Raw genomic sequence first — 45,013 nt, 5'->3', positions numbered from 1 at the left:
AGAAAAACCATAAAGTAGAAAAACCATAAAGTAGAAAAACCATAAAGTAGAAAAACCATAAAGTAGAAAAACCATAAAGTAGAAAAGCTGTAGAGAAGTAGAGAAGTAGAGAAGGAAATTCATAGTGAAGTGGAGAAGAAAATATGTACACAATTATTCTGTAGAAGCGTTCCTCAGCTTTAATCTAATCTTTTTAACTGCTGATTTGTAGCAGGCTTTGAATATATTTACAAAATTTGATTAAGTTAGTAAGATTATAATTAATTAAGCACCTTACTATTGTAGAAGCTTCTTCTCAAGCTTCATCAAGTCATTTCATGAACTATAAAGGTTTGGATTTAGATTAAGTAGATAGATATAGGAAAGAGATAATTAGGAGTAAGGATAATATACAGGAAAGTATTTTAATGATATGGGTGATAGAATGAAAGATTTTAAAGCATTGATGAATACAAGTGAATATGATTTTTTGAGAGATAATGAAAGGCTTGGTAAAAGAATTATTCTTCTTGGATTAGGTGGAAGTTATGCTTATGGAACAAATAATGAGGGTAGTGATATTGATTTTAGAGGGATTACGTTGAATATGCCATCTGATCTTATAGGATTAACATCATTTGAACAGTATGAAGATGCTAAAACAGACACAGTAATTTATTCATTTAATAAGATAGTGAAGTTATTGCTTGAGTGTAATCCTAATACTTGTGAAATACTTGGACTAGATGAGGATCAGTATTTAATAAAGACTAAATTAGGACAAGAACTTCTTGATAATAGAAATATATTTCTTTCAAAAAGAGCAGTAAAATCCTTTGGTGGATATGCTGGTGCTCAACTTAGACGTCTTCAAAATGCTATAGCTAGAGATTCTATGCCACAAACTGAAAAGGAGAAACATATTCTTAACTCAGTTAAAAATGCATTAGAAGACTTTCAAAGGAGATATACAAGTTTTGATAGAGGTAGCATACGTCTTTATATAGATAAGGCTGAAAATTCTGAGTTTGATACAGAGATTTTTGTAGATGCAGATTACAGGCATTTACCACTACGTGATTATGAAAATATGTGGTCAATCATGCATAATGTTGTGAGAGATTATGACAAAATAGGTAAACGCAATGCTAAAAAGGACGATAATCATTTGAATAAGCATGCTATGCATCTAATTCGTTTGTTTATGATGGCTTTTGATATATTAGAAAAAGGTGAGATTAATACAAATAGAAGAAATGATTTAGAATTACTTATGAAGATAAGAAATGGAGGATTTCAAAAAGAGGATAAAACTTTTGATGGAGAATTCTATGATATACTTGCAGATTATGAGGCAAGGCTTAAGAAATCAGCTAAAGAGAGTATTCTACCTGACAATCCTGATATGAAAAAGGTTGAAGAATTTGTTGAGTGTATTAATAGAAAAGTAGTTGAGGAGAATTTTTGATGAGAGATATTAAAAAAGAAATAGAACAAAAGTTATTAGAAATTGAAAAGAAAGAGAATGTGAAAATCCTACATGCAGTAGAATCAGGAAGTCGTGCATGGGGATTCGCTTCGCCAGATAGCGATTATGATGTTCGATTTATCTATGTAAGAAGGAAAGAGGATTATCTAAGGCTTAATGAATCAAAAGATGTTATAGAATGGCAGCTAGATGAAGTTTTGGATATTAACGGATGGGATTTAAAAAAAGCTTTGATACAGTTTCGTAAAGGAAATGCTACATTATTTGAATGGAGCAACTCACCTATTGTATACAAAACAACAGAACAATGGAAGAAAATATACGAGGAAGTAAGAGAGTACTTTTCTGTTAAAGCAGCTGCATATCATTATTATGGTACAGCTAATAATACTTATAAGAAGTATTTACAAGAAGAGCTTATAAAATATAAAAAATATTTCTATGCATTAAGACCAGTTCTTGCGGGAAAGTATATACAGGAATTTAAAGATCCACCGCCAGTATTATTTGATGATCTTATGAAATTGGATATGCCAATAGAACTTCGTAATGGAATTATAGAGTTACTTGAAATTAAAAAGAATAGCGATGAAAAGGCAAAAGGCACTCAAATTCCAGTTATCCAGGAGTTTATTGAGACTGAAATAGTTAATCAAAAAGCTTATGTAGATAGCATAACAGATGACAGAAATGCTGAATGGCAAAAGCTAAATGATATTTTTATGAAGACTTTATGGTAGATTAATTTACTAAACAAATAAAATAGAGAAAATTGACATCGCTGATTAGGTTTTTATAATAGGTAAATTGCATAGTAAGGAAATAACTTAGAACTGCTAGTACCCTAAAAGGATAATAGTAGTTCTTTTTACTGTTCAGTTTATGGGCAGTTACAAGAGAACTTTGAGTAAATTAACTATTTATGATAATATTAGTAAAGACGTAATTTTAAAGTAAATGGGGGAAATCATGAAAAAATTTGTATTAGTTTTATTTTTTTTATTATTTAGCGTGGCAAGTCCTGTTTTTGCCTATGAACATGTAGAGAATAATGTGGATTTACTCTCTAACGAAACAATAGTAGAAATAGAAAATCAAAGTAAATTAACTGAACTTAATACCTCAGTTAAAGTTAAGTATGTGCTATCAGAAAATTTAAGTGAAAAAGCTTATGAGAAAGCACTTAAAGATCAAATTAAAAATATGGACACAGATAAATATATTATTGTTAATTTAGTTAAAAATTCCAGTACACTAGACTTTTATATTGAGTATAGTGATTTAGTTAAGAAAAAAACAGATGAGTTTGATATGGGATTTGTTATAGATGATGCTAGAGAAGATATTTTAAACCTTGGATTAAATATAGGTATTTTAAATACAGCAAAATCTATAGATAGAAAATTAAACCTTTATTCTGAAGAGTTAATGTCAGCTAAAGATATATCACAATCACCACTAAAATTACTACCGAAAATGATAAAGGCTTTTGGAGTTATTATATTTATAATAGGCTATATATTTAGGAAAGCTAGTAAGATTAAAAAAGCTAAATTTAAAATTAGTTTTAAAAGCAAAAAGGGTAATGAAAATAATACCTATGAAAGATATATAAATGAAACGTCGGCAGAAGACTATATAAACAAGTCTTAAAAGTAGAAAACAATTAATAGAAACTGGAGGAGCATTAAATTGAATCAAATTAGAGTATGTGAAGCATGTAGATCGAAAATTCCAATGGAAGCAAAAATATGCCCTAATTGTGGACATAAAAAAAATTCTATTTCACCTTTAAGAACTTGGGGTACTATATTCATAATGGTAATGTTAGTAGCACTGGGTTTATATAAAGTCCAAAATAAAAGTCAGGAATATAGAGATTTTAGTTTACCAATAGAAGCAGTTTCCTTTAGCGAAAGCCAAACAATCCAAAAAGCAGAAGGGGTAAATCCCATAAAAGGTGGCACCTATGAAATAGGAAAAGGAGTTCAAGCTGGAGAATATATAATTATAAATAGTGACAATAGTTATCCAGGATTCTTTGAACTTAAAAAAACTAATTCAGATAAATTTGAAGATATAATAGGGAATGGATCAGTATATAATTATTCAATGATAACCGTTAGTGAGGGACAAGTTTTAGAACTGAACAATGTAGACATGTATCCTTTTAATAGTGTAGCTTTCTCAGAACCTACTGATGGTATTTATAAACCAGGAATGTATAAGGTAGGGGCTAACATTAAAGCAGGAAGCTATAAAATAATTCCATCTGATATTAACAGTAACTATAAAATAGTAAAAGACAGTACTTATAGCCGAGACAACATCTTAGAAACTGACTATATTGATAAAGCTACTTATATAAACTTAAAAGACAATCAGTATATAATCATTGAAGATGCGGTTATAAGTAGTAAATTATAAACCACTATTCGGTAGACGCGATTCTCAGCGTCAGTCTAATCCTTTTAAGCGCTATTCGGTAGACACGCACAACTGATCTGTAGAAGTTCGAAGAACTTCATCAAATCATTTGTTGAATAAAAGGAATGAAAAGAAGCCTCTACAGTACATAAGTGCAACTTCATGAAAGCATCTTAGCTGTATAAAGAGGCAAGAGTGATTTAAAATAGATAAGATAAAACTATTTTAAAATTAAACTGCATATAGATATATAGATAACTATATATAGTGTTTATGCAGGTTAGAGGGAATTAGTAGAGTATTTAGATTTATTTTTGAGAGGAAATTATGGGGAAGTTTAAGGAGAGATATATAGAAAAAAGAAATCAAGAATTTAATGAAAACAAAATAGATTTTGATGTAAAGAAGGTTCTGTATCAAATACTTGAGAGCAAGAATGAAATAACATATAAAGAGTTGGAAGAGTTTGGATTATATATTTCAGCTTTTTAAAGGACTTACTATTAAAAGTAAGTCCTTGATGCGTCTGCGTATCTTGTTATGAATTACATGTTATTCAAAAAATAAATAAGAGTAAAATTTCGCCCGCTTTACTATATAATTTTCATAAGTTTTAAAAATAAATATCAGAAAATTCAACATTGGTAATCTCTACAAGACGGTTATCAAGCAGTTCTACCATAGGTTTGTCGGAAACCTTTTCTACTAATTTATCGGAAGGAAGAAGGATGGTGAAGGTACTGCCTTTTCCTAATTTACTTTTAAGCGATATACTTCCTCCTAAAGCTTCTACAAACCTTTTTACAAGGGATAAACCGATTCCTGCACCCTCTGCATATCTTGATATAGAACTATCAACTTGTCCAAATTTTTCGAAAATTAAATCTATCTTTTCCTCAGGAATTCCAATTCCTCTATCCCTAACTTCAATGCATATACTACCTCTTAAAGAACGCATCTTCACAGTAATTATTTTTTCTTTTGCTGAAAACTTAATAGCATTAGAGATAAGATTTAATAGTATTCTCTCATATTTCTCATCATCAATCCCAACTATTTTTTTAACAATTGAAGATATAAATGTTACAGAAACACCTTTTTCTAAAGCATAGGTATTAACAGATTCAGTAATGGATTTAGTAAGGTGTACGATGTCTATATTTTTCTTGTTTATTTTAATATTACCAGAATTGGCACGAGTAATATCAAGAAGGTTATTAACAAGCCTCATTTGTCTTAAGACATTTTGTTTTATCATTTTTACATAGTTTTTGGCTCTATCTGATAATTCATCTTTACAGATAGAGTTTATAGCCTGAATAGCCGAGTTAATAACGTTCAAAGGAGTCCTAAACTCATGGGATATGATTGATAAGAACTCATCTTTCATTTCTAATGATACTTTGAGTGCTTCTAATTTCTCCCTCTCTTTTTTTAAAAGTAATTCTTGTTGTTCTTTAATAATACATTCCTTCCTAATGTCTTCTGTGATATCACGACTACGCACAATACTTAAACGAACATTCTGGTCTAAACTGTAAACAGGCCTACCTGAAATATTTATGTATCTAATAGTATCTCCTTGTACCATTTTTGCCTTGTAGTCATTTATGATATGCCCTTTTTTTATCAACGCAAAAGGCCTTTCTTCTGGTGGGATTTCCGTATCATCAAAGTAGAAAAACCTTGTGTATGAATATCCATCTCCATATTTTTTCAAGGTTTCACGAGGAAAGTAATCTCTTGCAGATTTATTAAGTGTATAAAGTTTTCCTTCAGTATCATAAATGAAAATTGCATCATTAATATTTTCAATTACTGCTTCAAGCTCGTCCTTTTGTTTTTGAATCTCTTTTCTATGAATAACTCTTTCAGTTACCTCACAAACATTACAAACAATGTATTTTACTCTTCCGTCTTCAAATAATGGAGTTATGGTGGAGTCCCAATATGTTACACCTCTTTTATATTTATCATACATAAATTCTTTTAAGATTTTAGCTTTTCCATTTGCAATTATATCTTGCCATAAATTCTCAGCAGAGCTGCCTTTAAATCCTATAACAATATCATATATTAACCTACCAAACGCATTTTCTTGCCTATCATATGGAGCCTCACGAAAATCAAGATATGTTTGATTAGCTTTTAGCAGAGTAAGGTCTGGCACACTATAAACAGCCATTCCGTTTAAATTATCTGAGAGCATTTGGGAAAGATAGCTAGATTCATCTTTAAATATTGACTTTATCTTTTCTTTAAAAATGTATATTTTTTTATCTATTTCTTTTATTACTTCAATATAAATAAATTTAACTTCAAGACTTCTTGTAAATAAAAAATAATCTGCAGTTCCATCGATATTTTCAATTTCAACATTAGGACCAATTCTTAAAAATTTAAATACATCTGTAATATTTTTATTTAATAATTCATTTGTTGAGTATTCAGTTAAACTAACAAAAAGTTGGCTGGTTTTAATAACAGTATCGTCACTAACAATCAAGAAAGATTGTTCATTCAGGTTATATAAGTAATCTTCATTATGCATAAGTACCCCCAAGTGCTAACTTCTTATGATTATTGCTAAAGTTGTACATAAGTTATATTTTAGCATATGGTTCCATAATTTTCTACTAAATAGACTATTTAGGGGATGTTTTAATGTGTTGTACTTGAAAATTCTAACATATAAAACAATTCTAATAGATATATATAAGCAATCAAAAATTTAATGAAGATAAAAATAAAATAGATTTTGATGTAAAGAAGATAGATCATTGCTTTAAAAATGCCTTTAAATAATTACAAAGAAATGGAACACTGATACAAAATGTTCTATAATTGTTTTAAAGGAGAGTTTTATATGTTATTAATAAATAGGATGGAAAATGCAAGTCTAACAAGGATTGAAAAAGATATTGCTCAATATATTATTGATCATAAAGAAGAGATAGAAAAATTATCAACACGTGCTATTGCAAAAGGGACATATACATCGTCGTCTGCTGTTATTAGACTAGCACATAAACTAGGTTTTGAGGGATATAATGATTTAAAAAACCGATATCTTGAGGAACAAGCTTATTTAAATTCTAATTTTCAAAATATAGATGCCAATATTCCATTTAGCCAAGATAATAATATAATGAGTGTTGCAGGTTCAATTAAAGAAGTTATGATTGAATCTGCAAATGACACATTATCACTTATTAAGCGTGATTCATTACAACAATGTATAGAAATATTACATAATTCAAAACATATTTATGTTTTTGGCTTTGGTGCATATGTACCTATTGCTACAGCATTTCAAATGAAAATGTCACGTATTAAAAAACATGTTATTGTTCAAAGTTTTGTAGGGGAAGAGCAATACCAAGCTGATATGTTAGATCAAGATGATTGTGCGATTATTATTTCTTATTCAGGAGAAAATTCCAATTTAATTAATGTTGCTTCTCTACTTAAAGAAATGAATATCCCTATCATTGTTATAACAAGCATAGGAGAAAATACTTTAAGTTTATATGCAGGATGTTTACTCTATATGTCAACTCGTGAAAAGCTTTTTTCAAAAATTGCGAATTATACGGCAGAATATTCAGTTAGCTTAATACTAGATATTCTCTATTCGTGCTATTTTAGATTAAATTATCAAAAGAATTTAGATTATAAAATTAAACATTCTAAAAAAGTAGAAAGTACACATTTTTCGTCCAATGAAATTATTAAGGAGTAAAGGAGAACTACAATGATATACAGTGAAGTATTAGAAAAAGCGAGAACATGTATAGGAGATTATTGTAAAGCTTGTTATGAATGTAACGGAAGAGTTTGTAAAAACCAAATGCCAGGACCTGGCGCTAAAGGAATTGGGGACGTTGCAATAAGAAACTATGATAAATGGAAAGGAATAAGGATTAATATGGATACCTTAGTAGAAAATAAAGCAGTTGATACTAGTGTTCAATTATTTAATCAAAAATTTAAATTTCCATTTTTTGCTGGACCAGTAGGAGCGGTAAACCTTCATTACGGTGATAAATATAATGATATGTCATATAATAATATTCTTGTTTCTTCTTGTGCAAAACATGGTATATTAGCATTTACTGGTGATGGTATAAATCCAGAAGTTATAAAAGCTGCAACTGAAGCAATTAAGAAAGAAAATGGTCTAGGTATCCCAACTATTAAACCTTGGAACTATGAAACTATTTTAGAAAAACTTAAATATGCCAAAGAATCAAATGCTATAGCTGTAGCTATGGATATTGATGCAGCAGGGTTACCTTTTTTGAAAAACATGACACCTCCTGCAGGAAGTAAATCTGTAGAGGAATTAAAACAAATAATTGAAGCCTGTGATAAACCATTTATTGTTAAAGGAATCATGACTGCTCAAGGAGCATTAAAAGCTAAACAAACTGGTGCAAGCGCCATTGTTGTATCTAATCATGGGGGAAGAGTTTTAGATCAATGTTTATCAACAGCTGAAGTGTTAAAAGATATTGTTGATACCGTAGGTCATGATATAAAAATATTAGTTGATGGTGGTATTCGTAGTGGGGGAGATGTCTTTAAGGCACTTGCTATGGGTGCAGATGGTGTTATAATAGCTAGGCCATTTGTAACAGCTCTATATGGTGGAGAAGAAGAAGGTATTCAAACATATATTAATAAAATTGGACAAGAACTAGAGGAAACAATGGCAATGTGCGGTGCGTATAGTCTAGATGAAATTACTAGTGAGATGATTTCAATTCCTTGGTAAAAGAAGAACATTAAGTTCTTCTTTTTTGGTGTGCGCCAGGAATGAGCGTAATCTAATGGGTGAAAGTTGAGAGTGCTAAGCACATAGCCAAGAGCAAGGGACTCCTCGGCCACGAGGAATTTGAAAGAAGTTGGATTAGAATTAATATTTACTCAAATTATGAAATAATCTGCTATCAACTAAACGAATTGATAGCAGATTATTTGTTTCTACTAAGCTCCCAAAATTATTTACTTAATTTTGTATCTAACAAATTCGACTATTATACCTTCTACTTTTAGTTATTAGCAGGAAAATCAGTAGAAAAGGCAAGTTCTTTTTGTTCTTCAAGTTCTTTAAGACGATTTGAAAGTGATTGATGTATCGTATTATAAGCTCCACTACCAAGAGCAATTCTTATTGGTGCTGGCTTTTGGTCGGCACTGTCAATCATGATTTTGACCATTCTAGCAGGATAACCAATAGGAACTATCGATGTATCTTCAAAACCACGTCTTGCATTATGTGCTTGAGAAATCGAGTAGGCCTCTAACCTTTCACCCAATACTATACTATGATGTGTAAAATTCGTACGTGCTCCGCTTGGCTCCACTATTGTAAGACTGATGTTAAAAGGAGCGATTTCCTGTCGTACCGCTTCGCAGAATCCTTCAATTCCCCATTTGGATGCGTGGTAGAGTGATCCTCCGGAGAATGCAGTTTGGCCAGCTGATGATGAGAGCTGAATGATATGCCCTCCTCCTTGAGCACGTAAATGTGGCAAGGAAGCTCTAATCAAATGGATAGATCCAAGAAGATTGGTGTTAATCTGATGGGTAATTTGGTCAATAGTTAATTCTTCCGCTGCACCAATAAGGCCATAACCAGCGTTGCTTACAATAACATCAATTTTTCCAAGTTCCTTGAAAGCTTGGTTGACAACCTCATAAATTGCTTTGGTGTCTGTAACGTCAAGATGGGCTACTTGAAGAAGAGCACCGTATTTTTCTTTGAGATCATCTACCGAATTTATATCGCGCACAGTACCTACAACTTTATCGCCCCTCTCAAGAAGTTGTTCAGCCATATGTCGTCCAAATCCACTGTTAATGCCAGTTATAAACCAAGTTCTTTGTTCCATTTCTCTATACCTCTTTCTTATTAAAATTTAGTAGTTTAGACATCAAGTTCGACTAACCATATTATCACATGAAAAATAAAAACATAATATAACGATAATGCTTAAAACTTGCCTAATTCTGCAAAGTATTAATTCAATGAATTAATGAAAAAATAAATTGATTTTTGATATAATATTTACTATAGTTTTAAGAGCTATTATCATTGAGTAAGAGAAATGAAACAATATGTTGAAATTATTAACAAATGGTTTAAGAATAGAGGCTGGGTGAGAAATAAATGCTAGAACAAGAAGAAAAATTAAATAATGAAGTATTATTTGAGGAAAGCAACTTTACTAAGCAGAAGGCATTGCATACTATGATTGAAATGACAGATAGGATAACTCAAGCTGATGGAAATACCCAAACAATAATACCATTTTTTTCGGTTACCAGACACAGCCATGAAATTCCTATAACTCCTGGAGTTATGAATCCTGCATTTAGTATTATTCTTCAAGGAAGAAAGGAGTTTCATTTCGGAGATGAGACTATACATTTTAATACAGGTGATTTCGCAGCGTCTATTATTGAGATGCCTGTATCCGTACAAGTGATAGGAGCATCAAAAGAGTTGCCCTGTATTAGTCTACGTATTGATTTTACTACAAGTGAAATTGCTTCTGTAATGCTAGATGCTCAAATTGAATTTAGCATAAAAAATAAGAATCTTTATTTAGGCGCATTTGTAGGGAAATCAGATGAGGAACTTTTAGATTTATTTATTAGACTTTTGAAGCTAATAGATAGGCCTAAAGATATTTATTTTCTATCGGAGCTTATTAAGCGAGAAATGATTTATCATCTGTTGACTGGAGAGCATGGGTACTTGTTTTTTCAACAGGTTCTAACTGAACAGCAGGCAGATGGAATAGGGAAAGTGATAGAATGGATCAAGCAAAATTATAAAAGTTCTTTTACGGTGGAAGAGCTAGCAAAATCAAATAATATGAGTGTATCAGGGCTACACCATAAGTTCAAAGCTGTAACTGCCATTGGTCCATTACAATATCAGAAAGAGCTGCGACTTCATGAAGCAAGACGACTTATGCTTAGTGATTCTATGGATGTTACTACTGCAGCCATGGAAGTTGGTTATGAAAGCTCATCTCAATTTACTAGGGAATATAAGAGGTTATTCGGACAGCCGCCACTCAAAGATATAAGAGCTTTGAGAAAAAGTTTTGAAAATGGTGAATTTCAAAGTGGTATATAATGGATTTAGTGTATCGAAATAGATTGTAGGGAGGGAGATTAAGATTTTAAAGTTTGAAAATGGAAACATGTCAGAGGTATTTTATGACGGAAATAATATTTATAGAAATTTAAAGCCCTATAGTAAAACCATTCATAAATTATTAAGACATTTAGAAAATAAGAAGATTAACTTTGTACCACGCTTTTTAGGAATAGACTATGAAAAAAATCAAGAGATTTTAACATTTATGGAAGGTAATATTGTTGAGAATTATCCAGATATAGATGCTCTTGAATACAAGATGAAAAACATTAAATTAATAGCAAATATGCTCAAGGAATACCATGATGCAACAGTAGACTTTCATTATGGTGAAGAAGATGAATGGTTTTTAGAGTACAAAGGAGGTTTAGATAAAGAAGTAATCTGCCATAATGATATCGCATCATATAATATTACATTTTCAAATAATGCTCCAGTAGGAATTATAGATTTTGATACAGCGTGTCCTGCTCCAAGAATATGGGATATAGCCTACGCTGTTTATAGATTCGTACCATTAAGTAAAAAAGTATATGTTCCTTATAAAAATGACTATAGAGATTATAAGAGAGCATGTGATAGTGAGGAACGAAAAGTTTTAATTAAAAAGTTTGCAGATTCATATGGAGATTATGAAGTTAAAGATATTTTAGAAAATGTGATTTTAAGATTAGAATCATTAGTAGAATTATTTAATAGCGAATGCCAAAAAGGAAATATGGAGTTCATTAAAATGAAAAATGAAGGTCATCAAGAGTTTTATATTGAAGAAATTAAGTTTATAAAACAAAATATGAATGATTGGATAGAATAATTCTATTAAAAACATATCTACTTTAGGTAGAGATAGATAGAAAGTGTGATTAAAAGTTAAACTTTTAGTTGCACTTTTTTCTTTTTTTAAATCATCAACTCAAAGTATAATCTATCTATAGCCAAATAAATGGCGTGTATGCTATGTTGTACTCATGGTTGATACATTAATTCCATTTTTAGTGGAAGTTATTTGTAATTTTACAAAGGGAGGTGGCGTGTTATCGTATACACATAGGGAACAAGCAGAAGACAAAATGAAAGGAGGACAATATGAATAATCTAAATACAAGGCAGATTGAGTTTATTAATTTATTACTTAATGAAAAAGATTATAGAACAATTAAGTGGTATTCAGAGATGTTATCTGTTTCTGATAAGACATTAAAAAAAGACCTAATGGTAATAGAAGATTACCTAAATAAATTCAATATAAGGCTAAATAGAAAGCATAGTTTAGGTGTGATGATAGAAGATGTTTGGAATGCTAAGTTAATTATTCAAAATAATCTCCACATTCAAGAAGATAAGGATCCTAAAATATCAGTTAATGATAGAAGAATAGATATCATTAAGACTATGCTTATGGATTCTCATAATAAAACTTCGATTCAAAAACTTTCAGATAAGTATTATGTAAGTAAAACCAGTATAATAAATGATTTGAAATATATAGAAGAGTGGTTATTTTCATTTGATTTAGCTCTTGAAAAAACTGTTGAGGGTACCCAAGTTATTGGTGATGAGATGAATATACGTAGGGCTATAGCATCTTTTTTGTTCGAATATTCTAAGGCTGGAAGAAATGATAGAACTATTGAGGAGTTAGTTACTCGCCTAGATGGGGTTACATTAAATGGGCTTTCAGAGTTATTTGAGAATGAAAAAATAATATATGTTAATAGACTGCTACTGGATTTGGAGAAAAAGTATAGTTGTATAATTGATGATCCTTATTATATCAACTTACTTACTCATATGTTGATTTCTATGGAAAGAGGAGCGAAGGGTAAGTCTAAATTCTCAAAGGATAAGGTTCAAAATCTTAAGTATAAAAAAGAATATGAAGAGGCTACTTTATGTATAAGCAAAATAAATAAGGATTTTAATATGAATCTTGATGAAGCTGAGGTTTATTACCTATATAAGTATTTTGTCTCCTTTGGATTAATAAAGGAGGAAATAAGTGAGGATTATAAGGATTTAGACAAGTTTAGCTCTATTACTATAAGTTTTAGAGATATGGTTACAGAAAGTTTAGAGAAAATACTTAATGTAAATATAAGACAAGACACAAAAATAATGGAGAAGCTTCTGCTTCATATAAGGGCAATGTTAAATAGAATCGAATATGACATCCAAATTTCTAATCCCCTTATTAAAGATATTAAGACGCAGTATCCTCTACTTTTAAATGTATGCAAGGCTTCTTCTATGATGGCTTCCTTTAAATTAAAGCAGAAGGAAATTCCTATAGATGAGATTGGTTATTTAGCTTTGTATTATCAGCTGGGGCTTGAGAATCATCATATAAAGAAAAAAGTGTTGATTGTTTGCCATAGTGGATATGGTACATCAAAGCTATTAAGTACAAAACTTAAAAGGTATTTCCCAGACTTTGAGATTGTTGAGAGTATATCTTCTGAGAGGATTAAGAGTCAAAATATCCAAAACATAGACCTTATTATAACCACAGTACCTCTAGATTTAAAAGATAAACCTTGTTTACTTGTATCAGCATTCTTAAGTGAAAAAGATATAAAAAATATATCTGATTTCCTTAGTAATATTAAAGAAGTTAAGGGAGAGATATCTACAAAAACTCCTTATATAGGCAGCTATCTGTGTGAGGATTTTATATATTTTAATAAGTCAGAGAAGGAGGTTACAAGTAGTATCAAAAGAAGTTTAAAGAGAGCTGTTAAATTTAATGAGATAGATATAAGTGATAATCTAAAAATTTATATAAGTTTTTGTGAAAAGGAAGATAAATTAGCTCTTTGTATAAATGATATTGATAAAGATAAAAAACAGTTAGCTTTTTATATACTTATGGACAGTGTAAAGGTTATGACTGAAATAATAAAAGAAGCCGTTAATTTCAATATTAATGATGATTATGGGAGTTATTTAAGAAAGTGCATAAAGAAAAAAGATGCAGTCAAGTTTTTCAAATTAAATGGTAAAGGTGAGATGAAAATGGAAGTAGATTTATCTAAAGTAATACGTAAAGAAACAATAAAACTAGATATGAAAGCAGCTACTAAGGATGAGGCATTAAAAGAATTAACTGATCTATTATATGAAACAGATGTAATTTCTGATAAAAAAGCTTTCTTGGATGATGTATATTACAGAGAAACTTTAGGGTCAACAGGTATAGGGAATGGTATTGCGATACCTCATGGAAAATCCCAGTTTGTAAGTAGGACTTCAATAGCTTTTGGGAAAACAAAAAACGACTTAGTTTGGGAGACTTTAGATGATAAGCCTGTTAATTTTGTTATTCTTTTTGCTGTAACGGAAGAAGATAAGACAAGCACTCATGTAAGGCTTCTCTCAAAGGTTGCTACAAAACTCGGTGATGATGAAGCTTGTGAAGCACTACTTAAGGCTAATACTCCAGAAGAGGTATATGAAATATTCACAAAGCAAGAGGAAGTAATTTAAAGTTTAAATATAAGAAAGGGGAAATGTATATGAAAATAGTTGGAATTGCAGCTTGTACATCAGGAATAGCTCACACTTATATAGCAAAAGAAAAACTCATACGTGCTGCTAAGGCTTTAGGTCATGAAGTTCATATTGAAACTCAAGGAACAATTGGAACAGAGGATGAACTTACACCTAAAGACATAAGAGAGGCAGATATAGTAATAATTGCAGCAGATATTAAAGTAGGAGGGAGGGAAAGGTTTAAGGGCAAAAAAGTTATTGATGTTTCAACAGAAATCGTAATTAAATCTCCAAAAGCGCTTCTTAATAAAATTGAAAAAGATTTAGGTCTCTAATTAATAATTTTAAAAAGGGGAGAACAATTTATGTTAAAGAAATTACAATTGAAAAAACATGCTATGACAGGTATATCATACATGCTACCACTAGTTGTTGCATCTGGTTTATTAATAGCTATTGGAAACTTGGCTGGAGGAAATCCTTCATTAATTACTGATTATAAGAGTTCTTATAATGTATGGCAGGCAGCGGTATCTTTAGGTGTTTTTGGTATGGGTTTGTTGCCAGCAGTAATGGGTGCAGCTATTGCATATTCTATAGCAGATAGACCAGGTATTGCTCCAGGACTTTTAATGGGTATGATAGCAAATGCAATGGGAGCTGGTTTCCTTGGAGGTATGCTTGGAGGATATCTTGCTGGTTATTTTGTAAACTTTTTAAAGGAAAAGTTAATTGTTCCTAGATGGGCTCAAGGTTTATTACCTATGATGATCATTCCGCTATTATCTTCTATTGTTATAGGATTAATTATGTTTTTTGTCATAGGAAGACCAATAGCTGCAGCATCAGCTTCATTAACAAACATGCTTAATAATATGCAGGGAGGATCAAAAGCTGTGTTTGGCGCAATTATGGGAGCTATGGCGGCCTTTGATTTTGGAGGACCTGTTAATAAAGTGGCATCACTTTTTGCAGATGGGCTTTTACTTCAAGGGGTTTATGGTCCAGAAGCTATTAAAATATGTGCATCCATGATTCCACCTTTTGGAGTTACCTTATCTTGGCTTATAAGAAGATCAAGATACACTAAAGGGGAATCAGATAATATAAAAATAGCCTTTCCAATGGGTATATGTATGATTACAGAAGGTGTTATACCAATAGCAGCTGTTGATCCACTTAGAGTAATATTCTCTTGTTCTTTTGGGGCAGCTATTGGTGGAATGCTAATAATGCTTTTAAATGTAGGTTCACCAGTGCCTTCAGGTGGAATGTTTATTGTGCCAGCTATGCAAAATCCTTTAGGCTTTTTAATTGCATTAACAGTAGGATCTGTAGTAACTGCATTATTACTTGTTGTTCTTAAAAAGGATGCAAAGGAAGATTTGATTCTAGATGAAGAGGAAGAAGAGGTAGATTTATCTGGAATAGAGATAAAATAATTAAATCAAAAGGAGAAAGCTTATGTATGTTTCGATGAAAGAGATGCTAGATAAAGCAAATAAAGAAAATTACGCAGTTATGGCTATCAATTGTTTTAATCTAGAAACTGCAAGGGCTGTAATAAAAGCAGCAGAACTTGAAAATGCACCAATAATAATAAATGTTGTTCAGGAACATCTTCTAGATCACTGTAATAGTGAGCTTATAACACCTATTGTAAAAACTCTAGCAGCAAGGACAAATATTAAGGTTGCCTTAAATTTTGACCATGGACAAGAAGTCTTATTTCTAAAAAAGGCAATAGATGATGGATTTTCTTCAGTAATGGTAGATGCTTCACGTTTTAATCTTCAAGGTAATATAGAAATGACAAGGGAAGTTGTAAATTATGCTCACCCAAAAGGTGTAAGTGTTGAAGGGGAAATTGGATGTTTAGGTGGAACCGAAGGGGAAGCTTATACAAGTGAGCAAATGTATACTGACCCAGAGGAGGCATTAAAATTTGCAAAAGAAACTGGTATAGATGCTCTAGCAATATCAATTGGCACATCCCATGGAAATTATCCAGATGGAATGGTACCAGAGTTTGATTTTAACAGACTAAGGACCATAAAGGAGCTAACAAAAATGCCTTTAGTTCTTCATGGAGGATCTGGTTCTGGGAAAAGCAATATCTTAAAATCAGTTGAAAATGGAATAAATAAAATTAATGTTGGTTGTGATTTCATGAACTATAATGTTAGTGCTATTAAATCAATATTAGAAAATGAGCCAGATATAAATTATTATGTGATGATGCATAGGGTAGAGAATGAGAGCATTCAAATTGTAAGAGATTATATTAGATTATCAGGATCAAATAATAAAAATTAAAAGAAAAGGAAGTATGGATTATGTTAATGAATATGAAAGAACTATTAAAGGTAGCACAAAAAGAAGGATTTGCAGTACCAGCTTTTAATACAAGCAGCAATATGATATTAAAGGGAGTTATGGAGGCATGCAGTGAAAAGAAGGCACCAGTAATTATTGCTATCCATCCTGACGAATTATCTTTTATTGAAGATAGTTTTATAGAGGCAGTTAAAGAAGAAGCTTATAAGTCAGAAGTACCAGTGGTTATACACTTAGATCATGGCGGAAGTTTTGAACAGATTTTAAGAGCTATAAGATGTGGTTTTACATCAGTTATGATTGATGCATCACATCTATCTTTTGAAGAAAATATTGCACTTACTAAAAAAGTAGTAGAAGTAGCTCATCCACTTAATGTTTCTGTAGAAGCAGAACTTGGAACTATAGGAACAACAGGCAATGGTGGAGAGTATGGAACAGAAAAAATAATCTATACAGATCCAGATAAAGCTAAAGAATTTGTTGAAAGAACAGAAGTAGATACTTTAGCTGTGGCAATTGGGACATGTCATGGAATATATCCTAAGGATATGAAACCTGAACTTAAGCTAGATTTGTTAAAGGTAATAAGAGATGTTGTAGATATACCTTTAGTATTACATGGAGGGTCAGCTAATCCAGACGAGGAGATAGTAGAATCAGTAAAACTTGGAGTATGTAAAATAAATATTTCAAGTGATATTAAGGATGCTTTCTACAGAAAATGTCGTGAAATATTAACTGAGGACTTAGGGGCTCGTGAACCTAATGCAATTTATCCACCTTGTATAGATGCTATGAAGCAGGTTATATATAACAAGATAGAGTTATTTAATGATGGAGATAAAGTAAAGTTTTATAAATAGAATATAAGTTTAAAGAAGAAGTGCTCTTTTAGGAAGTTATGGGACTTGGAATAAAGTTTCTACCGAATAAAAGAGCACTTTTTTGTTAACTTTAGGTTGCCTAAATACATTAAGTTTTGTAGAGAATATAATTGACATTGATATAGGTAAATGTTAACATCTGAACATAAAAAAACATCAGTATGAGAGTTGAAAATTTATATATAGGAGTGGAGTAAGATGGATAAGGAAGAATGTGATTTAGTTCATGCTAATGGCGTTAAAGAAAAGAAGATGGAAGTTATAGATGGATACACAATAAAATACCACGCTAATGGAAAAACTCCTTGGTCAAAAGGTAAGATGGTAAATGATCAGCCAGAGGGTTATTGGGAGTGGTATAGGCCGGATGGTACAATTAAACGCTCAGGGTATTTCGAAAATGGAGAACCTATTGGTGAGTGGATTACCTATGATAATAAAGGGGAAAAGTACAAAACTACTAATCGCAAGAAAAAGAATGACATATAATTTCTAGAGTGAATAATATAAGCATTTAAGCAAAGTTATGCTGATAAAAATGTACATATATACATCTTAAAAGAATATTCTAGTAATAGATAATTAGAAAAGGTGATATATATGTACTTATCTATACCAGAGGTATTCTATTGTCAAGTTAGATATGTAAATTTAGATATAAATTATTCTTTTTTCGTAAGAGAAAATGAATACAAAAAAATAAAAATAGGGGCAGTTTTGCCTTCGAGTGAAGTAAAGAGATGGAATATAGCTAAAGCTTCTATGGAGAAAGAGGCTAATGTCAAAGGTATTAAAATAAGAGTTGAATTTAGCAACTGGGATATAAATAAAGAAATAGAGAATATAAGAGGATTTATATTAGAGAATATAGATATTTTAATATTAACCTCTGTAAAGCTTAAAGGCGATAATGAAATATTAAATGAGGTGTATAAAGCTGGAATAAAAATAATTGCTATGGATGCACTTATATATGATTCATATGTGGATTTATTTGTAGGGTTTAATATGCTTAAGGCAGGGCAACTTCAAGGAAGTTTCCTTACTAAAAAGGTTTCAGAGGGAAGGTATATTATACTTCATGGTTCACCAAATGGCGAAGTATTTAAAATAGGTGCTATGGAATACATTAGGCCACTAGTTTATACAGGTAAAATTCAAGTTGTAGCAGATGAAGAAGTTCAGAACTGGTTACCGGAGAATGGGTACAATATAATAAAAAAAATTATAGCTAAAGATAAAAATATTGACGCGATTTTAGCTCCAGTGGATAAAATTGCAGGAGGAGCTATTAAAGCTTTAACAGAAGAAAACATGCAAGGAAAAGTTATTGTAACAGGACAAGATGCAGAACCAGAGGCAATAAAAAGGATTATGGAGGGAACACAGGCTATGACATTATTAAATGACTCCGTAAAGCTTGGGAAGATAACTATAGATTTAGCGATAAATTTAATTGAGGGAAAAAGTATAAATTATGATTATATAATAAATAACGGGAAAGTTGATGTAATATCTGTACTAATTGATCCAATACTTATAGATGAAGAGAATGTCTTTAGCAAAATTAACGAACTAATTGATACAACACTTATAGATAAAGAGAATGTTCTTAGTAAAACCAATGAACTAAAAGAGTAATGATTTGTTATCATAATAAAAAATGTACTTATATATAGGCAAAAAGAATATCCTAATAATAGATAACTAAAAAAAAGGGGATATTTATGTACTTGTCGATACCAGAAGTTTTTTATTGCTCAGTTAAATATGTAAATAAGATTATTTTAGAGATTAATTCCCCTCTTTGTGTAAGTGAAAGACATGATAAAAGTATAAAAATTGGTGCGATTTTACCTTCTGGAGAAAAGTTTAGATGGAGTAAGATAAGATATGCCATGGAGCATGAAGCTAAACTTAAAGGGGTAGAACTAAGTATTGAGTATAGCGATTTTGATATAAATAAAGAGAGAGCAATAATTAAACGAATGATTTTAGAGAAGATAGATGTTTTAGTGTTAGGGTCTGTAAATCACAAGGGGGAAAAAGAAATACTTGATGAAGTGAATAAAGCTGGGATTAAAATAATAGCGCAGGATGCTCTCATTAACAATTGTCATGTAGATTTATATTTGGGTTTTAATATATTACGGGCAGGACAACTTCAAGGTGGATTTTTAATTAGTAAAGTTCCAGAAGGAAAATACATTATTTTGTATGGATGTCCAAATGGTGAATTATTAAAAAAAGGTGCAATGGAGTATATCACTCCTCTTATTGATACTAGAAAAGTTAAGGTTGTTGCTGATGAAGCAGTTAAAGGATGGATGTCTGATCGGGCATATGATGTAGTAAAAAAAATAATAGTTGAAGACAAAAATATAGTTGCGGTTTTAGCTCCAACAGACAATATAGCTGAAGCTGTAATTAAAGCTTTATCTGAAGAAAATTTACAAGGAAAAGTTATTGTAACAGGGCAAGATGCAGATCCAGAAGCTATAAAAAGAATTCTAGAAGGAACCCAAGCTATGACATTGCTTAATGATTCAATAACATTGGGACGGATAACCATAGAATCTGCAATAAATTTAATAGAAGGACAAAGTATTAACTATGATTACATAGTTAATAATGAAATGGTAGACGTGCAAACAATACTTATAGATCCTATACTTATAGACAAATCTAATGTTTATAGCAAACTTAAGGAAACGGGTTATGCTAAAGAATATCTTATGTAAAATTTAAGGGAGGCTATGGTCTTCCTTAAAATCATTTTGTTGCTTATCATCTAAAACTTTGATAAAATATTATCAAAGTCTAAAAAAGAAAGGAAGCTAAGAAATGAATAAAGTTATAAAAAATGATTTAGTAGTTGCTGAAATTAAAACATTAGGAGCTGAGGTAGTAAGTTTTAAGAGACTTGAAAACGGTTGTGAATACATGTGGAGTGGAGACGAGAAGCTTTGGAATGGTAAGGCTCCTGTATTATTTCCAAATGTATGCGCAGTGAATAATGGAGAAATAAAAGTTGATGGAGAAATATACAAACTAGGAAATCATGGTTTTGCTAGAAAAAGTGAATTTGAATTAGTTGAAGAAACTGATACAAAAGCTGTTTACAAGCTTTCCTATAATGAAGATACTTTAAAAATGTATCCTTTTAAATTTAATTTATTTATTACATATACTGTTGATGGAAACAAACTTAATATAGAGTATAAGGTAGAAAATGTAGATGATAAGGACATGTATTTCCAAATAGGAACACATCCAGGATTTAATTGTCCATTAGATAAAGAAAGTAAATTTGAGGATTATTATCTTGAATTTGAATGTAATGAAACTCTTGAAAGATTATTTATGAATGATGCTAATGTATTAATAAATAATAAATCAGAAGTTATATTAGAAAATAATAATATATTACCAATAACACGTGAGTTATTTAAAGATGGTGCGCTTGTATTTAAGAATATGAATTCAAAACAAGTTGCTTTAAAAAGCAAAACTTCAGATAAAACTGTAACTTTATCTTATAATGATCTTACTTATATGGGGTTATGGCAAGCAAAAACTGCTGACTTTGTATGTATTGAACCTTGGCATGGTATAGCAGATACAGATGGATATACTGGTGAGTTTAAGGATAAAGAGATGATAATCACATTAGAAAAAGGGTCAAGCTATAAGTGTGATTATACTATAGAAATAAAATAATTACTTGCAATGAATAGAGCTGTTGCACTAAATAATAGTGTACAGCTTTTTTCTTTGAATATTAAAAAAGTATAGTTATTTCTATATTATAATGTATATATTTATAAAATATAGCAGGTATAAAACATTGTCTCTACATGTCGAAGTATGCTATAATCATCTATATTATCCACATAATATAATACATAATAAATTTTGGCAAAATTAAAAAGTTTACGAGGTCAAAAAGTGCAATATATAAAAAGTAAAAATACTAATAATAATATTCTTATATTAGCAGTTTTAAAATACACTATTTTAATTGCTATTATATTATTAAATAGTAACAAACGTTATATAGAAAAAAATTTAGTTGATATAAATGTTATGGAGTATCTACCTTTCTTTAAGGTGGCTATTATTCCTATTTCAATTGGAATAGGATTTTTTTTGAGATTTTTATTTTCTTATATTGGAGTAAAGAGAAAAAGTTATCATAATCAGATTATTGAAGATAGTATTTTTATTATATTAACTTCTGCTTTAATGATATTGAATAAAAATAATAGCAGTGGTGAGTATAAGGTTATGTTTATGGTTATTATTATTTCATCAACCATTTCTTTTGGGAAAAAGTATGGTTTGAAAATAGCTGGAATTTCATCATTTATAGTTTTGGGATTAAGTTTAATTTATAATATTACCGATATAACTAAAAGCTACAGATTTGAAAATGATTTGTTTATGTGCGTTATATTTGGAGTAATAGCTTGGATATTAGGTAATTATGTGATATCTGAGCAAAAGCAGATACAAGCATTAGAGGATGAATTAGAGATACAACTAAAGCAGCATAATTATATAGAGGATATGATGATACAAAATGAAGCCTGTTATGATTTGTTAATTAAAAGTTCTTCAGAGGTTATCATTATTCATAATGAAAAAGGTGTACTATTTCTAAATGAAAAAGCATTAAATCTGTTTGGGGTTAATCAAGGGGATGATAGTGCTCATAAGTATGAGTATGTAATTGATTCAGGATATAAAAAAGAAGATAAGGTTTCAAATAGTTATTATAAAGAAATCTTATTAAATAAGTATACGAATATTTCCTTTGAAGAAGTTATAAAAAATAGTGAAGGAGAAGAGTATATTCTCCACAATATATCTACCTATTGTATATATGATAAGCAGGCAGCTATATTAACTACAATGAGGGATATTACTCCAATAAAGCAGGTTCAGGAGTTAAAAGAAGATGTAAAAAGAAATGTTGCTTTATTAAATGAAACAATAGAATACAATAGATACATAACTGACTTTTTTTCAAATATATCACATGAGTTTAAAACCCCTTTAAATATAATATTTTCATCGGTTCAATTGCTTAATATATATATTGAAAATGATGAACCAATGGGAATTTCAAAAAAGAAAGCATATCTTAAGAGCATGAAGCAAAATTGCTATAGGCTTACAAGACTTATAAATAACATATTAGATGTAACTAAGTTAGATTCAGGTTTTATAACTCTTCAACTACAAAATATTGATATTATAAGCTATGTTGAAAATATTACGATGTCTGTAATACCTTATGCAGAAAATAAGGGGATAGAGCTTATATTTGATACCTATGTGGAAGAAAAGATAGTGGCAGTTGATCCTAACAAAATAGAAAGAATAATGTTAAACCTCCTTTCAAATGCATTAAAATTCACAGATACTGGTGGGAGGATATACGTATCTATATCCAATACAGAGGATTTTATTATAATATCTGTAAAGGATAATGGAATTGGAATACCAGAAGATAAATTAGAGTTGATTTTTGAAAGATTTATGCAAGTGGACAAGACTTTAAGAAGAAATCATGAGGGAACAGGGATTGGTTTATCCCTTGTAAAATCTTTTGTAGAACTCCATGAAGGAGATATACGAATAGTCAGTAAAATAAATGAGGGAAGCGAGTTTTTAGTAAATTTACCTATAAGATTAGTGGATAATCAGGAATGTATTATGGAAAAAGAAATAGAGGGAGACTTTATTGAAAAGGTAAATTTAGAGCTTGCAGACGTATATGGGGAAGTAATGAAAGAAACAAGTGTGGAATGAGAAGTGTCTCAACAAGTCATATCAGATATTTTTACTTTGCTTCTAAAACTAAAAAATAATAAGGAGTATATTAGATTAAATAATAAATCTAATATACTCCTTTCTTTTATTTTAAGGAAAGCTTTTTACTAATCTTCATCTAGTATATCTTCAATATATTCAACAATATCACTAATACTTTTAAGTTTATGAACATCCTCATCATAAATAGTTATTTTAAATTTTTTCTCACACTCAATAACTATTTTTGCAATACTGATTGGTTCAATTCCTGGATAAGCTATTAATTGAGTATCAGCTGTGATGGCTTCATAGTCAACATTAATAACTTCACCAATGATTTTAGCTATTTTTTCAAAAATCATAGTATTCCTCCTTTCATTTTTAGCGTAATTAAAGTAATGGACTTATTTCTCCAGTATAGAATAAGCTAAGTCTATGAAGGGCTCTAGTACATGCAATATAGAGGAGATTTTTATCATCTTTAGAGTAATAGGTGTTTTGGTCAGTATTTAATATTAATACAGAATCAAATTCTAAACCTTTAGAAAGATATATTGGAATTATAAAGGTTCCATCCAAAGTAGCCATGCTGTCACTTTTAATAAGTTTTATTTGGATTTCATCTTTTAAGACTTCATATAATGAAGAGGCCTCTTTTTCAGTTTTACATATTAGGCCTATAGATTTATAGTTATTTTCTCTGGAGGTTTTAATTTCATTTATGATATTATTTTTAAGTTCAGCTAAAGTAGAAGAGGAGTGAACTATAGGAGGGTTACCCTTTCTACTAAAACTATTGATTTTAAAGTCATCATTAAGAAATTTCTTGCTAAATTCAAGTATTTCACTAGTAGATCGGAAACTTTTATCCATTGTAATTAAGCTGGATTTTTTCTTACATAATATTTTATTTACTCTTTCATATAGGGATAAATTTTCTTGTTTTCCAATGGTTTGATTTATATCTCCTAAAATTGTGTATCTTGATTTTGGGAATAGTAAGTTTAATATTTCAAAATGAATAGGATAATAATCCTGAGCTTCATCAATTACTATCTGTCTTATCTCACTGTACCCATTGTTTGTATTTAGTTTTAAACTTAAGAAGGAAAGTGCTACTGCATCCCCATAAGATAATACATCATTATTAAGATTTTTAAAGGTAAAGTCTAATATGGCTTCAATATTTTCTGGTAAAGCTATACCTTTTGATAAACTAAAAAAATAGCGTTTGTTAGTAAATAGTTTTCTATATAATTCTAAGGGATTTAGTTCAGTAAATTTTCGTATTTCTTTAATTAAATTTGTACTTTCATAAATAGATAACATACGAGCTGTTTCTTCAAGTTCAAATGAATGTTCTTTATAGGTCGTTACAAAGTCTGTTAACTTTTCTAGACGGGTTTTATGATTTTTATGAACTTCTTCAAGAATTGATGCTTCCAATTGTTTTAGTCGTGAACTTAAAGTTATTGCTCTTTTTTCATTTAGTATTCTATTTTTTGATAGTTGCCTGTTTGATATATGTTTTCCATCATAATAAACATCTTTAAAATCTATCCATCTTCTAGGCAAATCATTAATAAAGCGATTTAGTATCTCAACGAACTCACTAGAACATTTAAATTCCATACTGCTTTTTGTCAAGTTATCATTAGATGAAAGTAATGTTTCTAAAAGTTCATTCCTAGTTTCTATTTTAGTACCATTTAAAATATTGATAATTAATTCTTCAAAGGTTTTAGAGTTTACATTCTTTTCACCAAGCTCAGGAAGTACATTTGATATATATTGCTCAAATAGGGTATTAGGTGAAATAATTAGTATGTTATTAGAAGATAACTTATCTGATAACCCTTGATACATAAGGTAAGCTGCTCTATGTAGTGCAACTGAGGTTTTTCCGCTTCCTGCAACTCCCTGTACCATCATTAAATCCATTTCCATATTTCTTATAATCATGTCTTGATCTTTTTGTATTGTTTCAACTATTGTCTTCATTTTAGAGGATGTGTTTTGAGATAACATTTTCCTTAAAAACTCATCTATAATTTGTATATCCGCATCAAAAAAGTACTCTAACTTACCGTTATTTATTTCATATTGACGTTTTAGATTAACTTCTCCTGTTATTTTCCCAGATGGGGCTTCATAAAAGGCTTCGCCTATTCCAAAACGATAAAATATACTTGATATTGGGGAGCGCCAGTCATAAACATAAATTTCACTTGAATCATCATCTATAAGAGAAGAACGACCGATATATATATTCTCATATTCATCTTCATCCTGAAATTTAAAATCAATACGAGCAAAGTAAGGAGAATTAAGCAGTTTTTCTAAGGCTATTATTTTAGCAGCTTCCACTTCATATTCAGAAATTTTGTGAGATATAGGTTTTGCATATTGTCCTATTTCTATAAGGTCATAGAAATTATCCTTTACCCAAAGGTTAGATAAAGAGTGATTTGTTTCTTCCCTAAGCTGTTTTTTAGCTTCAAGTATTTCTTCACGAACCTTTTCACTATTTTTTCTTAAGGAAGAGAGTTGCTCTTCAGCTATTGATATAGTTTGATTTAAGCGATTGTTTTCGAAACCTAAGTGATCATAATTATTTTTCAATCTCAAAATCCCCTTTCAATGTATGATAGCTTTTCTATGATACTCCTAAAAATGTGCCAGTATAAGTCTTATATTAAGATTTTTAATATGGTATAATATAAGTGAGGGAAGAGTTATTTTCCCTTTAATAAGTTAAGAACTAGGATTGTTATTATGTATTTAGGATAATAACAATCCTTTATTGTTTTAGAGATTTAGATGTTATAATATTAGATATGATTTAGATATGATTTAGATAGGACTTTGGAGGAATAAAATGAAAATATATGAAGCTTGTGTTGGAAATTATAAAGAAGCTCTATTAGCTTTTGAAAAAGGTGCAGATAGAATAGAACTATGTGATAATCTTATGGAGGACGGAACAACTCCAAGTTATGGTACCATAAAAAAAACTGTAGAGAAATTAAGCATTCCTGTAATGGTTATTATAAGACCAAGAGGTGGAGACTTTATATATAATGATGAAGAACTGGAAATAATGAAATATGATATTCAGATAGCAAAGGATTTAGGGGCCCATGGGGTTGTTATAGGTGCAATCAAGGATTTTAAAATCGATAAAAAAATAATTAAAGAACTAGTTTCTATAGCTAAGCCTATGTCAATTACTTTTCATATGGCTTTTGATGAAATAGAGGACAAGGAAGCAGCTATTGATGATCTTGTAGAACTTAAAGTTGATAGAATTCTTACTAAAGGTGGAACTGGTGATGCAATTAACAACAAGGACTTTTTAAAAGAATTAGTTGATTATGCAGATGGAAGAATTGTTATTATGCCAGGTAAAGGTGTAAATATAGAAAATAGAGATTTAATATTAGAATATATAGGGGCTAATGAAATACATGGAAGTAAGGTTGTCTAACTATATAGGCTTAATGGGGGAAAAGAAATGAGTAGAGAAAAATTTATTTATAGCAGAATTAAATATTTGGTAGCCTTTATTATATTTTTTATAACAGAAGTTCTAATTGCGGTATATGTTCATGATGATTTTATAAGACCCTATGTTGGAGATATACTTGTTGTAATTTTATTATATTGTTTTATTAAAATATTTGTACCCTATAAGGTTAAACTAATGTCATTGTACATATTTATATTTTCAGCTTTTGTTGAGATACTTCAATACTTTAAATTAGTTGAGGTATTGGGATTACAAGACAATAGGTTTGCTAGAATAGTAATAGGTTCAGTATTTGATTGGAAAGATATATTGTGTTATGGAGTTGGATGTATTTTATTATATGGGTATGAAAAATTAATAGATAAATCGCTTTAGGAGGAAGAACTGCTTTCCTAAAAATATCATCAAAAAGATAATTATTTGTAATGTGTATATATGGTAAAATGATGTAAAATATAAATAGACTTTGAAAGGTGTTAGCAAAATTACTTTGCAACACCTTTTATTTAATATTAAATGATAATACTTATCATTTACAAACTGATTTCCCTATGCTATTATGTTTGTAAATCCTCACAACAAGGCTAGAAATATAATCAATATTTTAGAGGAGGAAATGTGATTATGGAAGATTTAACGTCCAAAAGTGAAATAAGATCTTTAAGAAAAAAGGAACATGTTAAGCATTTTTCTAAAGGTGATTTTGAAGGAAATAATTATTTTAAATATATATATTTAGAGCACAACTCACTACCAGAGATTGATTTTAATGAGATAGATACAAGGGTGAATTTTTTAGGTAAACAAATAAACTTTCCTGTAATGATTAATGCCATGACAGGAGGGTTTAATGATGCTGTAAAAATAAACAGTAATCTTGCAAAGGTTGCAAAGGAATTAAACATACCAATGGCAGTTGGATCTCAGGCAATAGCAGTTAATGATGAAAACTACTCAGCTTCTTTTAAAGTTGTAAGACAAGTATTAAAAGATGGAGTTGTTATATCTAATATAAATGGGTTTTCAACTCTAGATGATGTTAAAAAAGCTATAGATATGATTGAGGCAGATGGGATTCAGATTCATATAAATCCTGCTCAAGAGATATGTATGCCTGAAGGAGATAGAAACTTTAAAGGTGTTTTAAAAAATATTGAAAATATAGTTAAAAAAATAGATAAACCTGTAATAGTAAAAGAAATAGGTTTTGGCATGTCAAAAGATGTAGTCAAAAGACTTTTAGAAGTTGGAGTAAAGTACGTAGATGTTGGAGGAAGTGGGGGAACCAATTTCATTAAAATTGAAAGTGAAAGAAATAAAGAATTTCACTTTGATGAGTTATTTGATTGGGGAATACCTACAGCATTAAGTCTTATTGAAGCAAGAAGTTTAAGTGATGATTTGAATATCGTGTGTAGCGGTGGGGTTAAGGCTTCTGATGAGGTAATAAAAGCCCTATGTTTAGGTGCCAATATGACTGGTATAAGCGGCCCTATATTAAAGTCATTTTTAGATGTTGGTTATGAAGGTGCACTTGAGTATCTTCAAAATATTATATATAAATCTAAAGTAATGATGTTTCTTTTAGGTAAAAAGAATATAGAAGAGCTTAAAAGTGTACCTTTTAGGATAAAAGGTGAACTTAAAGAGCTTGTGGATTATAAAAGGTGAAGACATGAATGAGAAATTAAATATAGGTGAAGGGTATTCACATAGTAAGTTGATTTTAACAGGAGAGCATGGAGTTGTGTATGGTAAACCGGCCATAGCAATTCCTTTTCCACTTAAGGTGAAATGTACCACAAAAAACTATGATGGAGGCATAAGGTTCGAATCATCAATTTATACTGGTAGTACTGATGATATGCCAGTTAAGCTTAGAGGACTTTCTTTGGTTTTAGAGGAGGCTTTAACTATTTTAAATAAAGCACATGAAGGGCTTCTTATTAATATTTATTCAGAAATACCCATAGGAAGAGGGTTAGGTTCAAGTGCATCAATTGCTACAGCTATAGTAAGAAGTTTATTTTCATTTTATGGACAAAATCTTACTAAAGAACAATTATTTTATTTAGTGAATATAGGGGAAAGATATGCCCATGGAAACCCAAGTGGTATTGATATGGAAGTGGTATCTAGTGAGGAAGCTATATATTTTAAAAAAGATAAGAAGGTTCAGTATATTAAAAGTGTTAAACCATTTTATATAGTAGTGGGAGATAGTGGGAAAATTGGAGATACACGTAATGCTGTAGAAAATGTACACCATAGAAGTTTATTAAATCCTCATAAAATGGAATCTCATATAGATGAAATGGGAAAGCTTGTTGAAAAAAGCAAAGATGCTTTTTTAGCTGGAAATATGGATTTATTAGGTGAACTACTGAATTCTAACCAAGAGATACTTGAAAATATGGGTGTAAGCGATGAAAGTTTAGAAATGTTAATAAAGACTGCTAGAAAAAATGGAGCCTTGGGCGCTAAATTAACTGGAGGAGGACTTGGAGGTTGCATAATTGCACTTTCAAATAATTTAGAGAATGGGAAATTAATTGCACAAGAATTAATAAATTCTGGCGCAGTTAAAAGCTGGTGTTTCTCTACCAAGGAAAATAAACTTTATACTTTCGAGAAAATGGAGGATTAAATTAAATGAAAGCTAAGGCAAAAGCTAATACAAACATTGCATTAATTAAATATTGGGGAAAGAGAGATAATGAATTAATCCTTCCTATGAATAGCAGTATATCAATAACCTTAGATGGATTTTATACTATAACCTCAGTTGAGTTTAATGAAAATCTTAAAAATGATGTTTTTATATTAAATAATAAGGAAACAGAAGAGAAGGACCAGAAAAAGATATCAAAGTTTCTTGATGTTGTAAGAGAATTATCAGGAACTAAATTATATGCAGAAGTTAATTCTGAAAATAAAGTACCAACAGCTGCTGGATTTGCATCTTCTGCATCTGGATTTGCAGCTTTAGCTTGTGCTTCTTCAAAGGCAGCAGGCTTAAATTTAAGTGAAAGAGAGTTATCAATGTTAGCTCGTAGAGGTTCAGGTTCTGCTTGTAGATCTATTTTTGGTGGATATGTTAAATGGGAAAAAGGCGAAAAACTTGATGGAACAGATTCTCATGGAGTTAGATTGTTATCAGAAAAAGATTGGGATATAAGCATACTTTCAGTAATGGTAGCCTCAGGGAAAAAGAAGGTTTCTAGTAGAGAAGGAATGAAGCGTACAGTAGAAACCTCACCTTTTTATTCAGGGTGGCTAGATACTGTGGAAAAAGATATTAAAATAGCAGAAGAGGCAATAAGATTAAAAGATTTTTATAGCCTAGGAAATATTGCAGAAGAAAATGCTCTAAAGATACATGCTACAATGCTTGGAGCGAAACCACCTGTTTTATATTGGGAACATGGAACTCTAGAAGTTATGGGGCATATTCAAAATCTAAGAGAGTCAGGTATACCAGCATTTTTCACCATAGATGCAGGAGCAAATGTTAAAGTGCTTTGTCTTAAGGAGAATGAAAATATGGTATATGAATCTCTTTTAAAACTTTCAAGTGTTATGAAGGTTTTAGTTTGTCATCCAGGTTCAGGAGTTACTTATTTAGAATAATAGGAGTTTAATTATGAAAGATATAAACCAAGAAACTATGAAACATATAGATGATAAAAAAGTTAATATTGAAATTTGGGAGGATGTTGTAAATATTAAGGACTTAGTTAAGGCACTTGTAATATGTAGTGTTACTACCCTTGGTGGATATTTTATTGCTCCAAATGAACCACCTAAGCCATTATTTTTTGGTTTAGGCGGTGCAATTATTGGGTTTGTTGTTTGCTCTGTTCTAATAAAGCCTAAAAGGATATTTGTTAAGGAAGATAAGGAGAATTAGGATGGATATTAGTTTAATTATACAGATGATACTAGCAGCAGCTTTAGCTGCGGTGATTTATTCTATAATTGGAGCAGCTCCAGGTGCAGATGAAACTGCAACCATTGCTCCGGTAATATTAGTACTTGTTTTATCGGGAGTTGAACCTGTTGTGGTTTTATCTTTCTTTATTTCGGCAATAGTTGCATGTAAGCTTATTGATGCAGTTCCTGTTTCTATTGCAGGAATACCAGCAGGTGTTATGTCTACGCCAATGGTTGAGCATGCAATGGTGCTTAAAAAGCACGGGCTAACTAATACAAGCATAAGAAAGATTGCGTCAGGTGCTATCGTAGGAACCTTCGTTTCTATACCTGTAAGTTTATTTTTGGCAAGTTTTATTGTGCCGTTTGCGACTACTATTAAGGAATATGGGGATGCTATATTTTTTGTTGGAGCTATAGTTTTAGCTTTAATGAGCAAAAAAAGATGGATAGCACTTGCTTCTATATTACCTTTTGCGCTTTTAATTCAAGGACTTAGATATCTTTATTGGGGAATAAATGCAGTACCTAAAGAAACTAATGTTTTTGTATCATTTTTCTTAGGTATTACAATTGGACCTGTTATCTTAAGTTTATTTGAACTTCTTAATAAAGATAAAAGAGACGCCTTAAAAAAGTATGATACAAAGAAAATATATATAAAAGAGGAAGAGGAAATAAAGAAGTTTCCAAATCCCTTTAAAATCTTAACTAAAAAAGAAGTAGGCTATAGTACATTAGCTTCACTTATAGGATCAGTTACTTTTCTTCTAAGCCCAGTAGGATTAACCACCTTTTTGGGGGAGTTATTCTCAAGTAGAGTTAAAGATCCTGTGGAAAAGGCTTCACTTGCGGTTTCTTGTATGGAAGCTTTAGCACAGGCAACCTATATTTCAGGAATTTTAATTCCTCTCCTAGCGTTAGGTATTCCATTATCTCCCGTAGCGTTAGGTCCAGGTAATCCTTTATTTAATGCGCCACCAGTATTTACACTAGAAAATAACATGCATCATATATTATCAAGAACAGATTTTGTGGTTGCAACTCTTATAGGGGCAGTTATTGCATCAGCTTTTACTTATTTTATCACAGTAAAATATTCTCAAAAGATCTGTTCCTTTGTATTTAAAAAGATTCCTCATGAAGCTATGTTAGGAGTATTTTTCAGTTTGGTTTTACTTTTAGCCTTTATGGATGGAGGAGTTATTAATATTGTCGGTGTACTTTTAATAGGTATTTTCTCAGGGGTTTTATATAGGTTAGGAGTTAATTATGGAGTTATGTTTATGATTCTTTATTCAGCTCCATGGATCGTAAAAGCATTATCAGGTTTATATTAATTTAAGAGAGGGGAGATATTAATGATTAATATTAAGGTTCCAGGAAAACTTATGATAGCTGGGGAGTATGCTGTACTGGAGAAGAATCAAAAGTGCATAGTTGCTGCAGTAAACAGGTATGTAGAGGGAAGTATTGAACCTAGCATTAAAAATCAATTGTTTCTCCCTGATCTTAAACTTGAAGATATTTTTTTTGAAATTAAAGATGGGAATGTAGAATTTAGTATAGAAGATTTTAGGTTAAGTTTTTTAAAAAACTCAATCTCTATAGTTGTTAGGTTTTTAAAAGAAAACTCAATTGAGCTTATTCCATTTAAGTTATCAATAAAAAGTCAGCTGGATGATGCCTCATCTGGTAAAAAATATGGACTTGGATCTAGTGCAGCAATTGTAGTAGCAACTGTTTCATCCATATTAGCACTACATAATAAAGATGAGCTTCTTAAGCCTCATACAATCTTTAAGCTTTCTGCTATTGCTCATTTAAAGACCCAAGGAAATGGGTCAGGTGCAGATATAGCAGCTGGAGTTTATGGAGGATGGCTTGAATATTCAGCATTTGACTCAAAGTGGTTATTAAATGAGCTGGAGAATTCAGATAAAATTAAAGATATTCTAGAGAAGCCTTGGAGAAATCTAATTATTAAAAAATTAACTCCTCCTTCGGGATTAAAACTAGTAGTAGGATGGACTAAAGAAACAGCTTCAACCTCCCCTATGATACGAAAGGCAGAAAGCTTTAAAAAAGAAAATCCTCATATATATAAGGAGTTTTTAAAAGGAAGTTCTATTGCTGTAGATAATCTAATCAAAGCTTTTAATGATAATAGTTTTGAAGATAGCATTAGTTCTCTTTCAGAAAATAGAAAAGCCTTAAAAAGTTTTGGAGAAGTAGCTGGTATTCAAATAGAAACAAAAAAGCTAACTGCTTTATGTTCTATTGGAGAAAGATATGGAAGTGCTAAATCCTCAGGAGCAGGTGGAGGAGATTGCGGCATAGCATTTTTAAAAGGAGATTATAAAAAGCAGGAACTATATAAGGAATGGGAGAAAGCTGATATTGAAGCCTTAAATTTAGAAATATCAGAAGCTGGTGTATCATTTAAAATCCTTACTTGATATTTAGTCTGATTATTAGTAGATTAATATAAGATAGAATTTTAGGGGGAGAGTTATGAATAAAGAAATTTTTCAAGGTCTAGAAGGAAATAAGATATATTTTGCACCTGTGAAAATAGAAGACGTGAAAGCAATACATAAATATGCTTCAGATGAAGATGTTTCACGTTTTATTGGATGGAAACTTATGAATAGTGAAGAGGAGACCTATAGGTTTGTTGAAGAAATCATAAGAAGAGTTAATAATGGAACACATCTTTATGCATCCATTTTTACTAAAGAAGGAAAAGAACTTATTGGAACAGTCATGATTTTTGGTTTTAATGAGGAAGATAAACATGCTGAAATTGGATATGTTTTAGATAAGGATCATTGGAGAAAAGGATATGGAGCGGAAACTATAAAACTAGTAAATGAGTATGTTTCTAAGCATCTTGATTTACATAGACTTAATGCTTTTGTAGTTGATGTAAATATTGGTTCAGCTAAGGCTTTAGAAAAAAACGGATTTATACTTGAAGGAAAATCAAAGGATTTTTATCTTATAGATGGTAAGTATTATGATTCTTTAATTTATGGTAAGATTTTTAACTAAAACTTATAGTTTGTTTGATAAAGTTACAGAAGCTTTTCTTAAAATGAAAAAATTTAATATTAAGAAATTGAAAAAAGAATATAAACCTTAATAAATAAAATATCTAGTAGAGCCCTTGGGTTCTACTAGATATTTTTATATGTCAATCGTTTGACATATATTCTATGAAAATGTATACTTTTTATATAAGATGACCTTTATATAAGGAGGGGTATGATGTTTAACTTTAATGAAAAAATAGATTTTAAAGATAAAGAAAATGATATTTTAACCATAGGAGAAATCTTAGTTGATATGATATCTTCTGACTACTGTGAGGACTTTGAGTGCGATAGTTATAATAAGTTTTTTGGAGGTTCACCAGCTAATATTGCCATGAACTGTAAAAGACTAGGTATTAACTCTCTTATTGCATCAGCTGTTGGAGATGATGGACTTGGAAGATTTTTAACTAATCATTTAAAAAATGCTGATATTAATACAGAGTTTATTCAAAAAGTTGACTATTCTACTAGTATGGTTTTAGTTACAAAAAGCAAAACAAGTCCAATTCCTATATTTTATAGAGAAGCAGATTATCATCTTGATTATAATAAATCCTTAGAGAAAGCATTAAAAAATTCTAAAATAGTCCATTTTTCTTGTTGGCCTATTTCTAAAAAGCCATCACGTTTAACTGTTGAAAAAATTCTAGAAGAAGCTAGAAAAAATGAAGTTTTAGTTTGTTTTGATCCTAACTATCATCCAATGATATGGGAAAAAGGTGAAGATGGAATAGAATATATTAAATCCATAATAGGTAAGGTTGACATTATAAAACCTTCAGAAGATGATGCTGAAAGGTTATTTGGAAAAGACAGCTATGAAAATCAAATCAAGAAGTTTTTAAAGCTTGGAGCAAAACTTGTAATAATGACTTTAGGAGCCGAAGGAGCACTTATTTCAAATGGAAATGAAACTATTAAGCTTGATACTATAGCAAAGGATATAGTAGATACTACGGGTGCTGGAGATGCTTTTTGGTCTGGATTTTATTCTGGGATTGTAAAAGGGTATAACATAAGAGAAGCTTTAGATTTAGGGCTTGGGGTTAGTGCATATAAACTTAAGTTTACTGGCGCTGTAGTTGAGCTTCCTGTATTAGAGGAAATAAAAAAGCTTTATAACTTATAATATTTTAGGAGGAAATAAGAATGGCAGTTAAAAACAAAGTACAACTTATTACTTATCCAGATTCATTAGGTGGGGATTTAAAAAAACTAAATAAGGTATTATTAAAATATTTCCCTGATACTTTTAAAGGTGGAATTCACATTTTACCTCCCTTCCCATCCTCAGGAGATAGAGGGTTTGCACCCTTAACTTATCTAGAGATAGAACCTAGCTTTGGAACATGGGAAGATGTAAAGGCTATAGGAGAAAAATTTGATATATTAGTGGATTTAATGGTTAATCATATTTCTAGACAATCTTCCTACTTTCAGCACTTTTTAACAAATGGAAGAGAATCAGAGCATGCTGACTTATTTATAACCTTAGATAAGTTATGGAAAGATGGAGAGCCTATTAAAGAAGATATAAACAAAATGTTTTTAAGAAGAGAAGTGCCTTATTCAACATTTAAAATAGAAAAAACTGGTGAAGAAGAGAAAGTATGGACGACCTTTGGGAAAACAACTCCTTCAGAGCAGATAGATTTGGATATAAATTCACCTAAAGTTAAAAAGCTATTTGAAGATTTTTTTGTAAACTTTAGCAGAAATGGCGTAAAAATAGTAAGGTTAGATGCTATAGGGTATGTCATTAAAAAGTTAGGTACCAGTTGCTTTTTTGTAGAACCAGGGATATATGAATTTCTTAATTGGATTAAAGAATTAGCAGATTCTTTAGATATTGAACTACTTCCAGAAGTTCATTCTCATTATTCTATTCAATATAAATTAGCAGATAAGGGTTTTTGGATATATGATTTCATTTTGCCTTATATGATTTTAGATACACTTGTAAATAAGTCTAGTAAAAAACTTTGTGAATATCTAAAGGTACGTCCAAAGAAACAATTTACTATGCTTGACTGTCATGATGGAATACCAGTTAAACCTGACATGGATGGACTTATAGATACAAAAGAAGCTAAAGAACTTGTTGATGTATGTTTAGAAAGAGGATCCAATTTAAGCCTTATTTTATCAGATGAACACAAAGATGAAGATGGTTTTGATGTTCACCAAATAAGATGTACCTATTACTCTGTTTTAGATTGTAACGATGATGATTATTTGGCAGCTAGAGCTATTCAATTTTTTACTCCAGGAATTCCTCAGGTTTATTATGTGGGGCTTTTAGCAGGAGAAAATGATGTTGAGGCAGTACAAAGAACTGGAGAAGGTCGTGAAATTAATCGTCACAACTTTACCTTAGAGGAAATAGATAAAGCTACTAATAAAGATGTTGTAAAAAGACTTTTAAAACTTATAAACTTTAGGAATGATTATGAGGCTTTTAATGGAGAATTTAAGGTTTTAGATTCTTCAAAAAAAGAGGTTAAGCTTAATTGGGAAAAAGGAGATAAATATTGCACATTATTTATAGACCTTAAAAACAATAAGACTATAATAGATTATGTAGATGACCAGGGCAAGGAAGCAGAATATATAGTTTAAAGAAGGGAATTATTATGGCAACTATAAAAGATGTAGCAAAGATAGCAGAGGTAACAGTAACAACAGTTTCAAGGGTCTTAAATAACAGAGGATATATAAGTGAAGCTACAAGAAATAAGGTATATGAAGCCATGAGAGAACTTAATTATCAACCAAATGAAGTGGCGCGTTCTTTACTAAAGAAAAAATCCAATATCATTGGCTTAATAGTACCTAATGTTGCTCATCCATTTTTTGGAGAGTTAACTAATTATATAGAGTATTATGCTTATAAGGAAAACTATAAGGTACTTATATGCAACTCATATGAAGAGAAGGAAAAAGAAAAAGATTATATAGAAATGCTTAAAAGAAATCAGGTAGATGGAGTTATAATAGGAAGTCATACCCTAGATCCATCAGAGTATTTAAGTTCAAAATTACCTATTGTAGCTATAGATAGAGATTTTTCTATGGATATACCCTTTGTAACCTCTGACAATTATAGAGGTGGAGTACTTGCAACCAATCTTTTAATTGATAAAGGATGTAGAAAAATAGCTCATATAAGTGGTCCATTAAAACTAAGTACACCAGCTAATAGAAGGTATGAGGCTTTTATGGATGTAGTAAAGGAAAGAGGAGTTAGCTACGTAGTTATGGAGGAAAAACTTGATATAGTTGAGAATTATAAAAAACTTGCATACAAGCTTTTTAAAGAACATCCAGATATTGATGGAGTATTTGCAAGTAGTGATATGATAGCTGCATCCCTAATTCAAGTTGGTAATGAGCTTAACAAAAAAATACCTGAGGATATCAAAATTGTAGGTTATGACGACATTAATATAGCATCTTTAATAGTTCCACCTTTAACTACGATAAAACAGCCAATAGAGGATATTGGAAAGCTTCTTATAAAGGTATTAATAAATAAAATTGAAAATAGAGAAGTAGAACTTGAAAATATTGTACCTATAACTTTAGTTGAAAGAAAAACAACTTAATAATAATTTAAACAAATAAACCTCACATTTATATAATGTATGAGGTTTATTTTAGTGTAAGCTAATAAATTTCATAAAATGTTTCATTTAGGTAATGAAAGTTGTACTTATATGTCTATAATTTGAATATTAAATTATAGGATAAAAATTAGATAGGTGGTAAATATGTATTTATCAAAACCAGAAGTTTTTAGTGTTCCAATAAGGTATATTAATTTTGATATATTAGGTTTAGAGAAAAATGATATAAAAAGAGCTAGACATCATGTATTTATAGGAGTTATTTTGCCTAATCAAAGAGAGTCTAGATGGGTTAGAGATAAAGAGGCAATGGAGAGAGAAGCAAGACTTAGAGAAGTTAATATAAAAATAGAATATAATGATTTTAATATAGAAAAGCAGAGAATTGCTGTAGAGAAGCTTATGTCTGAAGGGGTAAATGCGTTGATTATTACGTCTATAGATCATGGTGATGAAGCATCATTAGTTAATAAAGCTAAAGAATCTGGTATTAAGGTTATATCTTATGACTTATTAATAAAAAATTCAGAGGTAGATGTGTATATAAGTTTTAATATAGTTAGAGTAGGGGAATTTCAAGGAAGATATTTAACTAAAAATGTACCTAAAGGTAATTATATACTTCTATCAGGAGAACCAAGTGAAGGACTACTTAGAGAGGGAGCTATGACTTATATTCAGCCGCTTATTTTTATGAGAGAAATTCGAGTTGTTACAGATCAAGTAGTAAAGGGCTGGGATCCAGATAATGCCTTTAAAATAGTTGAGGAGGCCTTGGTTAAAAGCGGTAATAGGGTTGATGCTATATTATCACCAAATGATGCAATAGCTGGGGCTTCAATTAAGGCATTAGAAAATCAAGGACTAGCTGGAAAAGTTGCAGTTACTGGGCAAGATGCCGATTTAGCTGCAATCCAAAGAATAATTCAAGGGACCCAAAGCATGACTGTATTAAAAGATTCAAGAGAACTCGGGAAGGTAGCTATAGAAACAGCTATAAAATTGGTTGAAGGAAAATATATAGATTATAATGCTATTAAAAATAACGGGAAAAAAGATGTACCATCTATATTAATTGAACCAATAGCTATAGATAAATCTAATTTGTACACTACTTTTAAAGAAACTGAATATTATAAGGATGGATTTTAACAAATAAAAAAGTATGATGTAGTAAACATAAAATATTTCTAATAAGTGAATATACCTACCTTATGTTGAATAATATTGAAAAGACAGAAATTTAGTATTAAGGTAAGGTGAATACATGAGAACTAAAGGTTATAGGACTATAATAAACATATTTTTAATACCAATAGGATTACTTATTATTTTTTGTGTATTTATACTTTTTAGTGGTTCAAGCAATAAGGAAATATCAGATTCCACTAGAAAAGAAATTCTTAAAAAAGCTGAGGAAATGGCAAATGTAAAATGGACTCCTAAATATGATTTAAATGACAAAAGTGCAAAGTTTACTTTCTCTAAAGGAAAAACTTATACTGGAATACCTTATAGTATGGATGTTTATCAAGCAACTTCAGCTAAAGAGTTTTTAAAAAAGATAAAAAATAGCAGTGAGTTATATGGTAATGACTGCTCGGGCTATGTAAGTGCAACTTGGGGAATAAGTAGACAAACTACATTAACCTTGTATAATGCAGTAGAGAAAAAGGAAAAAATAGATGGAAGATATATTAAAAAAATTTCATGGGATGATATTAAACCAGCTGATGCCCTTCTTTTAGATGATGGTAAAGGAAAAGGTCACGTAATACTATATGTTGAAACTAATAAGGAAAATAAAGATGAACTCATAATATATGAACAAAATGTAGTTATAAATACACCTAATGGATCTGTTCCAGTAGCAAGAAAAGATGTACGCTCTAAGAAAGCTCTAATTAAAGATGGTTATATTCCCATAAGATTAATGAAAAAATAAAATTAAGTTTTGTATAAGAAACTATTCAAGCGACTTTTGAATGGTTTCTTTTTTTTGTTTGATTATTAGGCAAATAATTACATTTAATCATTGACAGTATAAAGACATAGGGTTACTATTTAGTTGATAATAATTTTCAATTAGCTGTGATATTAGTTTATTATTATTAAAGGGAGGATAAATATGTATGATAAAATGTGTACTTATGTTGAAGTTATAGATAAGAAAGATAGTATTAAAGAAAGTACTATTGAAAATATACTTAATTCAGATAGTTATGATTATTTTTATGAAGTACCTAAGAATTTGGGGAGAGGATATTTTTCCTCAATTATTCCTAATGAAAGTATGAAGATAACTATTGGCGATTTCACTTTTAATGAAAACATTATTTTTAATGAAATTGCCAAGGTTAATTGTTTATTTTTATCTTTTTGCGTTTCTGATTTTTTTGAGTGGAAAAATATAAATAGTAAAGATAGCTTTATATTAGAAAAAGATCAGTGTTTTATACATAATAGCTATGAATTTATTACAAAAAGCCAAATGAATGCAGGGGAAAGATATATGGGGCTTGGAATGGGAATAGATGAAAAGAGATTTAGAAATATAATAGATGAACATTTTACTAAAGAATTTATTTCAGATTTTTCTGTAGGAAAACTAAGTAAGATATCTATGTCACTCAAGAGTAAATTAATTCTTAAAGATATTTTAGCGTGCAACTACTCAGGAAGCTTAAAAACTTTGTATATAGAAGGAAAAATTCTTGAGTTATTAACTACTATTGCTAATGACTTAAAGGATAACAGTGTAATTCAGAAAATAGAAGGAAACATTAGTAGAGAAGATCTCCAAAATATAACTAAAATAAAGGATATAATAGATAGTAATTATGTTGAACCTTTAACTATCAATGAACTTTCAAAGTTAGCCTTTATAAGCCAAACAAAACTTAAAAATAATTTCAAGAAAGTATTTGGGAAAAATATATATGAATACGTTGTTGAAAAGAGAATGGATAAAGCTAGAGAGTTATTAGATAAATCAGAAGTTAAGGTTAAAGAAGCAGCGAGTATGGTTGGGTACAGTAACATAGGTTACTTTAGCAGGAGTTTTAAAGAACGATATGGGTTTAGTCCAAGTGAATATTCTAAATCAAGAACAAAGTAACAAATAGTATGTCTTTAAGAGCTAGTTAAATGTCTTTTAGAAGTAGATAAAAATAAAGAATTTTAGCTATTATAAGTTGTGTAAGGAAAAGTGTCCTAGTTAAATAGGATATTTTTTTTAGTTATAAAGCGATAATGATTATCAATAATAAGGAGGTATAAATTTTTATAAAAATTTTAAAATTGAAAAGAGGGATAAATGTGGAGAAAAATATAAAACATAAAACTGGTGTAGCAAGACTTATGGAACTTGCTACTACTAAAAAACCTTTAATGATTAGCTCGGTCATACTTTCAGCTTTAGCATCAATAGCTTCTTTTGTTCCATATATAGCCATTTATTATATCATAGGCGAAATAATGGGGAGTTATCCAAATTTCAATAGTTTGGATGTAGAAAAAACATTAAACTTTGGATGGATAGCTTTTGGAGGAATAATATTAAATATTTTATTGTATTTTGGTGCTTTAGTGTGTTCTCATCTTGCGGCATTTGGAACACTTTATGAATTAAAAGTAAATTTTGCATCTCATTTAGCAAAACTTCCATTAGGGTTTCATTTGACCATTGGCAGTGGAAAGATGCGTAAAATAATGGATGAAAATATTGAAAAAATAGAAGGGTTTATAGCCCACCAGCTTCCTGATATAGTAGCAGCCTTTGTAGCTCCTATAATTATGCTTATAATTCTTCTTGGAGTTGACTGGAGATTTGGACTAGCAGCTTTAGTTGGTATAGTTATAGCTTTTATGCTTGAATTTAAAGCCTATGGAAATGAAGGCGCAAAAGCTATGATGAAAAACTATCAGATGTCTCTAGAAGATATGAACAACGCATCAGTAGAATATATTCGTGGTATTTCAGTTGTTAAGGCCTTTAAGCAGACAGTATATTCTTTTAGAAGACTCCATGAGACTATCAAAAGGTATACTAGTTTTGTAATTCCATATACCTTAAGCTGGGAAAACTATATGTCAGGCTTTACTACAATAGTAAATAACATATACTTATTCTTAATTCCTGTAGGGATATTCATTGGTAGTAAAACTAATGACTATGAATCTTTCTCCATAACTTTTATATTTTATCTTATTTTTGTTCCATCAATATCTTCCGTAATGATGAAAATAATGTATGTATCAAGTAATGGTATGCAGATTATAGGGGGAGTAGAGAGAATGGATGGAATACTTAATAAAGAAGTATTAAAAGATAAAGATAGCTTAGAAAAGCCAAAAGATTATTCTATTTCCTTTAATAATGTTTCTTTTTCATATGATGAAGATAATGAGACTTCAGCACTAAAAGATTTATCCTTTAAGGCTATTCAGGGAGAAGTAACTGCTATAGTTGGACCTTCTGGAGGAGGCAAAAGTACAATTGCTCATTTAATTCCTCGTTTTTATGATGTAACTGAAGGAAGTATAGAAATCGGAGGAGTAGATATACGCAATATTAGTCTTTCTCATTTAATGGACATGGTTAGTTTTGTGTTTCAAGATGTGTTTCTATTTAAGCAAAGTATAATGGATAACATAAGAATAGGAAATCAAAATGCATCAGATAAAGAGGTTATTGAAGCAGCTAAAGCTGCTCAATGTCATGAGTTTATAATGAAACTTCCAAATGGTTATAATACTGTAATTGGAACAAAAGGAGTTCATCTATCAGGAGGGGAAAGACAGCGTATAGTAATAGCAAGGGCTATCGTTAAAAATGCACCTATAATAGTACTAGATGAGGCTACAGCTTTTTCTGATCCAGAAAATGAATACTTGATTCAAAAAGCTTTTGAAAAATTAATTCAAAATAAAACAGTTATAATAATAGCACATCGCTTATCAACAATAAGGAGTGCAAATAGAATATTAGTTATGCAAAAAGGGAGTTTAGTTGAAGAAGGTACACATGACAACCTTATTCGGGAAAAAGGCAAATACCATGATATGTGGGAAATGTATACAAAATCTCTTGATTGGAAAATAGGTACTAAAGGGGGGGAAGTAAATGTTTAAATTAAAAGAAGTCTTATTTCTAAGTGATAAAGGATATTCAGATTTAAGGAAGGCAATTTTAGCCTGTACCATAACAAACTTTTCTCTTATGCTACCTTTTGGAATAACAATAGAGATATTTAAAGAACTTTTAAAACCACTTATGAAAGAGGAGATATCTTGGGAAAAGATGTGGATGCTTTTGGGGGCTGGAATAGTAGCTGCAATTTTAGTTTTTCTTGCAAATAAAAATGATTATAAGAAAACCTATGTAACTTCTTATAATGAAGCAGAGGCAACACGTATAAGTATAGCCGAACATATAAGAAAACTTCCAATGAGCTTTTTTAATTCGAAGGATTTATCAGAGCTTACAACAAATATGATGGGGGATTGTGCAACGACTGAACATGTTCTTAGTCATATTATTCCTCAATTAATTTCAAATGGAATTTCTATATCAGTTATAACTATACTTCTTGGATTTTTTGATTGGAGATTAGCATTAACAGTTTTTTGTACTGTGCCAATAGCATTTTTCATTATCTTGGGTAGTAAAAAAATACAAAATAAGTTAAGTGGAAAACAAATAGAGGCTAAACTTAGAGCTTCTGACCAAGTACAAGAGTATTTAGAAGGGATTAAGGTAATTAAAGCTTGTGGTTTAGATGGAGAAAAGTTTGAGAAGCTTGATGACGCTCTTAAAAATATGAAAAAGATGGCTATTCAAATGGAGTTTGGAACTGGAATATTTGTTACAGGGGCACAAATTATTGTACAAGCTGGTGTGGGCCTTACAGTTTTTGTAGGTACTTATCTTTTAACAGGTGGAAAAATTGAATTAATTCCCTTACTTATGTTTTTCCTGATTGTTGTGAGAATATATGGTCCGGTACTTGTGGAATTAACACTCCTTCCAGAACTTTTGTATCTAAGATTATCAACAAAAAGAATGAGAACTTTAATTAACACACCTATTATGGAAGGAAGTACAGATATTGAATTAAGAAATTATAAGATTAATTTTGAAAATGTAACTTTCTCTTATAACGAAGTGAATTCTTTAGAAAAAGCAGTTATAAAAGATATTACCATGGCTATTCCAGCTGATGGTATAACAGCATTAGTAGGCCCGTCAGGTTCTGGTAAAAGTACTATATCAAAACTAATAGCTAGATTTTGGGATGTAAATAAAGGTGCAATAAAAATAGGCGGAGTTGATGTAAAAAGTCTTGATCCTGAGCATTTGATGAGTTACATGTCTTTTGTATTTCAAGATGTTGTACTTTTTAATGATAGTATATATAACAATATAAAAATTGGTAATATGGATGCTACAAGAGAAGAGATTATGGAAGCTGCTAAAGCTGCCTGTTGTGATGAATTTGTAGCTAACTTACCAAATGGTTATGACACTTTGCTTGGAGAAAATGGAAGCACTTTATCTGGAGGAGAAAGACAAAGAATATCTATAGCACGTGCATTACTTAAAAATGCACCAATTGTTCTTCTTGATGAGGCAACGGCCTCTTTAGATCCAGAAAATGAAGTCTTGATTCAACAGGCTATTTCAAGATTAATAAAAGGAAAAACTGTTATTGTAATTGCACATAGACTAAGAACTGTAGTTGGAGCTGATAAAATAATAGTTTTAGATAATGGTAGAGTCGTTGAAGAAGGTAATCACACTACTTTAATGAAAAATAAAGGATTGTATGAAAAACTTTATAACATCCAAAAGGAAAGCTTAGGCTGGAGTGTATAAAGTAAAAATAGATTAAATAGTAGCAGAGGATTTTTAATAAAATTCTCTGCTATTTTTGTCTAGAAAACCTCCGGCTATGCCGGTGGACAAAAAGGCTTTAGCTCTGAACAGAAAAAAACTCCTATGATAAAATGAAAGCGACTGACAATCGCAAAACAAATAAATCATAGGAGGTGTCGTATGGGTAACGACATAGAAAGCTTATCACACACAAAATGGAGGTGTCAATATCATATAGTATTTGCACCAAAATACAGGAGACAAATAATATATGGGAAGTATAAATCAGAGATAGGAAAAATATTAAGGGAAATATGTAAAAGAAATGGGGTAGAAATTATAGAA

At 30.4% G+C, this 45,013-nt stretch carries 41 protein-coding genes; 37 read left to right on the top strand and 4 right to left on the bottom strand.

Annotation, left to right across the window (positions count from 1 at the left end; genetic code table 11):
• Positions 1-412 precede the first annotated feature (412 nt).
• The 5 genes from BUA92_RS11150 to BUA92_RS23285 all read left to right on the top strand — a co-directional run bounded on the left by BUA92_RS11150 (position 413) and on the right by BUA92_RS23285 (position 4,387).
• A complete protein-coding gene (locus BUA92_RS11150; protein WP_242950145.1) occupies positions 413-1,447 on the top strand; it encodes a nucleotidyltransferase domain-containing protein in 1,035 nt (344 codons plus the stop codon).
• Complete coding sequence (locus BUA92_RS11145; RefSeq protein WP_073019552.1) at positions 1,447-2,208, top strand: nucleotidyltransferase domain-containing protein; 762 nt, start codon at positions 1,447-1,449, stop codon at positions 2,206-2,208. Before BUA92_RS11150 ends, BUA92_RS11145 begins: the two co-directional genes overlap by 1 nt.
• Before the next feature lie 229 nt (positions 2,209-2,437).
• A complete protein-coding gene (locus tag BUA92_RS11140; protein WP_073019550.1) occupies positions 2,438-3,121 on the top strand; it encodes a hypothetical protein in 684 nt (227 codons plus the stop codon).
• 39 nt (positions 3,122-3,160) lie between these two features.
• Entirely contained in the window at positions 3,161-3,895 is a 735-nt protein-coding gene (locus tag BUA92_RS11135; RefSeq protein ID WP_073019548.1) for a hypothetical protein, read from the top strand.
• 327 nt (positions 3,896-4,222) lie between these two features.
• Positions 4,223-4,387 (top strand): hypothetical protein, encoded by a 165-nt coding sequence (locus BUA92_RS23285; RefSeq protein ID WP_175550896.1) that lies wholly within the window; start codon positions 4,223-4,225, stop codon positions 4,385-4,387.
• A 121-nt stretch (positions 4,388-4,508) separates the two neighbouring features.
• Here BUA92_RS23285 and BUA92_RS11130 read toward each other — a convergent pair whose 3' ends face one another.
• Positions 4,509-6,446, bottom strand: a complete 1,938-nt coding sequence (locus BUA92_RS11130) for a PAS domain-containing sensor histidine kinase (protein ID WP_083553492.1) — start codon at positions 6,444-6,446, stop codon at positions 4,509-4,511.
• A 315-nt stretch (positions 6,447-6,761) separates the two neighbouring features.
• Between BUA92_RS11130 and BUA92_RS11125 the strand changes: the two genes are divergently transcribed.
• Both BUA92_RS11125 and BUA92_RS11120 read left to right on the top strand, forming a co-directional pair.
• On the top strand, positions 6,762-7,637 hold the full coding sequence (locus BUA92_RS11125) for a MurR/RpiR family transcriptional regulator (RefSeq protein WP_073019546.1): 876 nt from the start codon (positions 6,762-6,764) through the stop codon (positions 7,635-7,637).
• Positions 7,638-7,649: 12 nt separating this feature from the next.
• Positions 7,650-8,672, top strand: coding sequence for an alpha-hydroxy-acid oxidizing protein (locus BUA92_RS11120; RefSeq protein WP_073019544.1), 1,023 nt, complete (start codon positions 7,650-7,652; stop codon positions 8,670-8,672).
• Positions 8,673-8,949: 277 nt separating this feature from the next.
• On the opposite strand, the gene BUA92_RS11115 is transcribed toward BUA92_RS11120, so the two are convergent.
• Positions 8,950-9,792, bottom strand: coding sequence for an SDR family oxidoreductase (locus BUA92_RS11115; protein ID WP_073019542.1), 843 nt, complete (start codon positions 9,790-9,792; stop codon positions 8,950-8,952).
• A 278-nt stretch (positions 9,793-10,070) separates the two neighbouring features.
• Between BUA92_RS11115 and BUA92_RS11110 the strand changes: the two genes are divergently transcribed.
• The 12 genes from BUA92_RS11110 (at position 10,071) to BUA92_RS11055 (ending at position 23,602) form a co-directional block, all read left to right on the top strand.
• Entirely contained in the window at positions 10,071-11,048 is a 978-nt protein-coding gene (locus BUA92_RS11110; RefSeq protein ID WP_073019541.1) for an AraC family transcriptional regulator, read from the top strand.
• Positions 11,049-11,115: 67 nt separating this feature from the next.
• Positions 11,116-11,886, top strand: coding sequence for an aminoglycoside phosphotransferase family protein (locus tag BUA92_RS11105; protein WP_073019539.1), 771 nt, complete (start codon positions 11,116-11,118; stop codon positions 11,884-11,886).
• Positions 11,887-12,158: 272 nt separating this feature from the next.
• A complete protein-coding gene (locus BUA92_RS11100) occupies positions 12,159-14,555 on the top strand; it encodes a BglG family transcription antiterminator (protein ID WP_073019537.1) in 2,397 nt (798 codons plus the stop codon).
• A gap of 29 nt (positions 14,556-14,584) precedes the next feature.
• The gene (locus BUA92_RS11095; RefSeq protein ID WP_021801553.1) at positions 14,585-14,896 is read left to right on the top strand and encodes a PTS fructose transporter subunit IIB; all 312 of its coding nucleotides are present in this window, start codon (positions 14,585-14,587) and stop codon (positions 14,894-14,896) included.
• A gap of 30 nt (positions 14,897-14,926) precedes the next feature.
• Positions 14,927-16,003: a PTS fructose transporter subunit IIC gene (locus BUA92_RS11090; RefSeq protein WP_073019535.1), complete on the top strand. Its 1,077-nt coding sequence runs from the start codon at positions 14,927-14,929 to the stop codon at positions 16,001-16,003.
• Positions 16,004-16,025: 22 nt separating this feature from the next.
• Positions 16,026-16,877, top strand: a complete 852-nt coding sequence (locus tag BUA92_RS11085) for a class II fructose-bisphosphate aldolase (protein ID WP_073019533.1) — start codon at positions 16,026-16,028, stop codon at positions 16,875-16,877.
• Positions 16,878-16,897: 20 nt separating this feature from the next.
• A complete protein-coding gene (locus BUA92_RS11080) occupies positions 16,898-17,764 on the top strand; it encodes a ketose-bisphosphate aldolase (RefSeq protein WP_073019531.1) in 867 nt (288 codons plus the stop codon).
• A 219-nt stretch (positions 17,765-17,983) separates the two neighbouring features.
• Entirely contained in the window at positions 17,984-18,274 is a 291-nt protein-coding gene (locus BUA92_RS11075) for a toxin-antitoxin system YwqK family antitoxin (protein WP_073019529.1), read from the top strand.
• Positions 18,275-18,385: 111 nt separating this feature from the next.
• Complete coding sequence (locus BUA92_RS11070; RefSeq protein WP_073019527.1) at positions 18,386-19,426, top strand: substrate-binding domain-containing protein; 1,041 nt, start codon at positions 18,386-18,388, stop codon at positions 19,424-19,426.
• Between the two features lie 86 nt (positions 19,427-19,512).
• Positions 19,513-20,526, top strand: a complete 1,014-nt coding sequence (locus BUA92_RS11065) for a substrate-binding domain-containing protein (protein WP_073019526.1) — start codon at positions 19,513-19,515, stop codon at positions 20,524-20,526.
• Between the two features lie 103 nt (positions 20,527-20,629).
• On the top strand, positions 20,630-21,505 hold the full coding sequence (locus tag BUA92_RS11060; protein WP_073019525.1) for an aldose 1-epimerase family protein: 876 nt from the start codon (positions 20,630-20,632) through the stop codon (positions 21,503-21,505).
• Positions 21,506-21,733: 228 nt separating this feature from the next.
• Entirely contained in the window at positions 21,734-23,602 is a 1,869-nt protein-coding gene (locus BUA92_RS11055; protein WP_073019524.1) for a PAS domain-containing sensor histidine kinase, read from the top strand.
• 128 nt (positions 23,603-23,730) lie between these two features.
• Here the strand turns inward: BUA92_RS11055 and BUA92_RS11050 are convergent, their stop codons facing one another.
• Both BUA92_RS11050 and helD read right to left on the bottom strand, forming a co-directional pair.
• A complete protein-coding gene (locus tag BUA92_RS11050) occupies positions 23,731-23,967 on the bottom strand; it encodes an acyl carrier protein (RefSeq protein WP_073019523.1) in 237 nt (78 codons plus the stop codon).
• Positions 23,968-23,995: 28 nt separating this feature from the next.
• The gene (gene helD, locus BUA92_RS11045; RefSeq protein WP_073019522.1) at positions 23,996-26,227 is read right to left on the bottom strand and encodes an RNA polymerase recycling motor HelD; all 2,232 of its coding nucleotides are present in this window, start codon (positions 26,225-26,227) and stop codon (positions 23,996-23,998) included.
• Between the two features lie 256 nt (positions 26,228-26,483).
• Here helD and BUA92_RS11040 point away from each other — a divergent pair, with 256 nt between their 5' ends.
• The 18 genes from BUA92_RS11040 to tnpA form a co-directional block, all read left to right on the top strand.
• Entirely contained in the window at positions 26,484-27,092 is a 609-nt protein-coding gene (locus BUA92_RS11040; protein ID WP_073019521.1) for a copper homeostasis protein CutC, read from the top strand.
• Between the two features lie 27 nt (positions 27,093-27,119).
• Positions 27,120-27,509 carry a ribosomal maturation YjgA family protein gene (locus BUA92_RS11035; RefSeq protein WP_073019520.1) on the top strand — a complete coding sequence of 130 codons (390 nt, stop codon included), beginning with the start codon at positions 27,120-27,122 and terminating at the stop codon, positions 27,507-27,509.
• A gap of 249 nt (positions 27,510-27,758) precedes the next feature.
• Entirely contained in the window at positions 27,759-28,805 is a 1,047-nt protein-coding gene (gene fni, locus BUA92_RS11030; protein ID WP_207650349.1) for a type 2 isopentenyl-diphosphate Delta-isomerase, read from the top strand.
• Positions 28,806-28,809: 4 nt separating this feature from the next.
• Complete coding sequence (gene mvk / locus BUA92_RS11025) at positions 28,810-29,781, top strand: mevalonate kinase (protein WP_073020051.1); 972 nt, start codon at positions 28,810-28,812, stop codon at positions 29,779-29,781.
• Positions 29,782-29,786: 5 nt separating this feature from the next.
• On the top strand, positions 29,787-30,764 hold the full coding sequence (mvaD, locus tag BUA92_RS11020) for a diphosphomevalonate decarboxylase (protein ID WP_073019519.1): 978 nt from the start codon (positions 29,787-29,789) through the stop codon (positions 30,762-30,764).
• 13 nt (positions 30,765-30,777) lie between these two features.
• Positions 30,778-31,044 carry a hypothetical protein gene (locus BUA92_RS11015; protein WP_175550895.1) on the top strand — a complete coding sequence of 89 codons (267 nt, stop codon included), beginning with the start codon at positions 30,778-30,780 and terminating at the stop codon, positions 31,042-31,044.
• A gap of 1 nt (position 31,045) precedes the next feature.
• Positions 31,046-32,407: a tripartite tricarboxylate transporter permease gene (locus BUA92_RS11010; protein ID WP_073019518.1), complete on the top strand. Its 1,362-nt coding sequence runs from the start codon at positions 31,046-31,048 to the stop codon at positions 32,405-32,407.
• 21 nt (positions 32,408-32,428) lie between these two features.
• A complete protein-coding gene (locus BUA92_RS11005) occupies positions 32,429-33,526 on the top strand; it encodes a phosphomevalonate kinase (protein WP_073019517.1) in 1,098 nt (365 codons plus the stop codon).
• 55 nt (positions 33,527-33,581) lie between these two features.
• Positions 33,582-34,121 carry a GNAT family N-acetyltransferase gene (locus BUA92_RS11000; RefSeq protein WP_073019515.1) on the top strand — a complete coding sequence of 180 codons (540 nt, stop codon included), beginning with the start codon at positions 33,582-33,584 and terminating at the stop codon, positions 34,119-34,121.
• A 216-nt stretch (positions 34,122-34,337) separates the two neighbouring features.
• Positions 34,338-35,294, top strand: a complete 957-nt coding sequence (locus tag BUA92_RS10995; RefSeq protein ID WP_073019513.1) for a carbohydrate kinase family protein — start codon at positions 34,338-34,340, stop codon at positions 35,292-35,294.
• 20 nt (positions 35,295-35,314) lie between these two features.
• Entirely contained in the window at positions 35,315-36,784 is a 1,470-nt protein-coding gene (gene gtfA, locus BUA92_RS10990; protein WP_073019511.1) for a sucrose phosphorylase, read from the top strand.
• Between the two features lie 14 nt (positions 36,785-36,798).
• A complete protein-coding gene (locus BUA92_RS10985; protein ID WP_073019509.1) occupies positions 36,799-37,770 on the top strand; it encodes a LacI family DNA-binding transcriptional regulator in 972 nt (323 codons plus the stop codon).
• A gap of 165 nt (positions 37,771-37,935) precedes the next feature.
• Positions 37,936-38,943 carry a sugar ABC transporter substrate-binding protein gene (locus BUA92_RS10980; protein WP_073019507.1) on the top strand — a complete coding sequence of 336 codons (1,008 nt, stop codon included), beginning with the start codon at positions 37,936-37,938 and terminating at the stop codon, positions 38,941-38,943.
• A 115-nt stretch (positions 38,944-39,058) separates the two neighbouring features.
• A complete protein-coding gene (locus tag BUA92_RS10975; protein WP_073019505.1) occupies positions 39,059-39,736 on the top strand; it encodes an NlpC/P60 family protein in 678 nt (225 codons plus the stop codon).
• Between the two features lie 183 nt (positions 39,737-39,919).
• On the top strand, positions 39,920-40,909 hold the full coding sequence (locus BUA92_RS10970; RefSeq protein ID WP_073019503.1) for a helix-turn-helix domain-containing protein: 990 nt from the start codon (positions 39,920-39,922) through the stop codon (positions 40,907-40,909).
• A 242-nt stretch (positions 40,910-41,151) separates the two neighbouring features.
• On the top strand, positions 41,152-42,924 hold the full coding sequence (locus tag BUA92_RS10965; protein ID WP_073020049.1) for an ABC transporter ATP-binding protein: 1,773 nt from the start codon (positions 41,152-41,154) through the stop codon (positions 42,922-42,924).
• Complete coding sequence (locus tag BUA92_RS10960) at positions 42,917-44,668, top strand: ABC transporter ATP-binding protein (RefSeq protein ID WP_073019501.1); 1,752 nt, start codon at positions 42,917-42,919, stop codon at positions 44,666-44,668. Before BUA92_RS10965 ends, BUA92_RS10960 begins: the two co-directional genes overlap by 8 nt.
• Before the next feature lie 180 nt (positions 44,669-44,848).
• A partial coding sequence (tnpA, locus tag BUA92_RS10955; protein ID WP_139259336.1) for an IS200/IS605 family transposase occupies positions 44,849-45,013 on the top strand: 165 nt, incomplete at its 3' end.

The sequence above is a fragment of the Clostridium intestinale DSM 6191 genome (assembly GCF_900130055.1).
Lineage (GTDB): Bacteria > Bacillota > Clostridia > Clostridiales > Clostridiaceae > Clostridium_T > Clostridium_T intestinale.
This window is presented reverse-complemented; position numbering and strand designations above follow the sequence as displayed.

What these genes read in the sequence shown, in the direction of transcription:
- BUA92_RS11050 (WP_073019523.1), bottom strand. Translation starts at nt 23,967, where the DNA reads ATGATTTTTGAAAAAATAGCTAAAATCATTGGTGAAGTTATTAATGTT.
- BUA92_RS10980 (WP_073019507.1), top strand. Translation starts at nt 37,936, where the DNA reads ATGTATTTATCAAAACCAGAAGTTTTTAGTGTTCCAATAAGGTATATT.
- BUA92_RS11105 (WP_073019539.1), top strand. Translation starts at nt 11,116, where the DNA reads ATGTCAGAGGTATTTTATGACGGAAATAATATTTATAGAAATTTAAAG.
- BUA92_RS10960 (WP_073019501.1), top strand. Translation starts at nt 42,917, where the DNA reads ATGTTTAAATTAAAAGAAGTCTTATTTCTAAGTGATAAAGGATATTCA.
- BUA92_RS11115 (WP_073019542.1), bottom strand. Translation starts at nt 9,792, where the DNA reads ATGGAACAAAGAACTTGGTTTATAACTGGCATTAACAGTGGATTTGGA.
- BUA92_RS11075 (WP_073019529.1), top strand. Translation starts at nt 17,984, where the DNA reads ATGGATAAGGAAGAATGTGATTTAGTTCATGCTAATGGCGTTAAAGAA.
- BUA92_RS11010 (WP_073019518.1), top strand. Translation starts at nt 31,046, where the DNA reads ATGGATATTAGTTTAATTATACAGATGATACTAGCAGCAGCTTTAGCT.
- BUA92_RS11095 (WP_021801553.1), top strand. Translation starts at nt 14,585, where the DNA reads ATGAAAATAGTTGGAATTGCAGCTTGTACATCAGGAATAGCTCACACT.
- BUA92_RS11040 (WP_073019521.1), top strand. Translation starts at nt 26,484, where the DNA reads ATGAAAATATATGAAGCTTGTGTTGGAAATTATAAAGAAGCTCTATTA.
- BUA92_RS10985 (WP_073019509.1), top strand. Translation starts at nt 36,799, where the DNA reads ATGGCAACTATAAAAGATGTAGCAAAGATAGCAGAGGTAACAGTAACA.
- mvk (WP_073020051.1), top strand. Translation starts at nt 28,810, where the DNA reads ATGAATGAGAAATTAAATATAGGTGAAGGGTATTCACATAGTAAGTTG.
- BUA92_RS11120 (WP_073019544.1), top strand. Translation starts at nt 7,650, where the DNA reads ATGATATACAGTGAAGTATTAGAAAAAGCGAGAACATGTATAGGAGAT.
- BUA92_RS11110 (WP_073019541.1), top strand. Translation starts at nt 10,071, where the DNA reads ATGCTAGAACAAGAAGAAAAATTAAATAATGAAGTATTATTTGAGGAA.
- BUA92_RS23285 (WP_175550896.1), top strand. Translation starts at nt 4,223, where the DNA reads ATGGGGAAGTTTAAGGAGAGATATATAGAAAAAAGAAATCAAGAATTT.
- BUA92_RS11145 (WP_073019552.1), top strand. Translation starts at nt 1,447, where the DNA reads ATGAGAGATATTAAAAAAGAAATAGAACAAAAGTTATTAGAAATTGAA.
- BUA92_RS10970 (WP_073019503.1), top strand. Translation starts at nt 39,920, where the DNA reads ATGTATGATAAAATGTGTACTTATGTTGAAGTTATAGATAAGAAAGAT.
- fni (WP_207650349.1), top strand. Translation starts at nt 27,759, where the DNA reads ATGGAAGATTTAACGTCCAAAAGTGAAATAAGATCTTTAAGAAAAAAG.
- BUA92_RS11000 (WP_073019515.1), top strand. Translation starts at nt 33,582, where the DNA reads ATGAATAAAGAAATTTTTCAAGGTCTAGAAGGAAATAAGATATATTTT.
- BUA92_RS11090 (WP_073019535.1), top strand. Translation starts at nt 14,927, where the DNA reads ATGTTAAAGAAATTACAATTGAAAAAACATGCTATGACAGGTATATCA.
- BUA92_RS11085 (WP_073019533.1), top strand. Translation starts at nt 16,026, where the DNA reads ATGTATGTTTCGATGAAAGAGATGCTAGATAAAGCAAATAAAGAAAAT.
- BUA92_RS11080 (WP_073019531.1), top strand. Translation starts at nt 16,898, where the DNA reads ATGTTAATGAATATGAAAGAACTATTAAAGGTAGCACAAAAAGAAGGA.
- BUA92_RS11005 (WP_073019517.1), top strand. Translation starts at nt 32,429, where the DNA reads ATGATTAATATTAAGGTTCCAGGAAAACTTATGATAGCTGGGGAGTAT.
- mvaD (WP_073019519.1), top strand. Translation starts at nt 29,787, where the DNA reads ATGAAAGCTAAGGCAAAAGCTAATACAAACATTGCATTAATTAAATAT.
- BUA92_RS11100 (WP_073019537.1), top strand. Translation starts at nt 12,159, where the DNA reads ATGAATAATCTAAATACAAGGCAGATTGAGTTTATTAATTTATTACTT.
- BUA92_RS10995 (WP_073019513.1), top strand. Translation starts at nt 34,338, where the DNA reads ATGTTTAACTTTAATGAAAAAATAGATTTTAAAGATAAAGAAAATGAT.
- BUA92_RS11035 (WP_073019520.1), top strand. Translation starts at nt 27,120, where the DNA reads ATGAGTAGAGAAAAATTTATTTATAGCAGAATTAAATATTTGGTAGCC.
- BUA92_RS11015 (WP_175550895.1), top strand. Translation starts at nt 30,778, where the DNA reads ATGAAAGATATAAACCAAGAAACTATGAAACATATAGATGATAAAAAA.
- BUA92_RS11140 (WP_073019550.1), top strand. Translation starts at nt 2,438, where the DNA reads ATGAAAAAATTTGTATTAGTTTTATTTTTTTTATTATTTAGCGTGGCA.
- BUA92_RS11130 (WP_083553492.1), bottom strand. Translation starts at nt 6,446, where the DNA reads ATGCATAATGAAGATTACTTATATAACCTGAATGAACAATCTTTCTTG.
- gtfA (WP_073019511.1), top strand. Translation starts at nt 35,315, where the DNA reads ATGGCAGTTAAAAACAAAGTACAACTTATTACTTATCCAGATTCATTA.
- BUA92_RS11065 (WP_073019526.1), top strand. Translation starts at nt 19,513, where the DNA reads ATGTACTTGTCGATACCAGAAGTTTTTTATTGCTCAGTTAAATATGTA.
- BUA92_RS11060 (WP_073019525.1), top strand. Translation starts at nt 20,630, where the DNA reads ATGAATAAAGTTATAAAAAATGATTTAGTAGTTGCTGAAATTAAAACA.
- BUA92_RS11070 (WP_073019527.1), top strand. Translation starts at nt 18,386, where the DNA reads ATGTACTTATCTATACCAGAGGTATTCTATTGTCAAGTTAGATATGTA.
- BUA92_RS11150 (WP_242950145.1), top strand. Translation starts at nt 413, where the DNA reads ATGGGTGATAGAATGAAAGATTTTAAAGCATTGATGAATACAAGTGAA.
- BUA92_RS10965 (WP_073020049.1), top strand. Translation starts at nt 41,152, where the DNA reads ATGGAACTTGCTACTACTAAAAAACCTTTAATGATTAGCTCGGTCATA.
- BUA92_RS10975 (WP_073019505.1), top strand. Translation starts at nt 39,059, where the DNA reads ATGAGAACTAAAGGTTATAGGACTATAATAAACATATTTTTAATACCA.
- BUA92_RS11125 (WP_073019546.1), top strand. Translation starts at nt 6,762, where the DNA reads ATGTTATTAATAAATAGGATGGAAAATGCAAGTCTAACAAGGATTGAA.